52 protein-coding genes and 7 pseudogenes (2 of these 59 cut by a window edge) are annotated in these 57204 nt (G+C 60.3%); 19 read left to right on the top strand and 40 right to left on the bottom strand.

The window, feature by feature from the left end:
* From RB548_RS21465 to RB548_RS21430, 8 genes are all read right to left on the bottom strand, one after another.
* Positions 1-70: the 5' portion of an antitoxin VbhA family protein gene (locus RB548_RS21465; protein WP_012881325.1), read on the bottom strand. 134 nt of this gene lie to the left of the window's left edge; only the first 70 of its 204 coding nucleotides appear in the window; it begins with the start codon at positions 68-70; the stop codon falls past the left edge of the window.
* 120 nt (positions 71-190) lie between these two features.
* Entirely contained in the window at positions 191-523 is a 333-nt protein-coding gene (locus RB548_RS21460; protein WP_027991192.1) for a DUF736 family protein, read from the bottom strand.
* A gap of 400 nt (positions 524-923) precedes the next feature.
* Positions 924-1421 (bottom strand): thermonuclease family protein, encoded by a 498-nt coding sequence (locus RB548_RS21455; protein ID WP_331375211.1) that lies wholly within the window; start codon positions 1419-1421, stop codon positions 924-926.
* An 11-nt stretch (positions 1422-1432) separates the two neighbouring features.
* On the bottom strand, positions 1433-2710 hold the full coding sequence (gene repC / locus RB548_RS21450) for a plasmid replication protein RepC (protein ID WP_331375132.1): 1278 nt from the start codon (positions 2708-2710) through the stop codon (positions 1433-1435).
* 574 nt (positions 2711-3284) lie between these two features.
* Entirely contained in the window at positions 3285-4484 is a 1200-nt protein-coding gene (locus tag RB548_RS21445) for a hypothetical protein (RefSeq protein WP_331375131.1), read from the bottom strand.
* Positions 4485-4522: 38 nt separating this feature from the next.
* On the bottom strand, positions 4523-5209 hold the full coding sequence (locus tag RB548_RS21440; protein ID WP_331375130.1) for a ParB/RepB/Spo0J family partition protein: 687 nt from the start codon (positions 5207-5209) through the stop codon (positions 4523-4525).
* 757 nt (positions 5210-5966) lie between these two features.
* Positions 5967-7004: an IS110 family RNA-guided transposase gene (locus tag RB548_RS21435; protein ID WP_331375129.1), complete on the bottom strand. Its 1038-nt coding sequence runs from the start codon at positions 7002-7004 to the stop codon at positions 5967-5969.
* 387 nt (positions 7005-7391) lie between these two features.
* On the bottom strand, positions 7392-7889 hold the full coding sequence (locus RB548_RS21430) for a hypothetical protein (protein ID WP_331375128.1): 498 nt from the start codon (positions 7887-7889) through the stop codon (positions 7392-7394).
* 186 nt (positions 7890-8075) lie between these two features.
* Between RB548_RS21430 and RB548_RS21425 the strand changes: the two genes are divergently transcribed.
* Positions 8076-9449: an IS1182 family transposase gene (locus tag RB548_RS21425; RefSeq protein ID WP_331375127.1), complete on the top strand. Its 1374-nt coding sequence runs from the start codon at positions 8076-8078 to the stop codon at positions 9447-9449.
* 251 nt (positions 9450-9700) lie between these two features.
* Here RB548_RS21425 and RB548_RS21420 read toward each other — a convergent pair whose 3' ends face one another.
* The 8 genes from RB548_RS21420 to RB548_RS21385 all read right to left on the bottom strand — a co-directional run bounded on the left by RB548_RS21420 (position 9701) and on the right by RB548_RS21385 (position 18034).
* Positions 9701-11320 (bottom strand): DUF1254 domain-containing protein, encoded by a 1620-nt coding sequence (locus RB548_RS21420; RefSeq protein WP_331375126.1) that lies wholly within the window; start codon positions 11318-11320, stop codon positions 9701-9703.
* A gap of 392 nt (positions 11321-11712) precedes the next feature.
* Complete coding sequence (locus tag RB548_RS21415; RefSeq protein WP_331375125.1) at positions 11713-13380, bottom strand: arylsulfatase; 1668 nt, start codon at positions 13378-13380, stop codon at positions 11713-11715.
* A 757-nt stretch (positions 13381-14137) separates the two neighbouring features.
* Positions 14138-14260, bottom strand: coding sequence for a hypothetical protein (locus RB548_RS21410; protein ID WP_331375124.1), 123 nt, complete (start codon positions 14258-14260; stop codon positions 14138-14140).
* Between the two features lie 91 nt (positions 14261-14351).
* Positions 14352-14594, bottom strand: coding sequence for a hypothetical protein (locus RB548_RS21405; RefSeq protein ID WP_331375123.1), 243 nt, complete (start codon positions 14592-14594; stop codon positions 14352-14354).
* A gap of 1111 nt (positions 14595-15705) precedes the next feature.
* Positions 15706-15846, bottom strand: coding sequence for a hypothetical protein (locus tag RB548_RS21400; protein ID WP_331375122.1), 141 nt, complete (start codon positions 15844-15846; stop codon positions 15706-15708).
* Positions 15847-16099: 253 nt separating this feature from the next.
* Entirely contained in the window at positions 16100-16546 is a 447-nt protein-coding gene (locus RB548_RS21395) for a hypothetical protein (RefSeq protein ID WP_331375121.1), read from the bottom strand.
* A 34-nt stretch (positions 16547-16580) separates the two neighbouring features.
* The gene (locus RB548_RS21390; RefSeq protein ID WP_331375120.1) at positions 16581-17579 is read right to left on the bottom strand and encodes a hypothetical protein; all 999 of its coding nucleotides are present in this window, start codon (positions 17577-17579) and stop codon (positions 16581-16583) included.
* On the bottom strand, positions 17579-18034 hold the full coding sequence (locus tag RB548_RS21385; RefSeq protein ID WP_102045883.1) for a DUF3846 domain-containing protein: 456 nt from the start codon (positions 18032-18034) through the stop codon (positions 17579-17581). The genes RB548_RS21390 and RB548_RS21385 overlap by 1 nt, the downstream gene beginning before the upstream one ends.
* 740 nt (positions 18035-18774) lie before the next feature.
* On the opposite strand from RB548_RS21385, the pseudogene RB548_RS21380 reads away from it, so the two are divergent.
* A pseudogene (locus tag RB548_RS21380) lies at positions 18775-18993 on the top strand (SOS response-associated peptidase family protein); the annotation flags it as partial.
* Here RB548_RS21380 and dinB read toward each other — a convergent pair.
* Positions 18990-20081, bottom strand: a complete 1092-nt coding sequence (dinB, locus tag RB548_RS21375) for a DNA polymerase IV (RefSeq protein ID WP_331375119.1) — start codon at positions 20079-20081, stop codon at positions 18990-18992. The pseudogene RB548_RS21380 and the gene dinB sit on opposite strands and share 4 nt — an antisense overlap.
* A gap of 3 nt (positions 20082-20084) precedes the next feature.
* On the bottom strand, positions 20085-20345 hold the full coding sequence (locus tag RB548_RS21370) for a hypothetical protein (RefSeq protein ID WP_331375118.1): 261 nt from the start codon (positions 20343-20345) through the stop codon (positions 20085-20087).
* Between the two features lie 174 nt (positions 20346-20519).
* On the opposite strand from RB548_RS21370, the gene RB548_RS21365 reads away from it, so the two are divergent.
* The 3 genes from RB548_RS21365 to RB548_RS21355 are packed head-to-tail and all read left to right on the top strand — an operon-like array spanning position 20520 to position 25979.
* Positions 20520-21281, top strand: coding sequence for an ImuA family protein (locus tag RB548_RS21365; protein WP_331375117.1), 762 nt, complete (start codon positions 20520-20522; stop codon positions 21279-21281).
* Complete coding sequence (locus tag RB548_RS21360; RefSeq protein ID WP_331375116.1) at positions 21202-22716, top strand: Y-family DNA polymerase; 1515 nt, start codon at positions 21202-21204, stop codon at positions 22714-22716. The genes RB548_RS21365 and RB548_RS21360 overlap by 80 nt, the downstream gene beginning before the upstream one ends.
* On the top strand, positions 22716-25979 hold the full coding sequence (locus tag RB548_RS21355; RefSeq protein WP_331375210.1) for an error-prone DNA polymerase: 3264 nt from the start codon (positions 22716-22718) through the stop codon (positions 25977-25979). The genes RB548_RS21360 and RB548_RS21355 overlap by 1 nt, the downstream gene beginning before the upstream one ends.
* Positions 25980-26477: 498 nt before the next feature.
* Here RB548_RS21355 and RB548_RS21350 read toward each other — a convergent pair whose 3' ends face one another.
* Positions 26478-27368 carry a LysR family transcriptional regulator gene (locus RB548_RS21350; RefSeq protein ID WP_331375115.1) on the bottom strand — a complete coding sequence of 297 codons (891 nt, stop codon included), beginning with the start codon at positions 27366-27368 and terminating at the stop codon, positions 26478-26480.
* Between the two features lie 103 nt (positions 27369-27471).
* Here RB548_RS21350 and RB548_RS21345 point away from each other — a divergent pair, with 103 nt between their 5' ends.
* The 4 genes and pseudogenes from RB548_RS21345 to RB548_RS21330 all read left to right on the top strand — a co-directional run bounded on the left by RB548_RS21345 (position 27472) and on the right by RB548_RS21330 (position 30966).
* Positions 27472-28677: an MFS transporter gene (locus tag RB548_RS21345; protein ID WP_331375114.1), complete on the top strand. Its 1206-nt coding sequence runs from the start codon at positions 27472-27474 to the stop codon at positions 28675-28677.
* A gap of 6 nt (positions 28678-28683) precedes the next feature.
* Positions 28684-28929: pseudogene (locus RB548_RS21340) on the top strand (2-polyprenyl-6-methoxyphenol hydroxylase); the annotation flags it as partial.
* Positions 28930-29230: 301 nt separating this feature from the next.
* Positions 29231-30211 carry an alpha/beta fold hydrolase gene (locus RB548_RS21335; RefSeq protein WP_331375209.1) on the top strand — a complete coding sequence of 327 codons (981 nt, stop codon included), beginning with the start codon at positions 29231-29233 and terminating at the stop codon, positions 30209-30211.
* Positions 30212-30288: 77 nt separating this feature from the next.
* Positions 30289-30966: pseudogene (locus tag RB548_RS21330) on the top strand (gamma-glutamylcyclotransferase).
* Between the two features lie 27 nt (positions 30967-30993).
* Here RB548_RS21330 and RB548_RS21325 read toward each other — a convergent pair.
* Positions 30994-31893, bottom strand: coding sequence for a LysR family transcriptional regulator (locus RB548_RS21325; RefSeq protein ID WP_331375113.1), 900 nt, complete (start codon positions 31891-31893; stop codon positions 30994-30996).
* A 120-nt stretch (positions 31894-32013) separates the two neighbouring features.
* Here RB548_RS21325 and RB548_RS21320 point away from each other — a divergent pair, with 120 nt between their 5' ends.
* Both RB548_RS21320 and RB548_RS21315 read left to right on the top strand, forming a co-directional pair.
* Positions 32014-32946, top strand: coding sequence for a VOC family protein (locus RB548_RS21320; protein WP_331375112.1), 933 nt, complete (start codon positions 32014-32016; stop codon positions 32944-32946).
* Positions 32947-33225: 279 nt separating this feature from the next.
* Complete coding sequence (locus RB548_RS21315) at positions 33226-33489, top strand: type II toxin-antitoxin system ParD family antitoxin (protein ID WP_331375111.1); 264 nt, start codon at positions 33226-33228, stop codon at positions 33487-33489.
* 165 nt (positions 33490-33654) lie between these two features.
* On the opposite strand, the gene RB548_RS21310 is transcribed toward RB548_RS21315, so the two are convergent.
* Together RB548_RS21310 and RB548_RS21305 are read right to left on the bottom strand one after the other, a co-directional pair.
* Positions 33655-34077 carry an SRPBCC family protein gene (locus tag RB548_RS21310; protein ID WP_331375110.1) on the bottom strand — a complete coding sequence of 141 codons (423 nt, stop codon included), beginning with the start codon at positions 34075-34077 and terminating at the stop codon, positions 33655-33657.
* Positions 34078-34089: 12 nt separating this feature from the next.
* A pseudogene (locus tag RB548_RS21305) lies at positions 34090-34926 on the bottom strand (aldo/keto reductase); the annotation flags it as partial.
* Between the two features lie 71 nt (positions 34927-34997).
* Between RB548_RS21305 and RB548_RS21300 the strand changes: the two are divergent.
* Positions 34998-35426, top strand: coding sequence for a LysR substrate-binding domain-containing protein (locus RB548_RS21300; protein ID WP_331375107.1), 429 nt, complete (start codon positions 34998-35000; stop codon positions 35424-35426).
* 37 nt (positions 35427-35463) lie between these two features.
* Here RB548_RS21300 and RB548_RS21295 read toward each other — a convergent pair whose 3' ends face one another.
* Together RB548_RS21295 and RB548_RS21290 are read right to left on the bottom strand one after the other, a co-directional pair.
* Positions 35464-35862, bottom strand: coding sequence for a DUF1622 domain-containing protein (locus RB548_RS21295; RefSeq protein WP_331375106.1), 399 nt, complete (start codon positions 35860-35862; stop codon positions 35464-35466).
* Positions 35863-35924: 62 nt separating this feature from the next.
* Positions 35925-36128, bottom strand: a complete 204-nt coding sequence (locus tag RB548_RS21290) for a YoaK family protein (protein ID WP_331375105.1) — start codon at positions 36126-36128, stop codon at positions 35925-35927.
* Here RB548_RS21290 and RB548_RS21285 point away from each other — a divergent pair.
* Positions 36121-36264, top strand: a complete 144-nt coding sequence (locus tag RB548_RS21285; protein ID WP_331375104.1) for a hypothetical protein — start codon at positions 36121-36123, stop codon at positions 36262-36264. The genes RB548_RS21290 and RB548_RS21285 overlap by 8 nt on opposite strands.
* 166 nt (positions 36265-36430) lie before the next feature.
* Here the strand turns inward: RB548_RS21285 and RB548_RS21280 are convergent, their stop codons facing one another.
* From RB548_RS21280 to RB548_RS21235, 10 genes and pseudogenes are all read right to left on the bottom strand, one after another.
* Positions 36431-37630 (bottom strand): patatin-like phospholipase family protein, encoded by a 1200-nt coding sequence (locus RB548_RS21280; protein ID WP_331375103.1) that lies wholly within the window; start codon positions 37628-37630, stop codon positions 36431-36433.
* Positions 37631-37737: 107 nt separating this feature from the next.
* Entirely contained in the window at positions 37738-38901 is a 1164-nt protein-coding gene (locus tag RB548_RS21275) for a low temperature requirement protein A (protein WP_331375102.1), read from the bottom strand.
* Positions 38902-38957: 56 nt separating this feature from the next.
* A complete protein-coding gene (locus RB548_RS21270) occupies positions 38958-39632 on the bottom strand; it encodes a YoaK family protein (protein WP_331375101.1) in 675 nt (224 codons plus the stop codon).
* A gap of 208 nt (positions 39633-39840) precedes the next feature.
* Positions 39841-40533, bottom strand: coding sequence for a hydrolase (locus RB548_RS21265; RefSeq protein WP_331375100.1), 693 nt, complete (start codon positions 40531-40533; stop codon positions 39841-39843).
* A 331-nt stretch (positions 40534-40864) separates the two neighbouring features.
* Positions 40865-41071 (bottom strand): hypothetical protein, encoded by a 207-nt coding sequence (locus RB548_RS21260; protein WP_331375099.1) that lies wholly within the window; start codon positions 41069-41071, stop codon positions 40865-40867.
* A gap of 50 nt (positions 41072-41121) precedes the next feature.
* Entirely contained in the window at positions 41122-43104 is a 1983-nt protein-coding gene (locus RB548_RS21255) for an amidohydrolase (RefSeq protein WP_331375098.1), read from the bottom strand.
* The gene (locus tag RB548_RS21250; RefSeq protein WP_331375097.1) at positions 43104-43388 is read right to left on the bottom strand and encodes a XapX domain-containing protein; all 285 of its coding nucleotides are present in this window, start codon (positions 43386-43388) and stop codon (positions 43104-43106) included. The genes RB548_RS21255 and RB548_RS21250 overlap by 1 nt, the downstream gene beginning before the upstream one ends.
* A 66-nt stretch (positions 43389-43454) precedes the next feature.
* Positions 43455-44144 carry a hydrolase gene (locus tag RB548_RS21245; protein WP_331375096.1) on the bottom strand — a complete coding sequence of 230 codons (690 nt, stop codon included), beginning with the start codon at positions 44142-44144 and terminating at the stop codon, positions 43455-43457.
* A 525-nt stretch (positions 44145-44669) separates the two neighbouring features.
* Positions 44670-45575 (bottom strand): AraC family transcriptional regulator, encoded by a 906-nt coding sequence (locus RB548_RS21240; protein WP_331375095.1) that lies wholly within the window; start codon positions 45573-45575, stop codon positions 44670-44672.
* 72 nt (positions 45576-45647) lie between these two features.
* Positions 45648-46069, bottom strand: a pseudogene (locus RB548_RS21235) (alcohol dehydrogenase catalytic domain-containing protein); the annotation flags it as partial.
* 630 nt (positions 46070-46699) lie between these two features.
* On the opposite strand from RB548_RS21235, the gene RB548_RS21230 reads away from it, so the two are divergent.
* Positions 46700-46921: a hypothetical protein gene (locus RB548_RS21230; protein ID WP_331375094.1), complete on the top strand. Its 222-nt coding sequence runs from the start codon at positions 46700-46702 to the stop codon at positions 46919-46921.
* 140 nt (positions 46922-47061) lie between these two features.
* Here the strand turns inward: RB548_RS21230 and RB548_RS21225 are convergent, their stop codons facing one another.
* Positions 47062-47985, bottom strand: a complete 924-nt coding sequence (locus tag RB548_RS21225; protein ID WP_331375093.1) for a LysR substrate-binding domain-containing protein — start codon at positions 47983-47985, stop codon at positions 47062-47064.
* A 156-nt stretch (positions 47986-48141) separates the two neighbouring features.
* On the opposite strand from RB548_RS21225, the gene RB548_RS21220 reads away from it, so the two are divergent.
* The 5 genes from RB548_RS21220 (at position 48142) to RB548_RS21200 (ending at position 52248) form a co-directional block, all read left to right on the top strand.
* Entirely contained in the window at positions 48142-49323 is a 1182-nt protein-coding gene (locus RB548_RS21220; RefSeq protein ID WP_331375092.1) for an MFS transporter, read from the top strand.
* 66 nt (positions 49324-49389) lie between these two features.
* Positions 49390-50418, top strand: coding sequence for an LLM class oxidoreductase (locus RB548_RS21215; protein WP_331375091.1), 1029 nt, complete (start codon positions 49390-49392; stop codon positions 50416-50418).
* A 14-nt stretch (positions 50419-50432) separates the two neighbouring features.
* Positions 50433-51266 carry an aldo/keto reductase gene (locus RB548_RS21210; RefSeq protein WP_331375090.1) on the top strand — a complete coding sequence of 278 codons (834 nt, stop codon included), beginning with the start codon at positions 50433-50435 and terminating at the stop codon, positions 51264-51266.
* Between the two features lie 72 nt (positions 51267-51338).
* The gene (locus tag RB548_RS21205; RefSeq protein ID WP_331375089.1) at positions 51339-51662 is read left to right on the top strand and encodes a MoaF-related domain-containing protein; all 324 of its coding nucleotides are present in this window, start codon (positions 51339-51341) and stop codon (positions 51660-51662) included.
* A 178-nt stretch (positions 51663-51840) separates the two neighbouring features.
* Positions 51841-52248, top strand: coding sequence for a sugar dehydrogenase complex small subunit (locus RB548_RS21200; RefSeq protein ID WP_331375088.1), 408 nt, complete (start codon positions 51841-51843; stop codon positions 52246-52248).
* A 530-nt stretch (positions 52249-52778) separates the two neighbouring features.
* Here RB548_RS21200 and RB548_RS21195 read toward each other — a convergent pair.
* The 5 genes and pseudogenes from RB548_RS21195 to groL form a co-directional block, all read right to left on the bottom strand.
* Positions 52779-53431, bottom strand: a pseudogene (locus tag RB548_RS21195) (formylglycine-generating enzyme family protein); the annotation flags it as partial.
* 880 nt (positions 53432-54311) lie between these two features.
* Positions 54312-54584 (bottom strand): DUF982 domain-containing protein, encoded by a 273-nt coding sequence (locus RB548_RS21190; RefSeq protein ID WP_331375087.1) that lies wholly within the window; start codon positions 54582-54584, stop codon positions 54312-54314.
* 13 nt (positions 54585-54597) lie between these two features.
* On the bottom strand, positions 54598-54924 hold the full coding sequence (locus tag RB548_RS21185) for a DUF982 domain-containing protein (RefSeq protein ID WP_331375086.1): 327 nt from the start codon (positions 54922-54924) through the stop codon (positions 54598-54600).
* 36 nt (positions 54925-54960) lie between these two features.
* Positions 54961-56302: pseudogene (locus RB548_RS21180) on the bottom strand (DegQ family serine endoprotease).
* Between the two features lie 199 nt (positions 56303-56501).
* Positions 56502-57204, bottom strand: the 3' end of a protein-coding gene (groL, locus tag RB548_RS21175) for a chaperonin GroEL (protein WP_331375085.1). Its footprint extends 926 nt past the window's final position; 703 of the gene's 1629 nt are visible here — the last part of the coding sequence; the start codon falls outside the window, past its right edge; it ends in the stop codon at positions 56502-56504.

Raw genomic sequence — 57204 nt, 5'->3', positions numbered from 1 at the left:
GTTCAGCGGCCTTGCGCCGCTTCTCGATCGCTTCCGGGGAACGATCCGGACGGCGGGAATGAACGTTCATCGGCAAATCTCCAGTTACGACCCACCCTAGCAGGAAAAATGCCGTAAATCCAGCAATTTGCGGGATTTTCCAGCCTTTCGAAGGTGAGCGCCCGGCTACTAGCCGGGCGCTGTGAGCGGTTTAATCGCGGGGTTCCCATTCGATGATCGCCTGCAGGGAGGCGTCGTCCTGGCCCGGGAACCGGCCGAGATTGGCGTTGTAGCGAAGCTTGCGGATCGAGAGGGTGTAGTACGGCTTGCCGTCCTGGTTCTCTTTCTTCCAGATGCCGCCGACCTCGATGTCATGGCCGCGCGGTGACTTGGCGTAGACGCGGTGCGTCGGGGCCTTTTCATTGTCGGACTCGAACGGCACGACCTTGATGTCCATGTCGCGGTCGATAGTGGAGATGAGGCCAGCGCCCTTTGCGGTGTCAAGGTTGTCGCCGTCGAACTGGATGTAGTTGGTGATGTTCATGTCTTTCACTCCTCTTTGGCGGTTGCGATGATCGTTCCAAAGGCACGGCGGAAAGCGGTGCGCACCGCAGGCCGGAGCGTGAGCGGAGGAGGCGAGAGGACGCAAAAATTTGCTTCGCGAGGAAGCCGAAGGCGGGGAAATTTTTGTGGCGTCCGCTTTGCGTAAACCGCGTCGACGTGCGAACGAGCGTCAAAAGCAACCGCCCTGGAGGAGTGTGGCTTGAACCGTTTTGGCAACGTTTCCCCGTTTGTCAGCGACGTACCAACCGCACAATTTGCACCAATATTATGCAATGACGCGACCTGATCAACAGGTTTCGCGGCGATTTTCGATGGCGACACTGAAGCAATATGCTTCGCGTGCCGTCGGCGCCACTGCTCCGTATTGGCTATCTCGCAGGTCACTGGTTCCCAGAAGATTTGGAACGACGATAGACGTGCGGGCTCTCGATCTCGGCCGACCACATGCCAAAGCCATTATCGCGGGCGCGGTTCTCGGCCTGGCCGTACTCGACCTCGCTGATTGAGTGGGTCGCCGGCAGATACCGCAGCATTGCCTCGGCCAGTCCTGCCTTCACCATCGCAAGGCCGATATCGACGTCTCCGATGAAGCACTGGCCCACCAGGCGGTGATACTGATCCTGATCGATGATGTCGCAGCGCACATGCTGGCCGTCTAACATCTTTCCCAGGTAGCTGCGGGCTGCGACGCCACAGCGCCAAACCTTCCCATCTTTCAATCCGGTCTGGTCGCGCTCGCAAGCATCGATCGCCGCTATCCTGACGCGCTGATTCCTGATGCTGATGGTGTCGCCATCGATCACACGGGCACGGCCGGAATAATCGGCGGCCTCCGCCGAACCGTGAACGATGACGAGGGCGGCGAATAGCGCGGGCAAAGCGTTACGTCTCAATGTCTGACCTCCATGGAATTTCGGGCAGCGAGCCCGAAGACAGAGCGGGCGAGATGCAATTCGCCCGCGGCGGCGCGGTCCGTCATAGCCCGCAAATATCCTCCCGGCGAGCTGACTTCCTGCCGGTCGTATTTCTCAAGTGTCACGGCGACGGCGACGGCGGCTTGCTGCTCGCCCATCTGCTCGACCGCGCGGGCGCGGGCATCCTCGGAGATCCCGGCAAACCGGCACATCAGCGGCACGGCCCGCGCTAGGTCGGCCCAACTGCTGGGGGCAAACCCGTAGGTCTTCAGCGCTGGCACCGCCCTAAGCACGTCTTGCAATGCCACCATTGCCTGCGGCAAGCGCCGTGGCTGGTTGATTTCGCTACGGCCTCGCCTCAGGCTTTCTTCAAAAGCCCATTTGCTGGCGGAGCCAGCCTTAGGCGAACTGAGTTGTTCGGCGTTAGCCGAACGCCGTTCCTGATTACTCTCGTCAAAGGCATGAGGGGTTGTAGTCTGTTTGTGCATGCCGTTTTCGACATACCAGCATGTCATATTTTGCGTTTCTTGCGCTTCTGCCGATCGGCGCGGGAGCTGCATCATCCGCTCTATCAACCACTCCAGAAGAGCCGTTGCCCGGCGCAGCACGCGACTCGAGGCCTTGCCGGCAGCTCCAACAAAATCGCTTACGCGCTCGACGCGGGATCCGATGCGACCCAATGCCCCCTCGGAAAGCTCTGCTGCGGCCGAGAGGGCATAGCGAGCATTGCGAAGCGCCCCGCGGTAGCGCCGTAAAGCCGCGTCGGCGGCTTTCTTCTGAGCCCTAACCTGTCTCACGAGCTCGTCAAGTTCGGCATATCGGACGATCAGGATGCGAAGGTCGATTCCGCAACCGTCCGTGATCTCGCCGTCGCCATTGCGGATGGGATAGCGCTTGTAGTTGCCGCTGTCCTGCATCGTGATCAGGCCAGCGTCGAAGAGGCTGGATAGCATGCGGCTGACGCGACCGACCGACCGGCCGATCTCGAAGGCCAGTTGCTGGTTCGATTTGAATACGATCGGACGGCCGGACCTGTCGAATGATTCAGCGGGAACCGTATTGATCAGCGCGACTAACAGGTGGCTTTCGGTCCCGTTGATTAGCCCTGTGCATGTCAGGGTTTGAGCAAGCACGGCCAATTGGGCACGCGTCACGGTTCCGATATCCGCCGACTCTGCCAGACGCCGGAATTGCGCACGCTGCGGCGTTATCCTGCGGCCGATTGGCCGCTGATGAAATTGGGTATTCCCCATTCCTCGTCTCCACTTAGGGACCAGGCAAAGCTTCGCCGTTCACCGAAAAGGTGCTTTTGCAATTGACAGGGAAGGGAGGGTCTGCGAGAAAGGATTCGGCTAATTTATTGACTCATAGACCCCGCTTCCGGACTTGTTCGGGAGCGGTTTTTCTTTTCTGGTCGGGCCTGTCATCTCCATGAAATTTGATCAGAATGCGTGAGCACCGGAATCACGACTGATTCCGCCATTTGAAAAAATAACCTCATAAACCAAAAAGGTGCAACAACGTGCTACACGCAAACGCCTGTAAGGCGCGTGTTCGAGCGCGAATGCCCTTACTTCTTAGTGGCTTGCCTCGTTTTTGCTGATCTTAAACCGCCGCTTTTGAGCCCCAATGCTGAAGCACTTTGATGCAAACCAGTTCCTGAAACGCAAGGAAACCCGGGCGGGAAGGGGAGTTTGAGGGGAGGGGAATCGGGGCCTCCCCTCAACATGATTGTGGGCCAGGTCGATTCTGGCCCACGGTCATCGGCGGTTGTGAAGCGGGAAGGGCCGATCACGCGGGAGGAACGTGACCGGCCCGCGACTGATGTCACTCAGCCGCTTGGGGGAACTGCTCGTCTTCGGTGATGCTCTCGGCTCCAAGTTGTTCCGTCTCGGCGGAGGCTATGCGAACCGGGGCCGGTATCCAGCCGCTTCCGGCAACAAGGCGATCTGCGATCGTGACGGCTTCGGACTTCTTGGCGGCGGCTCTCACCGACAATTCCGCTTCGCTGCCTCTCGCCTCGGCCACCGTAAGCTCAATGGTCGTGCGGTTGACGTGCTTGAAATAGCTGTCGCCGGTCGTCTCGAACCAATCTGGCATGTTCACTTTGAGCGCTCGGCCAAGCTGGTTCGCCTGCTCGATGCCGTTCTTGCGGTCTGTAAACTTCTTCTTCACCGCATTGACCGAGTGCGCCGCGCCGAATGCGAGAAGCATCATCACCATGTCTTGCGGCTGCTCCAATAGCCAATCGAACAGATCGGCAGGGTTTCCCGGCAGGTGATGGCCGTAGTTGTCCGCAAGATCGTTGAAGGCGGAAAGCCCCTTGCAGCTTGCGGCGTCCTTCAACGACGGCTCCAAGCGTTCGTGCGTGAGCGATAACTGTAGAGCGCTCTGCTCCGAATTGTACGGATAGGCCACACGCAGCAGCATCGCGTGAACGACGGCAACAAGCGCCACGTCCGGATTATTCGCAAGTTCGATACGCAAAGCAGCGGTCTTGTGAGCCGTCAGGTCCTCGATCAGCGCGGCGGAATGGCTGATGCTCGGTGCCTTGGGTGTTGTCGCGCTGCTGGCGCTCGGCAAGCCTTCGCCGTCCTCGTCCTCATCTCCCGCCGCCTCGACTTCTCCCGGCTTCACAAAGCCGCGCTCGATGGCAAGCCGACCGCAATAGTCGAGGAACACGAAGGTTCCCGCCTGTTCCAACGCCTCCGGGCTATAGGCTTCCGATCGGGCATTGAGATTGTCGATCCGCTTTTCGAGGTCGGAAAGCTTCGCCTCTGCCTCCTCGTCGGCCATGCCGCTTTCGATCAACTCTGCAAGCTCGTCATATTCCGTCTGTGCGGCATCAAGCGCCGCCTGATCTTCCTCGGAAAGAGGAAGATCTTCGGGATAGTGGCGCTTCATCGCATGATAACCGGCAGGGGCCGTGGCGGAGCACTCGACCCATTTCCAGCCTTCGGCGCGAACGGTCGCGGCGGCCGTCTCGAGCTTTTCAGCCACGAGCTTTTCGACCAAAGCAACGTCCATCGCGTAACCCGCGTTGCGGTCGTCGAAGAGATCGCGCTTTACCGATCCACCGGCTTCCTCATAGCCGCTAGCCCGCCGATGAACAGCACACGCTTGTCGGTCGCCGGAATCATTTCCTCGGTCAGCGCTCGCCGGATCGAATGAGGGTCGCGGTTCCAAGAAGGAAGCGAGTTCCAGACGGTCACCTGCCTTTCGTGATCATCGCTGACCGTGAAGGCCGATAGCTGCGCAAAGCTCATGTCCTCGTCGCGGAACTGCTGCAAAAGGATCGGCGAAACGCGGGCGAGTGCCAGCCGCTTGCGGACAATGGTTTCGGTCGTGCCGAACCGGGCGGCTATGTCGGCAATGTCTTTTCCCTGTTTGGCTAGGGCGTCAAATGCCTCGTACTGGTCAACCGGGTGCATTTCCTCGCGCATGACGTTCTCTGCGAGGCTGATTTCCGTGGCGATCTCCCCTTCGCGTTCCTTGCACTCGACGGGGTAATCCTTGGCGATCTCGCCCGCCTCCGCCAACAGCTTGAGCGCAGCCAATCGGCGGCGGCCGGCGACGACGAAATAGCGGCCCTTCTTGTCGGCCTTACGAACGACGAGGTTCTGCAGAAGCCGGTAGCCGTCGGCTCGAATGTTTGCTGCCAGCGCCTCAATGCCCTCGGCGCTGTAGGTCTTGCGGACGTTCATCGGATCGGCGTCCAGCTTACTCAATGCAACGGTGATGATGTCAGTCATGATGGTTCCCTTTTTTCCCTAATTCCCGCGAAGCGGCCTCATGCCCGAAGGGGCAGGAGCCCCGCTCCTGCTCCCCGAGCTCGCGCGGAGCAGCGGGGGAGAGGGGGGGCAAGGGGACAAATCGGAGGGGGATCACCCGCCCGAAGGGGCGACGCAAAATCCGCCTCGAGCGGATCCGCGTCGATCCTGCACGGAGCGAGATAAAGGCGAGCGGAGGAAGGACGGGGAGACCGATTTTCGCCTTGTTGGGGGAGAGGCGGGCAGAGCCCTCTTTCCCCCTCAAAAGCAAACAATGAGCATACCAGGCGCAGCGCAGCCGAAGCCAGTTCGCGCACTGCTTGACCGGTTAAAAGGGCAGCCGCAGGAGGTTTAAGCGTAGCGCCGCCCAAAGGGCGGAAACCGGGACCGACTGCCCCCGGCAAGCGGTTCCGTGTGGCATTCCGCGTCTGGTGACGGCGTTTCCCACAAGCCTTCTCTATTCGGCGTGTTGAGGTCAAGTGCTTCAAGCGTAGTTCGTCGACGTCTCAGATGGTCCTTGCAGGCTCGCGCTTCTCTCCGGAATCGGCACTCGCTGGCCCTTCCACGATGGGTTCAGATGGAACAGGCGGAACAATCTCCGGCGCGTCCTCCACCCATGATGGCGGGCAAGGGTACGGCCTGTGGGGCGAACTCGCCTGTTCTCCGTCCCGCAAGGGACATCTTTCCGCCGGCGGCGGTATGCGGTCTGGCGCTCGTCAGCGCGCTCGATCGTTGCCGGTCAGGCGCTGGCCGGGTGCGCCTCCCTGGACCAACAGAATTCAGTGCCGTCGCTCCACATGCGATGCATGATCACGGCCAGACGACGCGAGAGAGCCACGATCGCCTTTTGCAGGCCACGCCGTTTGGCGATGCTCATCGCCCAAGCCTTCAGCCACGACCATTTCGCGACCCGCGTCAGAAGAACCTGCGCGGCCTCGTAGAGCAGCGTCCGCATCATTCCGTCGCCACATCGCGAGATGCGGCCGACACGGCAACTTTCACCCGACTGGTTCAGAGCAGGCGTCAGCCCAAGGATTGGTCCTACCGCCCTGGAATTCCTGAACCTCTGCGGAATGTCGATCGTCGCGGTATAGGCCACGGAAACGACCGGTCCCACGCCTGGGATCGTCATCAGCAGCCGGCAAATCCCGTCATCCCGTGCAATCATCAACACCTTTCGATGCAAAGCAGCAAAGTGTTGCCGCAGCTTCCGGCGCGCATCAAGCAAAGGCTCCACGATCTCTGCCAGCTCAATATGGCCCTCCACCAGCTCGAGAATTCGAGCTTCGAATTTGCCGGACCACGCCACACCGACCTTAAGCCCGAAATTGCGCAACAATCCGCGCAGGTCGTTCTCAATGGCGATCGCCTTGTCCTGCATGAGCTTGCGTGCCGTCAGCAGCGCTCGTCGCCTCTGGCTGGTCAGCGTCTTCACGTGCACCGGTCGATACAGGTGCACGCGCATCATCTGCGCAATGCCCCGCGCGTCGTTGCGATCGCTCTTGTTCGGTTGCGCTTTCAAAAATGCCTTGGTGTGGCGGGTCTCAATGCAGATAACCGGCAGTCCGGCTCTGGCCAATCCCTCGAACAGCCACTGCGACAAGGGCCCAGCCTCAAGTCCGATCCGCTGCATTTGCCAGGCAGGAGCCTTCAGTACCGCGATAAGGTCGTCAGGATGGCTGACGACCTTCACTTCGTGGCAAATCTTGCCCGTTTGATCAACAATGCATACGGTGGTCTCTTTCACCGATACATCGAGTCCGGCATAATATCTCATGCTGCGCTTCCTTTCGTGAGGTTCGTGGGCAGGTCCAACACCACCACGTTACACCTTCAGCTCGAAGCGCAGCACATTCACTCCGTCATCAGAGGCTGGCTCAAGCCGAATACCCCATCTCCGGCAAACCCTACGGCGCTACCTGGCGGGCGCGGGTTGCCTTCGGCTGCTCCGCTCGTGATGCTCGCTGCGGCCGCTTGTGCCGGCTGCCGGCGCGGCTGGAAAACGCCTCGCGTTCGAAGACGCAGCGTTGGGTTCCCGCTAAAACAACAGTAGGGGGATCAAATCGTTATAACGAGGTGGTCAGGCGGATACAAAACTTTTCAATAGGTGGAGAGCCACCGCTCGGCGCGAACCCTCGGAACGACCGCAATGCGGACGAAGCCGTCATTCGGCCACGAGCAGATCCCCCCACCTTATCGTGAGGAAAGGCTTCGCCGTTTTGGGAAGCTTCGAGCGATCGACCATCCGGGATGAGACTTCAAAGTCCGCATTGATCTTCACGACGAGCAGCTTGCTGAAGTTACCTGATAACTTCACGACAACCTCGTCCTTGGACTTGAACGGGGTGATGGTCTTGATCTCAACGTGATCGTTGCCAAGCCTACCATCAGAACCCTGCGCATAGTTCTTGTTCAGCTTTATTCCATAGGTGATGGCGCCGAAGAGTTCCCCAATGTCTCCGTACACACTGAGATGACGACCTGTCTCAAGGTGGTAGCTTTCTGCCAGCGACAAGAGATCCTGAAAATACGGAATCAAAGATCTTATCGCATTAGGATACTTTGCTCGCCACTCCTGGTATCGGAGCTGCTCTTCCACGTCGGACCAGGAAACCCACTCTCCATCGTTATAGAAGGCCCGATCCCAGATATCATCTTCCATTTCACACCTCTTGGAAGTCCGAACTGTATCGGAGCCGATCGGCAAGATGCGGTCAAGTATGAGCGCTTTGGGGTCGAAGCAGTTCTTTGCTCAATGGCTGCACAGGGTGGATAGTGTTGAAAAAGTCAGGCTTGAAACAGTCCTAAAGCACTGATTCAGTCTTCTTATCGGAAGGAGATTGAGTCGATGATGGGCGAGCAAAGTGTGATGCAGGAGGAGCTATTCTATGGCTTCAGTCTGGAACGGCACGTGCCAGCGGATCACCTGCTCAGGGCCATCGACCGCTTCGTTGACCTTTCCGGTGTCCGCCAGCACCTGGCGCCGTACTACAGCCCAATCGGCCGTCCCTCGATTGACCCTGAACTGCTGATCCGCATGCTGATTGTCGGCTACTGCTTCGGTATCCGCTCGGAGCGGCGGCTGTGCGAGGAAGTCCACCTGAACCTGGCCTATAGGTGGTTCTGCCGGCTTGGCCTCGAGGGCGATGTGCCGGACCATTCGACTTTCTCAAAGACGCGCCATGGCCGCTTCCGCGATGCCGATCTGCTGCGCGAGCTGTTTGAGACCGTCGTGCGACGCTGCATGAGAGAAGGACTCGTCGGCGGCGAAGGCTTTGCCGTAGATGCCAGCATGATCGTGGCGGACGCGCATCGTCAGCGCGGGATCGAGACAGCCGAGGACCTCGACCCCAAAGCCAAGCGGGCTGTCGTAGAGTATCTCGCCACCCTGGATGATGCCGCCTTCGGAGCCGCCACGCCGGTCGAGCCCAAGTTCATCTCGCCGGTCGACCCAGCGGCACGCTGGACCGCCTCTTGGGGCGGCCCGGCTGTCTACGCCTACTGCACCAACTACCTGATCGATGTAGAGCACGCCATCATCGTGGACGTGGAGGCCTCGACTGCCGTGCGTCAGGCGGAGGTGACAGCCGCAAAGACCATGATCGAGCGTACTCACGACGAATTCGGCCTGTGGCCGGAACGGCTGATTGCCGACACTGGCTACGGCTCGGCCGAGATGCTGAACTGGCTGGTGCATGAGCGCGGGATCGAGCCGCATATCCCGGTGTTCGATAAGTCCAAGCGCAAGGACGGCACCTTCTCGCGTGAGGACTTCGCCTACGACCATGCAAGCGACACCTACCGCTGCCCAGGTGGTAAGCTTCTTCAGCACTACCGTCGGCCATTCTCGACACCGCGGTCCGGTGTGGGGAAGGACAACACGCTACGTTATCGGGCGAGCAAGCATGATTGCGACGCCTGCGCACTTAAGCCTCGCTGTTGTCCGAAGGCGCCGGCGCGCAAGGTAACGCGCTCAATCTATGAGGGCGCGCGCGACATGGCTCGCGACATCGCCAAAACCGACGCATACCAGACGTCACGCTATCAGCGAAAGAAGGTGGAGATGCTCTTCGCGCACCTCAAACGCATTCTGAGGCTCGATAGATTGCGACTGCGAGGCCCCTGCGGTGCCCGCGATGAGTTCCATCTCGCCGCCATCGCCCAGAACCTCAGGAAATTGGCCAAGATCTGCACCCAGGGCACGGTAATCCCGGCCACTTAGGCCGAGGAGGTCGCGTCGACCTCATTCGCGACGTCCTGAGCGAGCTACTCTACCGCCTTCAAGCCTGACTTCTTCAACACTATCGGTGGAACTTTGCCATTCGTCTCGTCGATCGGAACGAGTAGGTAGCGCCACGTCGGGACCTTCGCCGACGCGGTTCTGAACGACCGGACTCAGGCCACAATCAGACTTCGGTCACGCCAATCGCACAGCGCGCCGAAGCGATTAGTCAGGTAAGCCTGCGTTCTAAACTACTTGACCAATTCGATCTCACCTGGCCGCCAGGTCTTGTCGAAGAACGACGGCTTCGGGCTGTAGAGGCGCAGGATGGTGAACCAGCCCTTCGCCGGGTCTGTCTGGATCCAGTTGCCGCGTGCGACGCCTTCGGGCTGAGTCGGGCCGAACCACACGGTCGTCGTGCCGTCGGCGGCGGCCTCGGCGGCAGGTGAGGGATAGCTCTGGCTTCCGGCCCGCGGATATTTTTGGGGCGTCTGCAGCATCGAGCGCGTCTGGTTGTCATAGAGAGTAAACGACCAGAAGGCCTCGGCCGGAATGTCCTTGGGGAGCGTCACCTTGTAGGTCTTTGCGCCGTCATAGGGGTTTCCTTCGGCATCGAGGAAGCCCATCAGATACTGCGAGCCCACGCCCGGAATGCGCATGATCATGCCGGGCGAGTCGAGCGTGTAGCCGTAGTAGAAGGCCGTGCGCGAATCGAGGGTGCGGGCGCCGGTAGGCGGAAGCGGCTTGAACATGCCGTTCTCGAAGAGGGGCGGCGGCGTCTCGAAGAACGCGCCGCCTTCCCACAGCATGCTGCCCCACTTCGAACCTTCGTAAAGGGCCCAATCGGGGTGCTGCATCGCATAGCGCCAGTTGAGCGCCCGGCCGGCTGCCTGGCCGAAGGCAGCCGCATCCGACAGGATCTTCTTCATGCGGTCGTCGGGCGCAAATTCCTTGCCATGCACGATCCCGATGGCGGCAAGCTGTCCGGCGAGCTCCACGTCATAGCTGGTGGCGGGCTGGCTTTGGACGTTTTCGTTGATCAATTCGAAGAAACCGTAGTCGCTGGGCGGGATGGTGTTGAACGACAGCCCGCTGCCCTCGATGAAGGTCGTCTCGGGGATCTTCGGTTCGCCAGCGATGCGAACGGTTCCCTCGAGAGCCTGGGCGATGCTCGTGCCCCAGGAGCCCGGCTGATAGGGGTAGATCTTTAGGTTCTCTTTGATGTTCTCCACTGTCGGTTTGGGGTCGTTATCGACGAGATAGGCCCGCGCGGCGTAGAGGGCGAGGTTGGTCTTCGAATGGGCGACAAAGTAGCCGCCCTCAGGCAAGGGGCCGTCATAATCCGGCCCGACGATCAGGTACTTGCCGCCGAGCCCACGGTCGGGGCCGGGACCGCCGATGTCGATGATCCAGGAGAACCACATGTCGTTGATGGTGCCGACGGCCTTCGACGGCTGCTCGACCACCACCGGGCCTTTGCTCAGATCGAGCGTGGTGAAGTAGTAAATTGTGTCGGCATTGGCCGTCAGGAAGAGCGAGCTCGAATCCATAAGGTCGGAGAAGATCACGACATCGCCGGGCTTGGCGCCGATTTCCTCGATCCCCTTGGCGATCGCCAGCGCCGAGGCGCCACGGAAGCTGTTGTTGTAGACGCTGAGGGCATTGGCGAAGCCCAGCGCGTCGTAGACCTTCTGCGCCGTTTCGGCGGTCGGCACACCGTCCTTGAACTCCAGCGTTCCGGCGCTGGTCTCAATCTTGTCAGGGGCGCCGAGCGACCTGAGTGTCTGCTCGGAAACGTCCGCGTAGGCGCCGCCGGGACTGATAAGTGCAGCGATCGACACGAGCCCTATTAGCTTCAACAGAAGATGCATCGGTTTGCTCCGGTTGTGTCATTGGCACGCGACTGTCCTCTCGGGCGCCACCCACCCGCCGACGACTAATGCCGAAGGTGTGCCGCCGACGCCCGAAGGGAACGGACTCGCAAAGCGACTGGATACCTCGGGAGGGCCACACAGCCAGCCATGTGGCGTAACGTCACTGTAATGCGCGCAAGCGGTCGTTGAAAAGTGGTGCTGGCACTGACAGCTTCGGGTCAGACCTTCACGTTCGTGGGCGGGAAAGTTGCGCCAAATTGCAGATATCAGCCTGCGCATCATCCAACACCGAACAACCCAAAACAATAGCCCCATATCCCGGACGCGATGGTTGCGATTAGGTGAGCTGCGCCCGCCCACCAGAGGACGGGCGCAGCCAAGTCTCGCCCTTACCCTCCTCCGGCAGCAGTGGCTCGCAGCGCCTGCCCCACCGCGTCGCCGAGGTTGAAGCCAGCGGGGTTCTGGCGTTGTGGGAAGGCCTTGAACGACTCCAGGTGCTGATGCACGAATGCCTGCGCCGGGATGACCGTCCATAGCTTATAGCCCGCGTAGAACGGGTAGTATGGCGCCTCCATGTGCTGCTCGAAAGGATCCACCCGGAGATTCACCGGCTGCGGCGTGGTCGGCGTGACGGTCTGCCCTGCGAACCAATTGTCCTTGGTCTGGAAGTGGATTTTCCAATCGTCGACGCGAATGGCGTAGAGATTGGCCTCGCCATAGTAGAAAAACTCGCGGCGAGCGGATTCCTGACTCTGACCGAAGAGGTAGGGGAGTTGGTTATAGCCGTCGAGGTGCACCTTGAAGGTCTTGTCGCCGGCCTTGTACCCCGTGAGCAGCTTTTCCTTCACGTCCGGGACGCCTGCGGCGGCCATGATCGTCGGCACCACATCCTCAAGCGAGAAAATCCCGTTGAGCACCTGGCCCGCGGGAATCCTCTCCGGCCAGCGCATCACGAACGGCACGCGGAAGCCACCCTCCCAGCCAAGCCCCTTCTCGCCGCGGAACGGGCTGGTCCCGCCATCCGGCCAGCTGAACTTCTCCGCGCCGTTGTCCGTGGTGAAGATGACAATCGTGTTGTCAGCGATCCCCAGCTCATCGAGCTTGTTCAGGAGTTCACCGACCACCCAGTCGAGCTCCGCCATCCCGTCGGCGTAAAGGCCGTACTTGGTCTTGTTCTTCCAGCGGTCCGACAAATGCGTGAACACGTGCATGCGCGTCGTGTTGTGCCACAGGAAGAAGGGCTTGTTGGCGGCCTTCGCCCGCCCCATGAAGTCTAGTGAGCGTTGGAGGAGGTCGTCTTCGACTGTTTCCATCCGCTTGCTCGTCAGGGGCCCACTGTCCTTGATGGTTTGTTTTCCCACGCGGCCGAAGCGCGGGTCCACGGTCGGGTCGTCCGTCTCTGCGGCTTTGGTCTCCAGCACGCCGCGCGGTCCGAACCTCTGCTTGAATTCATCGTCCTTCGGATAGTCCACTTGTTCCGGCTCTTCCTCCGCGTTGAGATGGTAGAGGTTGCCGTAGAACTCATCGAAGCCGTGGACCGTCGGCAGGAACTCGTTGCGGTCGCCCAAATGGTTCTTGCCGATCTGGGCGGTCATGTAGCCCAGCGGCTTGAGCAGTTCCGCAAGGGTGGGGTCTTCGAAAAACAAGCCTTGCGGCGCACCCGGCAGTCCGACAGTGGTCAGACCCGTGCGCATTGGGAGTTGCCCGGTAATGAAGGCGGCGCGCCCGGCGGTGCAACTGGCTTGGCCGTACGCGTCAGTGAACAATACGCCCTCGCGGGCAATGCGATCGATGTTGGGGGTGCGCTCTCCCATCATGCCGTGGTGGTAGGCACCCACGTTGAATATGCCGATGTCGTCGGCCATGATCGCCAAAACGTTGGGGAGGCCTCCGACCGGTTGAGCCGGAGCCGCTTCCTGAGCCTGCGCCATCCGGACCGGCGTGACCGCGCTCAGCGCAGCAGCCGCAAGCGTGGTGCTGCCGAGCAGGATGCTGCGCCGGCTAATGCCGTCGGGGGTTCTTGTGTCGCCCTTGTCTGAACTGCCTCTCGCATTCATAGGTTTCCTCCTTTACTGCATGACCTCAAGCTGCTGTGCGTCTATCGACGCGCTCGGACCTGTCAGTCTGAATGCGACTTGAGAGAGCTCGCACCACGGCGCACTTCGCGCTGCTCGTATGCGACCCGCTCGTCGCTGTCTGCAATGACGGAAGTGTCGGCCATCTTCCGTAGGCCCGGAAGTACGTTACTGTTACGAACGGCCATCGCCAAGTGGTCGCGGCACCGTGGGCCTTCCTGCTGTCCGGGACGCGCGTTTTGCGGTCTGCCGTAGCGGCGCCTCAATAGGAAGCGCAGAGAAGGGTCAGGACGGGCGCCTAGCAGCGCATCGTTCCCAATGTCGAACGGAAATAGCACCCCGGCTCGTTGATGACACCTAGCTGAAGTCCGCTTGGTGGTGCGATCAAGACATTTCGTCATGCGATCGGCAATGACTTGAATGGGTCATGATTTCCCCCTCGGCCTCGGCGGGGGAACTTCCGCATCGGGTCGAAACCAGGGTTTCGCGAGGAAGGAGGGGCAGAGCGTCCTTCCTCACTAATGCGACAATGAGCATACCAGGCGAACGCCGGGCGCGGCCGAAGCCAGTTCGCGCCGCTTGACCGGCTAAAAGGGCAGCCGCAGGAGGTTGTCTCCGGAAACCCTACGGCGCAATTGAGGGCGCGGGTTTCCTCCGCCTGCTCCGCTTCTTGGCGGTCGTTCCGGCCGCTATGCCGGCCCACCGGGGCCGGCGCGGCTGGAAAACGCGGCCGCCAGCCCTAAAGGCTATGGGCGTCGGCGTCAAAAACCTCATTGACCTCGATCTTTACCGGGCGGTCGAATTCTACTTGAAGCCTGTCCCGCACGGCGGCGATGGCGTCAACGCCGGTATTGGCGATCAATTCCGAGTCTTCTCGGGATAACAGCACATTGGATGAAACGATCCTGTATGGTGCCGACGTTTCTGTTCGCGACATGCTCAATCCTCGTGCCTTAGCTGACCTGTCCCATGAACCGCATGCCCTCGTCCGTCCACGAGATGGATGTTCGACTTCCTGCAAGCGGTCCACCCAGGATGACAGGCGTGTTGATCTCGACCAGGCCGTGATCAAGGAGAACGCGAAGCCGGCGCCACGGGAGGTCGGCTTCCTCGCCCCGGGCGATCAGCGCCATGTCCTCCTGAGCCTGCTGAACCGAGTTGCTCGCCATCGCGGGCAACTCGGAAAATGTTGTCATCCTCTGCGCCTCTTGGGTTGTCACGAAGTTTTCCCTTGGTGGTTGATGTCCCATGCTCACCCATTCAATCTGTGATTTCAAGCATGAGGACGCAATATCTCCGGAGGAGATATGCGGCGGCACGCGGGCCACAGCGGAAAGCCGCGCCCTGCCAGACAGGGCGCAGCCCCTCACTTCGGCTTGTTGTCGTTGTCGGCTTTGGCGTTGAAATCGCACTGGTAGCTGACCTCGACCTTGGCGATGAGCGGAAGGGAGACCGCGACCGAGATCTTCAACTGGCCCTTATGGGACAGGTTGGCGACTTGCCGATTGAGGTAGAGGCGAAGGCGGCGGCCGGTTTTCTGGCAGAAGGCGTTTTCATGAGGTGGATCCTCGTTAGTGGTAGTGCGTAATCGCGAAGCTCGAATACGGCAGGCACCGCCGAGTGCACCGCGAAGCGGTCGCAACGGAGCGAAGCGGAGAGGAGAACCTTTAGGGTTGCAGGCCAAGGCTGGGCGTGGCGCGTATCGTGCGCAGCATTAGATTGCGAACAGCCACTAAGGAGATGCCGACAAGCGCGGCCTTCGTAGCTCCGGCCGCCGCCTTCGTCGTCAATCGGCAAGTTGCCATCCGGCCGTCAGGCCGGATCTCGGTCGCGGTCTTGCTGCAGCGGGGCAGGGCAGGGCAGGGCTCCAGTTTTCAATGGCCGACAACGACAACAAGGCGAAGTGAGCCGTCCGGCCCGAGCGGGGCGGCCGCCGTGGATGGGGAGGGGAGCACGAGGGGAGGGGCGAAAGGGGCGCCCCTCGTTCCGTTCCTGGCCCGCTCGATGCGGGGTTGGAACGGCCGGGGCGCTTTGAAGTTGGGGCGAAAATCGCTATATTGAGTTCCGGAGTGGGGACGAGCCGTGCGGCCCGCCCCCGTTTCCTAGAGCCAGAATTGGACTCGGATCCGCACTTGCCAGGTGGTCCGGGTCCTTTTCACGTCTAGGGTGATGCTAAGTGGTAGGAACCACATGCAGCACCTCCGGTTCGAGGGCGAGGCCGTCGCCTCGGTCGGGGTGGCCCATCCTCCCCGAACGCGCCGCTGGCTCGGCGCTGCTGCTTCCGCCCTCGAAACTGATCTCTACGTTTTACCGCACTATGCCGAGTCGTTCACCAAGGCTCGGCGGGTGCGGCGGTCCCGCTTCCTTGAGCATCGCCAGCATCATTTCCTTCGTCAGGCCACGGACCTCGTAGCCTCGCGCCCGGGCGGCCTCGATGATGGATTCCAAAGTCGGGTATTCCTCAATGAACGCGCCCAGCCAAAGAGCGCATTCGTCGGTTCCGGGTCTGGAAACGCCTGTAGAAAGAAGGTCCGCAACGGCCGATCGTAGCCGATCGTCCCTTCCTCGTCCGTTGTCGTCCCGTTCGTGATCTGCACAGTGTATCGGCTCAACTTCCGCTCCTGTAGCTGATGCTGCGGGCCGCGCCGTCGAATAGCGCCGCCAATCTTTGGTTGCAGTCTTAATAGCGTCCACACGTTTTCTAAAGCCGGAAATGCGCGACCAACGCCTGATTTGCGCGATGGCAGGCAAGCGCGTAGGCGACGATTTGCGCGATCAAATCCGCGTCGGCGGCGCCCGCCCTTTTCGCCCGGTCGGCGAAGTCCTCGGCGAGCTCGCGGTCCTCCTCGCCGACATGCTTGTTGCCAACAATCCACGAAATCTGTGCGGTCGGGACTTCGAGCCGGGGTTTGATGGGAACGGCAGAAATCGAGCCCTTCCGGGTGCTCGCTGCGGTTCCGGCCTTCTCTGCCTCGGCAGCAGTCGGGAAGTAAGCCATAACCAACTTGCATCGCTGCGCCTCGGCGGCTCCCATGAAAGCGAGCGCACCGTCCTCGGTCTTGTAGAGCGCCCAGTCGGCGGCAGTGCCTCCAAAAAAGGGGTCGCCCTTGCCGTAAAACTCCATCGCGGAATAGATCGTGTCGACCATCGGAATTGTCCTTTTCTTGGGTTTGGGCGAGTGATCAGGCCGCGCTGGCCGCGCTGATCGTCTTCAGCACGCGCTGCGCGGCGTAGCGTCCGGCCTCGTTCAGGTGCCGTTGCCACGCGCCCTGCGACGGTGACCAGCGGAAGCCATTGGCCTTCAACACGCGCCGCGTCGGATCGTCGGGCTTGTCGGGAAAGATCAATTGGATACGCGCGATCTCGGCGTTCTCCTTCATCTCGACGGCTCCGGCGCTCGTCTCGACCTCTTCGGTTTGGGTGCCGCGCTCCTTCATCCTTGCAAGCGCCGCAAGGCGCCGCTGCAGGCGGCGGAGCTCGGCGCGGCTGTTGGTCGTGCTGAACCCGCGTCGGGACTGCCACGGCGCTAGTTTGATGCCTCTGGCTGCGGCTTCGGGAGAAAGGCCGGTGTTCGCCGCGACAGCAGCAATCATGTCCTCTTCCGTCACAAGGTCTTTCTCCATGCGCCGGATGATCGCGTTCGCGGCCTTCATCCGGTCGATGGAAAGAGCGGTCTCCTCGATGCGCGTCATGATCCGCTGCAAGGCGGCCGGATCGCCGGAACGGATCGGCTCATCGTCTGTGCCGTGCGGGAACGCCTTCCGCTTCGCTGCCTTTCGGGCCGTCGCTTCCTGCGCCTTCAGATCGGCGCGGCGGGCGTCGGATATCTTCATACGCCTTTCATTGCGGGCGACAGGGAAGCGGGCAGGGCCGGTGATAAACCAATTCATGCAGCGGCCTTCCGCCGCCCAATAGCGCCGCGTCAGATCGACGTGGCGGCGGGCGAAGGCTTCGATTTCAGCCTCCGGAATCGGCTCGCAAGCCTTGTTCCAAAGCTCCACGACATAGGCGCCAAACTGATTCAGCCGCTCGGCCAGGTCTGCAAGCTCTGACCTTGCGCGCCGGTCGGGAAAGTGGGTGAGCGCATGAAACTGCGGCTCGATGTCCTCCGCCGCAATGGTTGCGGCGAAGGTTCCTGCGACGATGGCGAGGATGTTGTTTTCGATGGCCGCGATTTTCATCATGCCTCTCCCTCGACAAGGGTAGGGGCGCGGCGCTCGATGCGGCATTGCAACCCTGCGAGCGCACCGGCGATGATGATACCGCCCGGCGAAATCTCGTCTGCCTTTGCGAAAACCGGGTCCAGGACCGGACGGCAGCATTTGAAATGCTTCGCTGCATCCTCAAGGCTGATGAGGGGGGACGTATAAGGTGTGCTGCCGTCGCCTCCGACAAGCACGATCTTGCCCGCGATCGGCTGCGGGAAGCCTTCAAAGATCGTGAAGGCGGTCAACCCGTCCTGCAGACCTTCTTCGTCGACGAAAAGCGTGTGCCGCTCATCGAACCGCACGACCTCCAGCAGGCGGCAGCCGATAATCGCGTAAAGCGGCCGGATGCCCAGATCGACCTGAAGCTCTACCGGCTTAAAGATCGTGGTTTCCGGGTCCAGCACATAAGCGGTGTTTGCTCTTACCATTTTCTAGCCCTTTCCTTTCCGCGAAGCGGTCTAGCTCTTGCCCGAGGGGCAGGAGCCCCGCTCCTGCTCCCCGAGCTCGCGCGGAGCAGCGGGAGAGAGGGAGGCAAGGGAACAAAACGGAGGGGGTTCGCCCGCCCGAGGCCAAAGCCGAAGGGGCGACGCAAAATCCGCGCATGCGGATTGCGTCGCTCCTGCACGGAGCGAGCCGGAGGCGAGGGGAGGAAGGACGGGGAGACCGTTTTTTCCCTTGTGAGGGAGAGAGGGCAGCGCCCTCTTTCCCTCCTTCAGGAAGGCAGAGCCGGCCGCCTGGCGGCCGCCATTTCAGATACGAGAAGGGCCGCCCTGGCTCGTAGATCAGGACGGCCCCGTGGTGCATGACAAGAAGGGCTAGCGACTTGCCACGACCAACTCTCGATTGTCGTTGCCGGTTGGCAATATGCTGATTTCACCGCAAGCTGTAAACGGCTTTCATAGCAATTTGATGCAGTCATGACGTGAAGGCCGCGAGGCGGCTCTTGCGCAGCCGATCGTTACCCTACTGGGCGAAGAACGCTTTTTTGCGGTCTTCGTGCCGAAGGCATAGAGCGGGGTCGCGTCAGCGATGCGCCATATTGATACCACCCAAGATGTTTTGAGGGTTCCAAGAACACAACCACTCCCATTAAAGTGGTCTGCACCATCAACAACCACCGGTAGGATGAATGGCAGGACCGTCACTGGAACAATGGATTTCGGATCTCGAGGACTGGCCGGAGGCCTACGCCATCCTGACAGTCGAGGCGAATGCCGATCTCGCGCCGTTTCACCACCGGCAGATGGCGGTGCTGACACGAGATGACCGCCTGGCGTGGCTCGATGGGCTTGTACCCCAGGGCGAAATCCTTCGCCCGCTGCCGGCAGGGACATTCCGTGTCAAGCGCCATTCGATCGATCCTGTCCAGACAACGCTTGCGGTCTAAAGCGCCAGCCGCAACTGCGGCGCCACCCCAGAGGTCCGCCGTTCCAATGATGACAGCGTCACGCCGAGCAGGCGGATTCCCCTACGCGGCGGAAAGATCGGCCCGAGAAGCAGGCCGACCACCTCCTCGAGGTCGGTAATCGCCGGCAGAGGTGCCGTGACCGTCTTGCTTCGCGTGATCTGGCTGAAGTCGGCATACTTTACCTTGAGCGTGACGGTCTTGGCGCCGATCTCATTGGCCTCGCAGTAACCCCAGACTTTCTCGATCAGCGGCTGAAGGCCTTCGCGAGCCGGTTCGAAGGAGTGAATGTCCTCGGAGAACGTGTCTTCCGCGCCAACGGATTTCCGCACCCGGTCCGGCTTGACCTGGCGATTGTCGACGCCGCGGGCGATCCCATAGAAATATGGTCCCGACTTCCCGAAATGTTCGACCAGGAACTCGAGCGTCTTCTCCTTGAGGTCTGCGCCCTTTTCGATCCCGAGCCTATGCATCTTTTCGGCCGTTGCGGGGCCTACCCCATGGAATTTTTTGACGGGGAGGGCCTCGACGAAGGCCGGCCCGTTCTTCGGCGTGATGACAGCCTGACCATTGGGCTTGTTCAGGTCGGATGCCATCTTGGCGAGGAACTTGTTGTACGAAATCCCGGCCGACGCATTGAGACCGGTGACCTGCTTGATCTTCGCCCGGATCGCCGCGGCGATCTCGGTGGCGATCTCCATGCCCTTCAGGTTTTCGGTGACATCGAGGTAGGCCTCGTCGAGCGAGAGTGGCTCGATCATCGGCGTGTATTCGGCGAAGATCGCGCGGATCTGCAACGAGACGGCTTTGTAGACGTCAAAGCGCGGCCTGACGAAGATGAGGTCGGGGCATTTGCGCTTCGCGGTCACCGAGGGCATCGCCGAATGAACGCCGAACTTGCGTGCCTCGTAGCTGGCGGCCGCCACCACGCCGCGGGCCGCAGGATAGCCGACGGCAACCGGCAGGCCCCGCAGCTCTGGATTGTCGCGCTGCTCGACTGATGCATAAAAGGCATCCATGTCGATGTGAACGATCTTGCGCGGCCGCTTGCTGCCTTCGTCGTTTGTCATGGCCTAGCTTCCATCAGGTCCCTCAGCCAAACATGGGAAGTGCGCGCCGCATTTGTCACCCTCCGGCGTCTGCATGCGCTCGCAGCCCGTTGCCATGCGACGGCGGATCGCCGCCAAGCTCGCACCGGCGCCAAACGCTTTCACCAGGAGCTTACGCTCAAGCTTGGAGTGGCGGTCACATCGGTGACAGATGAATTCGATGTTCGGCTCACGGTGATCCTTCAGTTTTCGATCCAAATCGCTCACAGGCTCCGGTCGCGCCATGCGAAAAAATTCCCATTCGTGCCATCGAATTGAATCCACTCACGGAATTCTCCGTTCGGGACTCTCCCTCAACTTTCCCGCGCCATATGCGCATTGACTCATTTGCGCTTTGAGAACAAATACAGAACATAATTCTACTTCTCAAGCCGAAAACGGGTTGCCGTAAAGGAGATCATGACCGCAGCCGCCGCCATTTCAAACCCCGTACTCGACGAGTTGCGCGAGAAAATCGCCAGCCTGGAAGGGGCAGGCTCACGCAATCGCAGCGTTCTACCGTTCGGGGTCAGCGAGATAGACGCGCAGCTGCCGGGAGGTGGCCTCGCCTATGGCGCGCTGCACGAAGTGGCCGGTGGTGGAAACGGCGCCATCGACGGGGCGGCCGCGGCACTCTTCATCGGCGGCATCGCTGCCCGTACCACCGGCAAGGTCGTCTGGTGCCTGACCCGATTTGATCTGTTCTTTCCCGCCCTTGCCCAGGTCGGGCTTCATCCTGATCGCGTCACCTTCGTCGAGTGCGACAAGGAAGAGACGGTGCTCGCAAGCTTCGAGGAGGCCTTGCGTTATGGCGGCCTTGGCGCCGTCGTTGCCGAGCTGGTGCGCCTGCCGATGACGGCATCGCGCCGTCTGCAGCTTGCGGCGGAAAAGTCGGGAACATTGGGCCTGGTGATCCGCCGGTGGCGTCGGCAGACGGAAGCATCAGACTTCGGCATGCCGACGGCCGCGGCAACCCGCTGGCGGATCTCGGTGCTGCCATCCGAGCCGCTTCCCGTGCCGGGTGTCGGGCGGGCGCGGTGGCTGGCGGAGCTGATGCGGCTCCGGGCAGGAGAGGGAGGCGAATTCATCATCGGAGCATGCGATGGCCAGGGTCGTATCTGTCTTTCTTCCGACACTGCCTACCGACCGGATCAGGCGGGCCGATCCGTCGCTATCGGTTGAAACGCCGCTGGTGGTGATTGCCAGGAGCGGCTCAAAGCGATGGATTGCGGCGACCGATCGGGCAGCTCTCAAACTCGGGCTTCGTGTCGGAATGCCGGCTGCCAAGGCGCAGGCGCTGTTCCAGGGCCTCATTATGATCGATGCCGATCCGGCGGCGGACCTCGCAGCACTAGAACGGCTGACGCTCTGGGCCTTGTCGCAATACTCCCCCGTCGTCGCCATGGATCCTCCTGATGGCATCGTCATGGACACCGAGGGCGCCGATCACCTTCAAGGTGGCGAGGAGCTTATGCTCTCGGGTCTTATCAATCGCTTCCGCGGCCGAGGTCTCGCTGCCGATGCCGCGATCGCCGATACGTGGGGTGCCGCGCATGCGCTTGCCCGCACCACGGATCGCGAGACGGTTATCATTCCGCGCGGCGAGACAGCCAAGGCCGTGAACCATCTGCCGCTGTCGTCGTTGCGCTTGTCGGCCGAGATCGTTGCAAGCCTCCGCACCCTCGGCTTCGCAACCATCGGCGATCTCGCCGCCACGCCACGGGCGCCGCTGACGCTCCGCTTCGGCCCGGAGGTCGGGCGGCGTCTCGACCAGATGTACGGCCGCGTCGCCGAGCCGATCGATCCGATCCGGCCGGCGGACCTCGTCGAGGTGAACAAGTCCTTTGCCGAACCGATCGGCGCACAGGAGACCGTCGAGAAATACGTCAGCCGCCTGGTGCGGCAGCTCTGTCTGGAGCTCGAGAATCGCGGGCTTGGCGTGCGGCGCGCCGACCTCATCGTCCACCGGATCGACAATACCATCCAGGCATTGAGGGCCGGGACCGCCAAGCCGGTTCGCGACATCGCCTGGCTAGCGAAACTGTTCAGGGATCGGATCGAGAAGATCGAGCCCGGCTTCGGCATCGAGAAGCTCAGCCTGGCGGCCACTCTCGCCGAGCCGCTTGTCGAAACACAGTCGGCGTCATGCCTGATCGAAGAACAGGTGACGGATGTGACTCCGCTTATCGATGTGCTTGGCAATCGCGGCGGCCAGCGGATTTTTCGCGTTGCGCCAGTCGCAAGCGATGTCCCTGAGCGCAGTGTCCAGCGGATCGCGCCGACGGCCGACGAGGACGGCGCCACCTGGCCGCTCCATTGGCCGAGGCCGCCGCGGCTTCTGGCGCGTCCGGAACCGATAGAAGTGATTGCCCTTTTGCCGGATCATCCGCCGGTCTCGTTCACCTGGCGCGGCAAGCGCCGGCGGGTGAGGCGCGCCGACGGTCCGGAGCGGATCTTTGGCGAATGGTGGAAACGCAGCTCAGAATGGATCGCTGTCCGCGACTATTTCGTGGTCGAGGATGATACCGGCGAACGTTTCTGGATTTTCCGAGCCGGCGACGGCGTCGATGCGGAAACAGGATCGCATAAGTGGTTCATGCACGGGATGTTTGCGTGATGCGCTACGCCGAACTCCAGGTCACCACGCATTTCTCGTTCCTCCGGGGCGCAAGCTCGGCAGAGGAATTGTTCGCCACCGCAAAGCTCTTGGGCATCGAGGCGCTCGGCGTTGTTGACCGCAATAGCCTGGCCGGCATCGTCCGGGCGCTGGAGGCGTCGCGCGCCACCGGCCTGCGGCTCGTTGTCGGTTGCCGGCTCGATCTGCAGGATGGCATGTCGATCCTCGTCTATCCGACCGATCGCGCCGCCTATTCACGGCTGACACGGCTTTTGACCTTGGGCAAGAGCCGCGGAGGGAAAGCAAATTGCATCCTGCATCTTGATGATGTCGTACTGTATAGCGAGGGCCTGATCGCCGTTCTTGTGCCGGATATGCCGGACGACACCTGCGCCGTGCAACTCAGGAAGATGGCGGAAATCTTTGGTGACCGCGCCTATGTCTCGCTCTGCCTGCGCCGGCGCCCCAATGATGAATTGCGCCTGCACGAGCTGTCGAACCTAGCGGTGAAGCACCGGGCAAAGACCGTGGTCACCAATGACGTGCTGTTTCATGAGCCCGGCCGCCGGCAGCTGCAGGACGTCGTCACCTGCATCCGCACCGGGACCACGATCGACGATGTCGGCTTTGAGCGCGAGCGGCACGCCGACCGTTATCTGAAGCCGCCGGAAGAAATGGCACGTCTCTTCCCCCGCTACCCGGAAGCGCACAAGCGCACGATGGAGATCGTCGAGCGCTGCACGTTCTCGCTCGAGGAGCTCGTTTATCAATATCCCGAAGAAGCGCTGATCCCGGGCATGACAGCACAGCAGTCGCTGGAGCATTACACCTGGGAGGGCGTCAAGACGCGGTATCCCGAAGGGCTGCCGGCGCATGTCGAAAAGACGATCCGACACGAACTGGCGCTGATCGAGACGATGAGATACGCCCCCTACTTCCTGACGGTGTTCTCCATCGTCCGTTATGCCCGGTCACAAGGCATTCTCTGTCAGGGCAGGGGATCGGCGGCCAATTCCGCCGTGTGCTATGTGCTCGGCATCACTTCGATCGATCCCGACACCAACGATCTGCTCTTCGAGCGCTTCGTCTCCCAGGAGCGCGACGAGCCGCCTGACATCGATGTCGATTTCGAACATGAGCGGCGCGAGGAGGTTATCCAGTGGATCTACAAGACCTACGGCCACGACAAGGCGGCACTCTGCTCGACCGTCACCCGCTATCGGGCCAAGGGCGCCATTCGCGATGTCGGCAAGGCGCTTGGTCTACCGGAGGACCTGATCAAAACGCTCTCCTCCGGCATCTGGTCCTGGTCGGAGACCGTCGGCGAGCGGCAGGTGCGTGAAATCGGCCTCAATCCGGACGACCGGCGTCTTGCTTTGACTCTAAAACTTGCCCAGCAGCTGATGGGTGCGCCGCGCCATCTCGGTCAGCATCCCGGTGGTTTCGTGCTCACCCACGACAGGCTCGATGATCTGGTGCCGATCGAGCCGGCAACCATGGCCGACCGTCAGGTGATCGAATGGGATAAGGATGACATCGAGGCGCTGAAGATGATGAAGGTCGACGTGCTGGCGCTCGGCATGCTGACCTGCATGGCCAAGTCATTCGCGCTGATCGGAGAGCACAAGCATCAGGATCTCGACCTTGCCACCATCCCCCAGGAGGATCCGGCGACCTACGCAATGATCCGCAAGGCCGATACGCTCGGCACCTTCCAGATCGAATCCCGCGCCCAGATGTCGATGCTGCCGCGCATGAAGCCGCGGACCTTCTACGACCTCGTCATCCAGGTGGCGATCGTCCGTCCCGGCCCGATCCAGGGCGATATGGTCCATCCCTATCTGCGTCGGCGCGAAGGCAAGGAGCCCGTGGAGTACCCGACCCCGGAGCTGGAGGCGGTCCTCCACAAGACACTGGGGGTGCCACTGTTCCAGGAGTCGGCCATGAAGGTGGCGATGGTCTGTGCCGGGTTCACGGGCGGGGAAGCCGACCAGCTCCGGAAATCCATGGCGACCTTCAAGTTCACCGGCGGCGTTTCCAAGTTCAAGGACAAGCTCGTCTCCGGCATGATCGGGAACGGCTATTCGCCGGACTTCGCCGAAAAGACATTCTCTCAGCTGGAAGGTTTTGGCTCCTATGGCTTTCCCGAGAGCCATGCCGCTTCCTTCGCGCTGATCGCCTATGCCTCCAACTACGTGAAATGCCATTTCCCCGACGTCTTCTGCGTGGCGCTTCTCAACTCGCAGCCGATGGGGTTCTATGCTCCCGCGCAGATCGTCACAGACGCCAGGAAGCATGGTGTGGAGGTCCGCCCGATCTGCATCAACCGTTCGCGCTGGGACTGCACGCTCGAGCCGATCGAAGGCGCCGACCGGCATGCGGTGCGGCTTGGGATGCGGCTGGTGCGCGGATTGGCGAGTGCCGACGCGGCGCGCATCGTCGTCGCGCGTGCCGACGAATCCTTCGCATCGGTGGACGACATGTGGCGACGGTCCGGGGTGCCGGTCGCATCGCTGGTCGAGCTTGCCGAAGCCGATGCCTTCCTGCCGTCATTGCGGCTCGAACGACGCGATGCGCTCTGGGCGATCAAGGCGCTGCGCGACGAGCCGCTACCTCTGTTCACGGCCGCGGCGGAACGCGATGCGCGGGCGATTGCCGAGCAGCAGGAGCCGGAAGTCGAACTGCGGCAGATGACCGATGGCCATAACGTCGTCGAGGACTACAGTCATACCGGCCTGACACTCCGGCAGCACCCGTTGAGGTTCTTGCGGGACGACCTCTTCAAGCGGCGGATCGTCACCTGTGCCGAGGCGATGACGGCGCGCGATGGGCAATGGTTGATGGCGGCCGGCCTAGTGTTGGTGCGCCAGCGCCCGGGCTCGGCAAAGGGCGTAATGTTCATCACCATCGAGGACGAGACCGGCGTCGCCAATGTCGTCGTCTGGCCGAAGCTTTTCGAGCGATCGCGCCGGGTGGTGCTCGGCGCCAGCATGATGGCGATCAACGGCAGGATCCAGCGCGAAGGGGAGGTGGTTCACCTCGTCGCCCAGCAGCTCTTCGATCTTTCGGCCGACCTGTCGAGCCTCGCCGATCGCGACGGCGCATTCCATCCGCCGAGCGGCCGCGGCGATGAATTCGCCCATGGCTCTCCTGGGAGCCCAGATTCGCGCGAAAAAGCGCCTTCGGGCTTTCGGGCAAGAGATCTGTTCACGCCGGAACTTCATATCGATACCCTGAAGATCAAGAGCCGGATTTTTCAGTGATGCACGAGGCAGAGGAGTGGGTCTGCAGTTCCAATCCCTTCAGATCATTGTTGTGAGCCTGAGGCAAAGAGTGCGGTTTCGGCAGTGAAGCTGGGTGAGTGAGTAAAAGGATTGCTCAATGCTGCAATGCAGCATAGGCTCTATTAAATCATGCGAAGTGATTTATTGTCGTTGTTGTCGAATGCAGCAACTCCTCCCGCTGCGTAGGCACCGATCGGTTCATCTCCTCCCGGAGCCGATCAAATTCCCAAGGCCCCGTGCCATCCTCCCGGCTCGGGGCCTTTTTTAATCCTCGGCTGTCGCCCAAGCAGCGTTGGTAAAGCTGAGCAGCCGCTTCGCCTCGCTGGAGTGCCGCGGTCGAACGGAATGCCGATTCCCCTAAACTCGGTACGCGCCGCAGCTAACAGTATAATCAAGTCTCGCCTGGCTGACGCACCGAGGTCCGCTTTCGAGACATGCTAATGCTTCAGATCGGGTTCGAGGCGCGGTCGTGATTCTCTAACCGATGGATGGCTCAGTTCTCAGAACGTCCCGCAAGGCGGAGACGAAAACACGGACCTTGGGAAGGACGTTTCGGGTCGTCGGATAGACGGCCCAAATCCCGATTTCCTCAGGAGTGGCGTCATCGAGGACAACGCGCTGTAGCCGCCCCGAAACTAGATCATCAGCGATCGCCCATTCGGAAAGCAGGGAAATTCCGGCGCCTGCTAAACAGGCGGATTGACAACCCGCGATGCTACTGGAGGAAAACCGCGAACCGACGCGAACGTGGTTTTCAGAGCCTCCGGAAATGAAGGTCCAGTGTGTGACCCCGGTCATCGGGAGACAATCATGATGAGCAAGATCAGCGATGCTGCGCGGCACGCCGCGCTCATCCAAATAGCGTGGGGAAGCCACAAGCGTTCGGGGGTTATCGGTCAGCTTCTGTGCGATCAAGCTGCTATCTTTGAGACGCGCGATGCGAATGGCCAGATCAGTTCCGGTGGCGGTCAGATCAGGAAGGCGATCGTTCATGTCCAGCGCAATCTGCAATTCCGGATTTTCCGCCAGGATGGTCGGAATCAACGGCGCGACGATCTTCATCCCAAAGGCGATCGGCACGGAAACGCGAAGCAGGCCCGCAGCACCCAAGGTGTCGGCACGAACCTGAGCGCGGCCCTGATGCTCATTCTCGATAATGGCTTCCGCGAAGGGAAGGAAAGCTTCACCTTCTGGTGTGAGCGACAGCGACCGTGTGGTTCGGTGAAGCAATCGCACGCCAAGGCTATTCTCCAGCGATGCAAGACGACGCGTTGCCGCCATCGGCATTAAGCCAAGGCGCCTCCCCGCCTCGGATATGCTGCCAGAGGACACGGCACCTACGAAAACCTCAATGTCGTCGGTATTCATTATAACAGAATTCGATAAACAGGCTTAACATCAATCAATACTAAAACGAATGGCGATGCAAAGCTACATCTATTGCGATCTCATAGTTTGAAGGGCCAAGGAAATGACAATCGCAACCGTGAATGCAAAAACGCATGCGGGACTGAGTAGGGTGGGTTTGCTCGCAATGGCTGCCGCCAGCGGCATATCTGTGGCAAACATCTATTACAATCAACCGATGCTTGGTATCATCGAGGCTGACTTTCAGGGACAGTCTGCAACCGGGCTGGTGCCTACCGCCACCCAGCTTGGTTACGCATTGGGTCTCTTTCTTCTGCTGCCCCTCGGTGATCTCGCCCATCGCCGCAAGCTGATCATTGGACAGTTTGTGATATTGGCGATCGCTCTGTCGTTGGCGGCGATGTCTTCATCTGCTTGGATGCTCGTCGTTAGCTCCCTTCTCGTCGGAGCAAGTTCAACTGTCGCGCAACAAATCGTTCCGTTCGCCGCGTCGCTTGCTCCAACTGAAAAGCGCGGAGCGACGATTGGGACGGTGATGGCGGGCATTCTGTCGGGCATTTTGTTCAGCCGGACCCTGTCGGGCTTCGTCGGTGAGCACGCAGGTTGGCGGGAGATGTTTTGGATTGGCATGCCAATGGCTTTAGCTGCTGCCGCGATGATGTTCGCGATCCTTCCGGATCATGCCCCTACATCCCGTATGCAATACCACAACGCCATTAAATCGCTGCGATACCTTTGGAAGCATGAGCCATCGTTGCGTACGGCAACCTTGGTACAGGCCGCCCTGTTCGCGTCGTTCACCGCATTTTGGACCATTCTCGCTTTGTATCTGCAGGGCCCAAATTTCGGACTTGGTGCGGATGTCGCCGGTCTCTTCGGTATCGTTGGAGCAGTTGGTGTGTTTGCCGCACCCGTAGCTGGACGCATTGCCGACAAACGCGGACCACATTTTGTTGTCTGGCTTGGTGCTGCCTTGACCGTGGGGTCCTGGATCATTTTCGGAGCGTGGGATTCGATCGTGGCTCTTGTCATCGGCGTCATCGTGCTCGACTCTGGTATCCAGAGCGCGTTGGTTTCCAACCAGCACATCATCTATGCGCTCAATCCTGAAGCACGTAGCCGTTTGAACACGATGTTCATGACCGGCATGTTCCTTGGCGGGGCAGGCGGGTCGGCAATCGCCTCCATCGCATGGCAGAACGGCGCGTGGCTTGGTGTCAGCCTTGTAGGTGGTGTTCTGCCGCTTTTGGCCCTTGGGGTGAAGGCCTTTGGAAAGTCAGCGAGCCCAACCGCCAACAAAGCCAGATAGGATCGATTGGATAAGACCGTGAAAGTTGGAATCGTCGGAGGATCGCTTGCTCAGTTGTTCTCCGCCATACTTCTCCAAATGGACGGCCACGATGTCAGTGTTTACGAGCGCTCCGCCCCGGCCTTACCGGGCGGGGCGCTGGCCTCGTTGGCCAGAGTGACCTCTTCAAGGTATTCCGATCGATTGGATGCGAGCACGTCGCGAGGACCGGGGGCCGTGGCGAAAAAACACACCTACTTTAAGGCAAGCGGTTCGCGGACCATTGGCCGCGTGCTGGTGGACACGGATCGACAAGCTGTCGATCATCTGGGTATTACTTGTCATAAGCCTCTGATCCTGCCTCGAGAATACGTGCCCAGGTGCCCACGCCAGTTCGTATCAGGATTATGAGTGCACGAGTGATTTCACCCGTTGGTCATTTATTGCAGAACGCGCAATAACATCGGAACTATTAACACAATTGTTGTTGCCAGGCTCTCGCGACATTGTGCCCGCATCAGACGAACACTTGTGTCGCATGAGACCTGAAATGACTGCATCGCAGGACCGCGAGATGACCACGAATTTTCTTTCCATGACGCGCCGCCGCGCACTGCTCTCGGCAGCTGCTACCGTAACCACTATGGCTCTTCCAACCTCTTTCAGCTTCGCAGCCGCGGCTGCTTCCACCACCGAAACAAACGAAGGAAACAAGACAATGGGCACTATCACCACAAAGGACGGCGTGGATATCTTCTACAAGGACTGGGGCCCGAAGGATGCCCAGCCTATCATGTTCCATCACGGCTGGCCGCTGTCCTCGGACGACTGGGACGCCCAGATGCTGTTCTTCCTGTCGAAGGGCTACCGCGTTATTGCCCATGACCGCCGTGGTCATGGCCGCTCGGCCCAGGTTGCTGACGGTCACGACATGGACCACTACGCAGCCGACGCCTTTGCCGTCGTCGAGGCGCTTGACCTGAAGAATGCCGTTCATATCGGCCACTCCACCGGCGGCGGCGAGGTTGCCCGCTATGTGGCGAAACATGGCCAGCCTGCCGGACGGGTTGCCAAGGCCGTGCTTGTTTCGGCAGTCCCGCCGCTGATGCTGAAGACCGAGGCCAATCCGGAAGGCCTGCCGATCGAGGTGTTCGACGGCTTCCGGTCGGCACTTGCCGCCAATCGCGCCCAGTTCTTCCGCGATGTTCCGGCTGGCCCGTTTTACGGCTTCAACCGCGAGGGTGCGACGGTTCAGGAAGGCGTGATCCAGAACTGGTGGCGTCAGGGCATGATGGGCGGCGCGAAGGCGCATTATGACGGCATCAAGGCTTTTTCCGAGACGGACCAGACCGAAGATCTGAAGGCGATCACGGTTCCGACGCTTGTGCTGCATGGCGAGGACGACCAGATCGTGCCGATCGCGGACTCGGCGCTGAAGTCGGCGAAGCTTTTGAAGAACGGCTCGCTCAAGACCTATCGTGGCTTTTCGCACGGCATGCTGACCGTCAATGCCGATGTCCTGAATGCCGACCTGCTTGCCTTCGTCCAGGCCTGACGCGAGATGCCAGGGCCCCGGTGCAAATCGGGGGCCCTGGCACTCCAACGCCTGTTCACCCGCGGAATGAGACCATGATGCTGCTGACGCCCAAGCTGGTTGCTCTGACCTTGAGAACTGTCCGCGATGACGGCCTCGAGCCGGGCTGGACGCCGCTATCGGAAACGGAGCTGGATGGCCTCGTCGAGCAGATCGAACGTGAAACGGGTGACGATACGATCGGGGTGTTCGCCTATGGCTCGCTGATCTGGAACCCCGTATTCGAACCGGCAGGCCGCGAGCTCGCGACCGCCTATGGATGGCATCGGTCATTTTCCCTGAAGATCGAACGCTGGCGAGCGACAAAGCGCGCAACCCGGACTGATGATGGCACTTGAACGTGGTGGGCGTTGTGATGGCGTCGTGCTGCAGATATCGCCCGATCGGCGGCGTGAGGATCTTAGGGCGCTTGTTGCGCGCGGGATCAAGTATCGGGAAGTAAAGGACATAGTCCGGTGGGTGTCCATCAGAACTCCGCTTGGTGTCGGTCGAGCCCTGACGTTCTGGACAAGCACAAGACGATTTGGGCTGACGAAGCCACTGCCGGCGAGCAGACTGCATTACTTATTGCGCATGCCTGCGGTGAAGGTGGATCCTGCGCCGAGTATTTACGCAACACGATCATCGATCTTCAGACCGAAGAAATCCAAGACCGCAACCTTTGGCGGCTGCAGGCACTCGTCGCTTCAGAAATAAGCCGGGTTCACAGCGCTTGACGCATTTGCCTTGGCGACGGCGTTGCCTCAGTCGAGCATCACCATCTGCGCCGCCACCTGCTCTTCGAAGAATTTCGAGAATGAGCCTATGCGGGGTGGCAATGCCTGATAGGGTGGATAATAGAGCGTCAGCCACAGATCCGGCGGCGCCCAACCTTTGAAGACATGCACGAGGCGTCCGGTCTCCAGATGTTCGGAGATGTGGAAGTTGGGCAGCATCGCGACGCCTGCGCCATCGGCCGCCATGTCCGCCAAGACCTCCCCGTTGTTGGCGCTGAAGGCGCGGCCCGCCGAGATCGTCATGCTAGAACCGCCGTCTGAAAGAACCCAGTTTTCCCGCCGGCTCTCGCCGCTATAGGCAAGGCAGTCATCGGGCGTCAGTTCGTTCGGATGCTGCATGTCGACGAACCGGCTGCCCGGTGCGGCCACCAGGATGCGCGGTACCACGCGGATCTTGCGCCAGATGGTGAACTTGTCCGATGGCTGGGACGAGATGCGGATCGCCAGATCGTAGTCGTCATCGACGATGTTCACGAGGCCGTCGGATAGCGAGATCTCGAAGCTCATCTTCGGATAGAGCTCCCGGAAGCCGGAAAGAATCGGCGGCAGTACCGCCTTGCCGAACCAGGTCGGCGCGCTGATCCTGAGCCGCCCCTGATCCGCCTTGTGGGCGTTCATCACGTCACGCCGGGCATCTTCGAGTGTCTTGACCGCCGGCTGGATCTGCGCGGCGAAAATCGCTCCGTCGGTTGTCAGCGAAACCTGCCTTGTGGTGCGCACGAAGAGTTGTACGCCGAGTTCGGCCTCCAGCGCGGCGATGGCGCGGGTCACTGCGGCCGGCGTCATGTCGAGTTCGCGGGCGACCTGGGCGAAGTTTCGTTTCTCGGCAGCCAACAGGAAGGTTCGGAGGGCTTTGTAGTCGTTCATCTCGATTGTTTCGAAAAGAGCAATTCAATCGAAACAAATATTGCAATTCCTCTGAATTATCAATCAGCCTAAACCTCTCTCCATACAGAAACGTCAACGCCGAGACAGAGAGGCACCGACATGATCAAGGATATCAAGGGACTGCACCACGTTACCTCCATGGCGTCGGATGCAAGGCAGAACAACCGCTTCTTCACCGAGACGCTGGGCCTTCGTCGCGTCAAGCAGACCGTCAACTTCGACGATCCGAGCGTCTATCATCTGTATTATGGTGACGAGAATGGCTCGGCCGGCACGGTCATGACCTATTTCCCATTCCCGCATATGATGCTTGGCCGTCCTGGCGTCGGCGAAGTCGGCGAAACGCAGTTCTCCGTGCCGGAGGGCTCTCTCAAGTTCTGGAGCGATCGCTTTTCAGCACAGGGCGTCGATGGGCTCGAAACAGACAAGGTCTTCGGCGCCAATCGGCTTCGCTTCATGGGACCCGACGGTGACAGTCTTGCCCTGATAGAAACTGCCGACGACAAACGTGCGCCGTGGCTCGCGGACGGTATTCCCAATGACGCGGCGATCCGAGGCTTCGCCGGCGCGCGCTTTAGCCTGCATGATACCGGTGCCACAAAAGAACTGTTGGGTTTCATGGGCTATCAGCGCGCCGAAGTCGAAGGTGATGTCACCCGGTTCATCATCCCCGGTGGCAACGGCGCAGACACGATCGACCTCGCGTCGCTCCCGAATACGTCGTTTGCGCGGCAGGGTGCTGGCTCCGTGCATCATATCGCCTTCGCCGTTGACAACCGCGAAAAGCAACTGGAAGTCCGCAAGGCATTGATGGACACCGGGTATCAGGTGACGCCGGTTATCGACCGAGATTATTTCTGGGCGATCTATTTCCGCACGCCGGGTGGTGTGCTGTTCGAGGTTGCCACGAACGAACCCGGCTTCAACCGTGACGAGGACACGGCGCACCTCGGAGAAGCGCTCAAGCTGCCAATCCGATATGAGGCCTTCCGCGATCAGATACAGGCCAATCTCGAGCCCCTTGCCGCGTAACGTTTCAGGAAAGGCTAAATGAAACCGAGATGAAACGCCGCGCTTTCGAACCAGCGCGGTGTTGCTACCTGTGAACTGCATTAAACACATTTGCGGGATTATGTAGCAAATGCCACCAACCGGACGCGCTGCAACGCTGGCAGCTTTGGACCTGAGTGCAGCCAGCGGTCGTCGTCCGCAAATGCGCCAGGAGCAGTCGTCGTAAACTAGCTGATTAGCTTGCCTGCTTATGGTATCCGACAGTCCGAGTAGCAAACTCGGTTCGGTGGAGATAAACCGATGAGTGTCAAATCGTCGATCTCGCTGACCAACCAGCAGGACGCGTTTGCCCGTTCGCTGGTGAAGAGCGGCAGGTACTCCAGCCTAAGTTCCGTTCTTCAGCAGGGCTTGGAACTCCTCCGCCAAAAGACGGAAGCTGAGACCGTCGAAACGGAAGCGCTTCGCGAATTACTCCAGCGTCGCTTGAAAGACCCGATGATTTCCACGACAGAAATGGAAAGCCGCATCGACGCAATGATTGAGCGGAAGCGGTGGTCTGTCTAACCGATGACCACTAAGGGCTGCCAGCGGACATTGGTGGCATTTGCTACATAATTCCGCACATTTGCTCAGCGCAAACAAAAACGCCCGAAGAAGTGCCTTCGGGCGTTTACGGTGCTGCGGGACTCGCACACCTATATCCACTTCGTAGATGGCCACATCAGGCGGTCAGCATTGTTTCGTCAGGTGAGATGCAAGTGCGCGCAAACCCTCTTCGTAGATTCCTCGGAACGACTCCGAGGCCTGCTCATCACTGACCCCATCTGGCGTAAACTGGCCCGACCATTCCACTCGCGCACCTTTTCCGGAAGGACCTTCGACAACACGCAGCGTCGACACGTAGGTGGTAACGGGAAACCCGGCTGTCAAAATCGAATAGCTGTAGCTCCGAGCGGCATGGTCGAACGAAAGGAGACGTTCAACGATTGTCGCTCCCTCGGGGTTGGTAAGGCTTCTGATCCGACCGCCGTCACTCAACTCAGACTTCGGGATATACGGCAGCCAGTCGGGAAGAGACCCGAATCCGCCTATCAACTGCCAGACTTCGTCTGCAGTAGCGATGAGATCGATACTTGCATGAGCGCTCGCCAATTTTGGCCTCCTTCACCGGTCAATCGGAAGTGGTGCATTTGCGGCAACCGATCCCGACTTGCGGAGATCGCGCCAGAAATCATCTGGAACTTCTGTATTGATGGCATCGAGGTCTTCTCTGATGCGTTGCTGCTTGCTCGCACCTGGAATAGCGGCAACCGCTGCCGGATGCGCCAAGGCGAACTGAAGAGCCGCGGCCTTGATAGGCATAGAATATTGATCGGCAAGGGCCTTAATCCTATCGACCTTTGCAATGATCGCTGGCGAGTATTCGGCATATTCGAAGTGAATGCCGCCGGCCAGGATCCCCGAGCTATAGGGGCCGCCAACGACGATGCCGACGCCCTTCTCCTCCGCCAACGGCATCAGCCGCTGCAAGGCCGACTCGTGGTCGAGGAGTGAATACCTTCCGGCCAGGAGCATACCATCAGGTCGAACATTGGAAAGACCGAGCGTAAGTTCGACCGGTTCAACCCGATTTACGCCTAGACCCCAGCCTTTGATAACGCCTTCGTCACGAAGTTGGTCGAGTGTTCGCATGGCTCCTTTACGCGCAATCTCGAATTGTGAAAGCCACTCGTCACCGTGGAAATCCTGCGCAATGTCGTGGATCCAGACAAAGTCGAACCGGTCGACGCCCATGCGTTTCAAGCTATCGTCTATCGAACGTTTTGTTCCATCGGCCGAGTAGTCGTAAATGATCTTGTTTGGCAGGCCGAATTCGAAAAGACCGCCCTTTTCTCCGAATTCGCGTTGTCCCGTTTCAATCTCGTCAAGGATGATACGGCCGACTTTCGTGCTCAACACGTAGTCATCGCGCTTGTGCTTGACCAATTCCTTTCCTGGACGTGGGCCTGATCTGCTAGGCACTGCCAGAGAATGCCGATGACCTCGCCGCGGAAAAGATTCTCGATGACCCGATGGTGCTTGCCGTTCCCAAAAATCACTATTTAGCAAAGGCACGACAGCTGGCGCCGGCCGATCTTGCGACGCAAGGATGGGTCGGCAACATCCATAGGGACGATGCGTTCAATCACCTTGAGTTTTCTAAAGCCTGCGGTCGGGCAGGCTTCGCTCCCGACGTGATCGCGGAGGCGCCAGAACCGCTAGCTGCCTTGGGGCTAGTAGCCGCCGGAGTGGGTGTTACGGTTGTCCAGCACAGTTTGCGTCATCAGGTACCCGAAGGAGTAGTGCTGCTCGATTTGCCGTGGTTCACCTATCGGACATCCCTATGGGTAGCATGGCACAAGGTCGCTCTCCGTCCGCTTGTCACTCATTTCAGGAATTTAGTGCGGCAGTCAAGACTCCTGGAAACGTCAGAGAATTGCGAGACGCAGGCAGTCGTCTGAGGAGTGGCGGATGAGGTGCCAGATGCTGGAAAGTCGGCTATCGGTCGCCTTGGCTGGCACCGCGCCGCGCATTCCTCGACCACGGCCACTGACCATCGATCTCGGCCTCGAGCGAGAAGCTCAGGAACGTCCGGATGAGGACGATCAACCCGAGCAGCCCAACACTTTCCCAGGTCAGGGGAGCGATGATCGTAGCAATGATGTCGGCACCAATCAGGATCTCCAGGCCGAGCAATATCCCCCGGCCGAGGTTGGCACGATACCGGTCATAGGCGTCCCGCCTTGCGCCGGTGCAGTCACTGACGTAGCCGATCGTTGCGATCACCACGCCGACCAGGATGACGCCGACGCCGAAGAATTCGAGGCCGGTCGAAATCGGCTTCAAGACCGGGGCGATTAGGCTTGCCAGTCCACTGGCTTCACTACCGATGTCCATCGAATAATTTCCTTTTGTTCAAGTGGGATGTAATCAATCTGAGTCCTCTGACGTTAGTTCGCTTAGGCGCCGGCCGTGCTGGCAAACAGGGCGACGGCTGCTGCCATCTTCGTAACCCGCGTTTTGGCCGCAGCCACTTCGTCGGCTTTCGGATCGGCCCGCACATCCGCGAGATCGAGCATGATTTGAGTAGTCGTGCCGGTCATCAGCGTCGAAGGAGGCGCCTTCGACAGATGCGCCCGGTGAAGGCCGTTCTGAATGGCCATCGCCGAAACCCAGAGCCATGCCGACGGCCAGCGTTATGGCGCCTTCTACAGCGCGAAACGGGCCATGATAGAGAGCGTAGGCTGCAACTCCGGTAAACAGGATCAGCTTCACGACCAGCATCGGCCGGATCGGTGAGCGGTTCAGGCTTTGAAGCTTCAGACAGACGAGACGCAACACGAAGACCACCATGCAAAAAACCGGAAGAGCCAGAAGCTTGGAATGTCGGCTGAGCTGCGGTCAGCGCTGCAGGCTGGAGCGCTTTACCCGTGATCCAGGCTGACGACGGCGATAGCGCCGAACATCAGTCAGGCTTGCGTCGCTCGGCCGCCTGCACCGGCGTAAGCGGAGGCTGCTTGCGCCACCGCGCAAGACGGCCCTCCTCGTGACCGGCGGCAAAAAGCTTTTGCATGTAGCTACGATCGAACTCGGATTTCGGGCGCAGTGTGAACTGATCCGGGATCGATGCGTAGTAAAGCTGACCGCGGGCGGCCGTCGTCTGAAGCTGCAATCGCATGAGATCGGAAATCGCCTGATACTTGATCAACGTTTCGATCGAACGGCGGGCGATCCCGAGCGCCGTTTCTTCGGTCTCGGCGTATTCGGGCGTCAATCGCCCGTTGCGGAGCAGATAAAGCGTTCGCGAGCGGGCATGACCAAGGTAGTGCTTCTCATATCCCGAGAGCTCGATATTGGGAGGGGCGAAGAAGACCTGCGCCACTGTCCCGCCATCGACATGCAATTCTTGCCTGGCTTGACCGTCGAGCCTCACATCGATCCGAACCGGTGGGAATACCGCAGGTATGGCCGCGGACGCCAACAGGATGTCGATCATGTGTTCTCGACGATCGGTGCGTGCGCTTGCGGCGATCGCGGACAGGTCCCAAACGACGGGGCGCTGGGCGTCAATGTTGGTGGTTTGGATCAGCAGACGGCGGCCAACGCGGTATTGCGCCGCGATTTCTTCAACCATTTTCTCGGTGAGATATCGGCCGATCAATTGCCGCAACGGCCCAATGTCATAGAGACCACGGCCCATCACACCAATCAGGCCGAGATTTCGATAGATATCGCGGTCACCATACTGCGTGAAAACTTCGCGTAATTCGTTGTCATGATCCGGACCAAGAAAAGCAAAGGGGGCGGCCAGAGCGCCGGTGCTTACCCCAGTCACGACCTCGAATTGCGGTCGATTGCCTCTCTCGGTCCAGCCCGTCAGGTATCCTGCGGCAAACGCACCGTCGGCGCCCCCGCCCGATATGGCGAGAAAGTCGACATGATTGACGGCGGTGGATGGGCGACGCCCTGATCGAACTGCGGTCCGCGTCTGTGTGTACTGTTGTGCAATGAGCGAGCGCAAACTGGGCGTGACCTCGTCTCCCCAAAAACGCGCAAGGTCCACCTGCTCGATTTGCACGGCAGAGGCCTGTTCTGCCGGAACGGAGACACGCTCGGGACCGGCGACACATGCCGTCAGCAGACCGGATGCCAAAAGGAGCGGCATGATTGCGGATCGAAATCCCGGATTGCGCTCAAAAATGGTCGCTGACAACGACATCGCCCTCTGATCCCCCATCATTATCTCCAACCTAACTTGCTGATCCCCGATTTTCAGACGCGTTCGCCGCCCTCACGCGGGCTTGCCGGATATAGTCGGCGGCGTATCGTTACGGCGACCGCCAGCAAAGCTGCGTTCAATTCCAAAGCGTGGGAGGCAAACATGCTGCTTGCGAGCACGAGCGCCGCCACCACCAGGAGAAGCCAGTGCATCGAGCCGTGTTTGGACGCCCGGTCGCGAACGAGCCAAAGGGCAATAAGGTACATCGCGATCGGTATGCAGAAGGCGAGAGCGGCAAGCTGTTGCGAAACGGTCGCGTTGCGGGCAACGCTGAGAAACACCAGAAAACCGGCGGCCGTCGCCGCTCCAGCCGCAAATAGCAGACAGTGTCCGTAGGCCCAGCTCAGAACGGTGCGAGCATTGCGGCTGAGCAGCTGTTCGTGGCGGTCGAAATATAGCCCCCACATCGAAAACGCGATGATCGAACACAGGGTCGCCCACCAGAAATGCCTGAGTTCCGGCGTCGTCGGATCCACGATGATCAAGGCGATGGCGGTAAAACACTCGCCAAGGACGATGATGTTGAAAGAGTTGTGGCGATCGATGATGTGACCATGATGCCAGTTGGCGGTCCCGCGCTCGGCCAGTAGCGGTACGGCCAGCTCGCCGGCGGCGCCGAGCGCAAAGAGCGGAAAGTAGAGCGGCTCTTCAGGGGAAACGGTGATGATCAGGGTGTTCCAGTAGACCTGCATGGCGCCGATTCCGGCCGCGTATCGCAGGGCCGTCGGGCGGGCCTGCCGATCCCCATTCGCCGCGCCGAGCCAAAGGGCGATCAGGCCCAGGCGCATGATGCTGAAACCGATGAGGACGAGCCAATGGGGTTGATCGCCAAGGCCGCTTCGGATCCCGCCGGCAAGCGTAAGCGATCCGAACATGATGACCATCGTCAACACACGGAAGACGGCCGACTTGTTGTCGTAGCCCGAGGCGAACCATGTGTAGTTCGCCCAGGCCAGCCAGGCCATAAAGAAGCTGCAGGCAAACCGGATGACGCCGGGTCCGAATTCGCCGGCCTCAATGTCCTGCGCCAGTCCATGGGCGGCGGCGCCCACTGCCACGACGGTGGCAAGATCGAACATCAGTTCGAGCGAAGTCGAGCTGCGGTTGACCTCGTCGCGATCGCGCGGGGCCAGGCTGATGGCAGCTATCGCGGACAAGGCAGGCCTCCTCTCAAAGATCGCGCTTGCCGGCGTAAAACGACGGTGGCCATCATTCAGCCCGGCTTCTTCGTGTTTTGCGGTGAATAGAAAAGGCCGACGAGGAGCAACAAGAGAGCGGGCAAGAGCATTCCCGCAACGCCCACGGTGACTTGCGCAACCGCGCCTGCGGCACATCCCAGCACAAAGCCGAGCACCAGGATGATCGACGTCAGCGACTGCCCCCACTCCTCCGGCTTCTCGGTATAGCGAATGACGCGACGGACAGCGGCGACTGCGAGGCCGGCAATGTTGCCAGTCATGAGCGAAAACGGTGGGCCGAGTCTCGGGTCGAGACGCTCGATCGCCGTCAGCATTCCCATCGCGGTGACGGCGAGAAGCGCACAGGCGGACACCGGCCCGGCATCGAATATTGCCAGAAGGGCGGATGTCGCGAACGCGACTGCGGCGATGATGAGCGTCCAGAATGTCGCGCGCTCAAGAGGCTTGATCCAGGCGACCATGATCGCCGCCAATCCTGCGCCAACCATGAAGAGGGGGAACGACATGATCTGGAGACCGCGCAAGCCACCTTTCTCATGCCCAACCAGACCCAGTCCGAGGAGCACGACATTGCCAGTGACCAGCCCGACGAAAAGTCCGCCTAAGTGAATGAAGAAGAGTGCGTCGGCGAACCCGGAAATGAAGGCCAGTGCCAGCGAGTTGCTTTTCCCACGAAGTATAGTCAGCATTGTATGCCGCTCCCCTTAGTTGATTGCGCGCCTTGGCAACACGAATATCGATTGCAGCGACAACGTAACGGTCGATGCTGGTGTCGCCTGGCCTAGCCTGGCGTGAAGCGAGCGCTGATCCGCTGTGCGCCCTTGAGAACGAGTCTTGACGCGACAATGAGGATCCCTTGGTCTGTCTGGGCGACAGGCCCAGGGATCCGGTGATCCCTTACTTCGCCGGGTTCGGGCCGATGCGCTTGCCGTGATGGACACGCTCCTCGCCGCCATGGACCATCGTCACGGCATAGTCGATGCCCATGCCATAGGCGCCGGAATGCTCCTTCACCAGAGACGTGACGGCATTGTAGGTTTCCTTGCGGGCCCAGTCGCGCTGCCATTCGAGCAGAACCTGCTGCCAGGTGACCGGGATGACGCCGGCCTGGACCATGCGGTCCATAGCGTATTTGTGCGCATCGACCGAGGTGCCGCCCGAGGCGTCGGCGACCATGTAGATTTCGTATTCCGGCACATCATGGAGGGCGGAGAGCGCGAAGGTGGTGTTGCAGACTTCGGTCCACAGCCCGGAGACGACGATTTTCTTGCGGCCGTTGGCGGCATTCTTGGCCAGCGCATCGCGGACGTTCTGGTCGTCCCAGGAGTTCATCGAGGTGCGCTCGAGAATGTCGTTTTCCGGGAAGACGGCGAGCAGTTCAGGATAGGTATGGCCGGAGAAGGACATGGTCTCGACGGTGGTGATGGTCGTTGGAATGTTGAAGACCTTTGCGGCCTTGGCGAGACCGACGACGTTGTTCTTCAGCACCTGGCGATCGATCGACTGGACGCCGAAGGCCATCTGCGGCTGCTGGTCGATGAAGATAAGCTGGCTGTTCTGCGGGGTCAGGACTTCGAGTTTGCTGGACATGGGGTCTCCGTTCTTTGAGTTGGTTGGGAAGCAGGGGGGTGGTCCCTAGTCTTCGCCGGCCTGTAGTGAACTTGTAGCGGGGCGGATTGCGCCGATGAAGTGCAATAACTATTTCGACTGAATTGCGATTTTTACAACAATCGAAATGAGTGACCCCGCAGCAAGGTCTTTCGTGAGTAAAGCGTCCGACAACGCACAGGGAACGGGTCGGACGCCGTGCGGGACCTGAAAAGTGCCTGGCGTTCAGATGAACGCCAGGCACTCTAGCGCTTTGATTTCAGAGCGTCTTTCCGCTTCCACAGCACCCGCTGAAAGCGGACGCCCTGGTTCATCATCGGATCCCCCGCCACTTGAAGTTGTTGAACGCAGTCCGGGCTACGCCCTTGTAATAGGCGCCGCGCTTCGGCGCCGGATGATTCACAACCAGCTTTGCCCAGGAGGGGCGGGGCTTGCCCTTTGATGAGACGCGATCATCGCCGAGTGCGGCCGACGAAGCGATCAGGATGGAGACTGCCGCGATCGCGGCAGTTCTGGTCATGTTTTTCATTCCTGGTTCCTTTGGGAAAGTTGTGACTGACGACCTTGCCTTCACACGGCCCAGCATGAGCAGCCGAGTGCGCCGAAGAAGCCCTTGAGATCGGCGATCGGCAACTTCGACGTCCAGGCGCCGGCATGGTCGTGGCCGTGCACGCCGCAATTGTTGGCGCAGCCGCACGAGGTGATTGCCGTGTGCCGGAGTGAGTTCTTGCCGGCACCTTCCGGTTCGCCCCAGGCGGCATAACCGCCGAAGGTCCGGACCGGCGACCAGTCCGGCATGGCTGGAGGAACGTCGTTTTCATCCAGTGCCCTGAAGTCGCCGGCACTATAGACGATCTTGCCGCCGACCATGGTTAGGTCCGACGTTAGGAAGGAGATCTCGTCCTCGGCGCAGGCGAAGAAATCCTTGTTTGGCACGATCAAATCGGCAAACTGGCCCTTCTCGATGCGGCCCTTTTTACCCTCCTCGTTGGAGAACCATGTGACCTTTTCCGTCCACATTCTGAGCGCCGTCTCGCGGTCGAGGCAATTGGCGCGGGGATAAAGCTGCATGCCGCCGACCGTCTTGCCGGTAATCATCCACGAGAGCGAGACCCAGGGATTGTAGGAGGCGACACGGGTTGCATCCGTGCCGGCGGAAACGTTGACACCCTTTTCAAGCATTCGGGCGATCGGCGGCGTTGCCTCGGCAACGCCGTGACCGTAGCGCTCGACGAAATATTCGCCCTGATAGGCCATACGGTGCTGGGTGGCGATGCCACCGCCCAGCGCCGCGATCCGGTCGATCGAGCGGTCGGAGATCGTCTCGGCATGGTCGAAGAACCAATTCAGCCCTTCGAGCGGGATATCCTTGTCGACCTTCTCGAACACGTCGAGAGCCCGGGAGATCGTCTCGTCGTAGGTGGCGTGCAGGCGCCAGGGCCAGCGGTTTTCGGCAAGAACGCGGACGACCTCTTCCAGTTCGCCTTCCATCTCCGGCGCCATCTCCGGACGCGGCTGGCGGAAATCCTCGAAATCGGCAGCGGAGAACACCAACATCTCGCCCGCACCGTTATGCCGGAAATAATCGTTGCCCTGTTTGTATTTGACTGAGGACGTCCACTTCAGGAAGTCATCCTTCTCCTGCTGCGGCTTCTGGGTGAAGAGATTGTAGGCGAGCCGCACCGTCATCTTGCCGTCGTCGGCGAGCTTCTGGATGACCTCGTAATCGTCGGGATAGTTCTGGAAGCCACCGCCGGCATCGATGACGCCGGTGACACCCAGCCGATTAAGCTCGCGCATGAAATGCCGGGTCGAGTTGACCTGATAGTCGAGCGGCAACTTCGGGCCCTTGGCGAGCGTCGAGTAGAGAATGCCGGCGTTCGGCTTGGCCAGCAGCAGGCCGGTCGGGTTGCCACTGGCGTCGCGGGTGATCTCGCCGCCCGGCGGGTTCGGTGTATCCTTGGTGTAGCCGACGGCCCGCAGTGCGGCGGCATTGAGCAGCGCCCGGTCGTAGAGATGCAGCAGGAAGACCGGCGTATCGGGGGCGACGGCATTGATCTCTTCGATCGTCGGTAGGCGCTTTTCGGCGAACTGGTGCTCGGTAAAGCCGCCCACGACACGCACCCATTGCGGCGCCGGCGTGATTGCCACCTGGCGCTTCAGCATGCCCATGGCATCGGCGAGCGAGCGTACGCCATCCCAGCGCAGTTCCATGTTGTAGTTCAATCCGCCGCGCACGACGTGGGTGTGGTTGTCGATCAGGCCCGGCAGGACGCGCTTGCCCTTCAGGTCGACGATCTTCGTGTCGGGACCGGCCAGCGCCATGATCTCGCCATCGGTGCCAACATCCAGAAACATACCATCCTTGATGGCGATCGCCGTAGCGTTGGGATTGACGCGGTCAAGCGTTGTAACGCGGCCACTATGGAGGATCAAGTCGGGGTGCATGGTGTCTGCTCCAGTCTGGTGGGGATCGGCGGCATTGGCCGGAGAGAAGAGGTGCGAAAATGCCAGGCTAGATGCCCCGCCGAGAAAGGTTCGACGCGTGGTCATCAGCCCCGCTCCTCTTGCGTTTGTGCCCGATGAGCAATCTCGACGGAATCTCCCCCCTTCGGCATATGACCAAACACGTGGGGCTTGACCTGGTTGAGCCAGGAAATCGCCGCCGGCTCCTTACTCCAAAGCGATTTCGCAAGCGGAATGATTTGTTCGCCGACCAGAATGCCAAGCAGACCGACCAGTGCAACGACCGGTGGTGCGGGTGAGCGGACGTTCAGAAGACTGTAGACAATGCCTACGAGAAGACCCGCGCCAAGAGACAGAAGATAGACTTTCATGGAAACCATCCTTGATGGGCATAAGGCCGCTCCGATAACGGGCTATCGGAGCGGCATGATTAAATCTTACTTTGCCGGGTTCGGGCCGATGCGCTTGCCGTGAGTGACGCGCTCCGGGGCCTTGTGGACGTGGGTATAGGCATAGTCGATACCCATGCCGTAAGCGCCCGAATGCTCCTTCACCAGGGTCGTGACGGCATCATAGGTCTCGCGGCGAGCCCAATCGCGCTGCCATTCCAGCAGTACCTGCTGCCAGGTTACCGGGATCACGCCGGCTTGAACCATGCGGTCCATCGCATATTTGTGAGCATCGGAAGACGTGCCACCGGATGCATCTGCGACCATATAAATCTCGTAATCCGGCACATCGCGAAGAGCCGAAAGGGCGAAGGTCGTGTTGCAGACTTCGGTCCAAAGGCCAGCTACAACGATCTTCTTGCGGCCGGTCGCGGCGTTTTTCGCCAGCGCATCGCGGACGTTCTGATCGTCCCAGGAATTCATCGAGCTGCGCTCGAGAATGTCGTTCTCCGGATAAACCGCCAGAAGCTCCGGGAACGTGTTGCCGGAGAAGCTTTCCGTCTCGACGGTCGTGATCGTGGTCGGAATCCCAAAGATCTTGGCGGCCTTGGCGAGACCCACGACGTTGTTCTTTAACGTCTGGCGGTCAATCGACTGGACGCCGAAAGCCATCTGCGGCTGCTGGTCGATGAAGATGAGCTGGCTGTTTGCCGGGGTCAGAACTTCGAGCTTGGACATGGTAGCTTCCTCTTTGGTGGTGTCGATCGCGGATGCGGCCGAATTCGAACTGATATTCTCTTGCTGGCAGGGTGTCGGCTGGAGCCTAAAGGGTCGAGAGTGTGCGGAGGCCCTTGCCGATCGCGCCACTTTCGCTCCTCTTGGCTACTGAAAGGAAATCTAAGCCTCTCATTTCGGGGCGTATATTGCAATTTTAATTCTGATTATATTGCAGAAATCGCAACAATCATGACCTTATGAACCTCTATGGTGCTAGCATCAGGTGTCGTACCGAAGCTTCAAACTTCGCCAAGGATTGTTCAAAGCGATGTTCACGTCTTGCTTAAAAGTCCGCTGTTTTGGCGCATAAACTATTTTTTTGAAGTCGCCGGAATTTCAGGCGGTAAAGGACTGCGAAGTGGCGCCAGTCAGATTTTGAAAACGTGATGCCGCAAGTGCGATGAATGTTGGTGGCTGGATCCATGCGATAGTCTGGCGGCAAGTCGATCAAGCACATGCGCCGATGCACTTGGCTGTCTGGCGTCATCACAGGTTGCGTCGTACCGCCCCTGGTGTGATCCCAACAGCGCTAGTAAACACACGAGTGAAGTGGCTTTGGTCAGCGAAGCCGCAGGAAATCGCAACATGGGAGAGTGGTTCATCGGAGGTAAGCAGCAGCATTCGCGCGCGTGCCACGCGCTCTTTGAGCAACCATTGATACGGCGTCATACCCGTACTTTCTCGAAAGGATTGAATGAAATATCCGCGCGATAGATTGCACGCGCGCGCGACCTCCATAATTGCGATATTTCCATCCAAATTTTCTAGGAGAAGTTCTTTAGCGAGCCTCTCGTGAGATCGTGATAGTCCCTTCGGACGCATAGACAGCGTTGATCTCGTCCCTCCATAGCGCTGTGCGATGTGAGCGCCGATGGCTGTTGTCAGCTGATCCACAAACAGGTTTGTAGCTTGAGCCGGCTTCTTGATTGCTGGCGCAAGTGCCCGCACTAGATTTGCCAATATTCGATCGGACGAACCGACCCGCGTTGCGAGCGACGTTACGCGACCAAGATCGGCATCTTCGGCGATGCGAGCTAAAGCCTCCACCGTGAACTCCAGAAGTATGAAATCGAAAGGTCCAATCAGGTCGGCCTTGTAGGGGTCTGCAAGGTTGCGGATGTATATTGAATCTCGTTTGAAGAAATGCGTCGTGGAGCTGTGCTCATGGAAAATCCGCCGCGAGTGACCGGGTAGCATAGCCACTCCAACAACAAAGCCGCGATCGCGTCCTGGGGTTGCAATCTGTTTTATAGCGGTTTCGCATGTTGCCTTCCTGAAAACGGAGACATTCGCGGCGAAATAAGCCAGATCCTTGTCGAGCCAATCGGACCTACAGCCGAACTTGTCTACTTTCGAGGGCGAAACTTCAGATACGTCAACACTCTGTCCCAACACGTTCTTCTTCCTTGATCTCCAGTTTCATCTTGGCGCTGAGCAGACGGTTCACGGGTAACCGGCCATCGCATGGCGCACAGTCTGGCCGCGATAGTTCCGCCGGGTGGCGGCGCCAAGAAGCGAGCCTTTGGCATTGGCAACGGCGCCAGGTTCGCATAGGGCGGGTCTGCCTTCCGTGCAGGGCCGGCTATGTCCGCAGCTCGGCATGAAGACCATCACCACATGGTCGCCGGGCTGGAGATCGCCCACACCGTCTCCCAGCGCCTCGACAACGCCTGCCGCTTCATGCCCTAGTGCCATCGGCATCGGATGGGGCCCGTCGCCGTTGATGACGGACAGATCGGAATGGCAGAGGCCGGCGGCAAGGATGCGGACGAGGACTTCGCCGGGACCGGCGGAGAAAGCTCTATTTCCCCGATCCCAAGCGGCTCGTTGGTGGCGTACGGGCGAGACACATTCATTTGTCGCAACACTGCTGCTTTGACCTGCATTGGTCCCTCCATGCATGGAACTGGTTCATGAATACATCCCATCGGTGGCAGGGATAATATGCGTAACCGCATCAACTGTTATGAATTCAATTCACCAATCTCAGGCGCGCCGAGCCTCGACCACACGATCCTTAGGACCCGCAACGAATCCACCTAATCAGTAGCTTTCGATAGGAAGCGCCGAACTTACTGGCGAGCCGCGCAGCGGGTCGCCACAGTTTTGGCAACGCGGTTGGCTATCCGAGGACGTGGTCAACGGCGATGCGAGACTGCTTCGGGGTGAGGAGGCCGCTGGCGCATTCCGGGATCATGAAGACGAGGAGCGCAGTTTCACGAAAGGCTTCACGTGGATTGGTGCGATCAGCCGTACATCATGGCCGGGACTTTGAGCGAGCTGACCCCAGAAGTGAGTGGTGGTACAGGCTTCTATCGCCATGACGCAAGGTGGCTGCTCACTCAGAAACTGCTGTAATCGCGCCCGCGGAAGGAGCCGTTGAATAGAACCGCACCGGCGCCATCCGTTGCGCAGACCTGAAGGTCCGCTTGCGAGGTCGATCGCAACGATATGCCTGCAGTCGTCTGCCTTTCCCTCGTGAGCGCCACACGGCGCCGAGCAGGCATCATACGTCGATGCCGGCCGAAGGGGGCATCTCCGCCATCAGTGATCGAGAAAATTCAGCGATCTTGAAAGGTTCTGGGTTTCGTGTAACTGCGGCATCACAGACCGAACGTATTCACGTCGCATCCTTCTGGGTCACACTCGATCACTCCGAGAAACAGGCCCAATTCACGCACGGCCATGCGAACGGCGACGCGATCGCGCAGGCGACCGCTGCCGCGCTTCGTCTGTGAAAAGAAAAGCCGGATCCGCGGCTCGTATGAGCCGAACATGCGTGCCGGAATTCTCGTCGGCACCCCCCAACCCGCAGGACCAAGATTCGCAAAACTGTCAGCGTGACCTTAGGGATATCTTCAGGAACGACAGGAACACATCACGGGATTGGCTCCCATGTTTGGTCCTTACCGACATATTCTACCAGGAAGTCTATGAACGCGCGGATGCGGGCCGCGAGATGCTCGTGCCCAGCGAAAACGGCATGAATCAATTCGATGTCTTCAGGATTATAGTCCTCCAAGACTGGAACCAATAAACCTGCGTCGATGTCCGGCTGAACATGGAATTGGCCCACGCGACCCAAGCCGCTACCGGCAAGACAGAGTCGGCGCATGATCATGCCACTGTTGACCGAGCTGTTGCCGGAAACAGGGAGGCGATAGATCTCTGTTGATCCTGGATTCCGGAACGGCCACTCGTTGAGGCTGCGCCGGAAGTTGAAACTGAAGCAATTGTGGCTTGCAAGATCCCCAGGCGCTTCTGGTATGCCGTGCGTTTCGAGGTAGGACGGAGAAGCGACGATGACCCGTCGACTCTCCAAAAGTTTCCGTGCTTTCAGCGATGAGTCGTCCATTGCGCCGGAGCGGATGGCGATATCTGTACGCTCTTCAATCAGTCCTATGATGCCATCAGTCAGCGAAATATCGAGTTGAACTTCGGGATAGAGGTCCAGGAACGCTGGTACCAAGGGGAGGAGATAACGTTCACCAAAGCCAACGGAAGCGTTAACCCGAAGCAACCCCCTCGGCATCAATTTTCCACCACCTGCAACAATCTGCTCGGTTTCTGCGATCTCTGCCAGAATTCGCCGGGCTCTCAACAAATAGACTTCGCCTTCCGGCGTCAGCGTCATTGTCCGGGTTGAACGCACGAGCAGACGTGTTCCGAGCCGGTCCTCGATCCGGGTGATGAGCTTGCTGACCGCCGATGGGGAGAGCCTCAACCGCCGTCCTGCAGCCGAAAAACTCTGCAATTCCGCAGCACTTACAAATACTTCCATTTCACCAGCGCGATTGTCCATCTGCCCCGTCCTGTGAATTCAATTCAAAGGAATTTATCCAGCACTCCTAATTATCACGCAAGCTCTCTTTGACCATATTGCGTTCACCAATCACTCCACCTGACAGCGCGGCTGTCTCCAACGCCCTCGACCGATGGCGAGGGAGAGGAATCTGTCATGCCTTTAGCAATTTTTGCCTTGACGATTGCGGCCTACGCGATCGGCACTACCGAGTTCGTGATCGTCGGGCTTTTGCCGACGGTTGCGAACGACCTCAACATCACCCTGCCGCTCGCCGGCTTGATCGTCAGCGTCTATGCGCTCGGCGTCACCTTCGGCGCGCCGATTCTCACGGCTCTGACCGGCAAGATCGAAAGAAAGCCGCTGCTGCTCGGCCTGATGGCCCTGTTCATCATCGGCAACACCGTTGCGGCCCTGTCGCCGAGTTATGAGCTTCTGCTCGTCGCCCGCGTGCTGGCCGCCTTCGCCCACGGCGTCTTCTTCTCCGTCGGTTCGACCATCGCCGCCGATCTGGTGCCGGAAAACCGCCGCGCCTCGGCCATCGCCATGATGTTCACGGGCCTGACCGTCGCCATCGTCACCGGCGTTCCGCTCGGCACCTATATCGGCCAGGTCTTCGGCTGGCGTGCGACCTTCTGGGCCGTTGCCGCCCTCGGCGTCGTCGCTCTCGCCGGCATCGCCGCCCTTTTGCCGAACACGCTCAAGAAAGCGCCGCCCGCAAGCCTCATGGACCAGATCCGCGTTCTCGGCTCCGGCCGTCTGCTGATCGTCTTCGCCATGACGGCGCTCGGTTACGGCGGCAGCTTCGTAGCCTTCACCTTCCTGGCGCCGATCCTGCAGGAAATCACCGGCTTTTCCGAGCAGAGCGTCAGCCTGATCCTCGTTCTCTACGGCATCGCCATCGCCATCGGCAATATCGCAGGCGGCAAGATCGCCAACAGCAATCCGGTTAAGGCGCTGATAGGCCTCTTCGTCCTGCAAGCCATCGTGCTGGTCATCCTGACCTTCACCGCTGTCTCGCCGGTGCTGGCGATCATCACCCTTGCGGCGCTCGGCTTCCTTCAGTTCGGCAACGTGCCAGGCCTGCAGCTCTATGTAGTGCAGCTCGCCAAGGAACACCGTCCCGGCGCGGTCGACGTCGCCTCCGCGCTCAACATCGCCGCCTTCAACCTCGGCATCGCCATCGGCGCATGGTTGGGCGGCCTGGTCGTCGAATCGCCGCTGGGTCTCGGTGCGACCCCCTGGGTCGGCGCCATCCTTGTTGTCGTCGCGCTGTTCCTGACCATGTGGAGCGGCGCCCTCGATCGCCGTGCGGCTCCGGTCCTGAAGGCCGCCTAATGTCTGGCAGGCCCGGCGCGATCAGCGTCGGGCCTGCCCAATCAAGCCTCATCCCGGAGAATTCTTATGTCTACGTTCAACGCAGGCCAGTTCTTTGCGCTCGACCGCATCCGCAAGCCGGAAGGCGGCCTGACGCTCGGCGTCGAGCTTCCGCTCGACAACGACTGGTCCCCGGAGCGGGAAGGGCTGCGCGTAAAGGAAGGCCGTCCCTTCGGTGTTCCCGATCTCACTCACCACTATCCCGATCTCGTGCGCCAGGTCGACCGTTCCGGTTTTGCCGCCGTCTGGATGCGCGACGTGCCGGTGTTCGATCCGAACAATTTCGGCGATGCCGGCTCCGTCTACGATCCGTTCGTGAATCTCGGGTTCCTCGCCGGAATTACCGAGAATATAGCCCTGGGCACGGCAGCCGTCGTTCTGCCGCTGCGTCATCCGATGATGGTCGCCAAGGCGGCCGCTTCCGTCGACAAGCTGTCGGGCGGGCGCCTGATCCTCGGCGTCGCATCCGGCGACCGGCCGGTGGAGTATCCGCTGCTCGGTCGTGACTTCGAGGGCCGCGGCGAAGCCTTCCGCGGCGCCGTCTCCTATCTGCACGATGCCTGGAAGACCGGTGGTCTGCCGCTCGGCGACGGCCGGATCGAACCAAGCCTCGACCTGCTGCCGAAGCCGCAGCAACCCCAGATCCCAATGATCATCGCCGGGCAGGGCCGCCAGTCGCCGGACTGGATCGCCGCCAACATGCAGGGGCGGTTCGTCTATCCTAACGGGGTGGAGCGGCTCGCCGCCCAGGCGCGCGATTGGACCACTGCCCGCAAAGCCCTCGGCCTGCCGCGCGGCGCTTTCGTCAGCGCCTTCCACCTCGATCTGGCCGACGATCCAGACGATCAGCCAACGCCGCGCCGCTTCGGTGCCCGTATTGGGCGCAACGCCTTCATCGACCACCTGCATGCGCTGGAGGACGCCGGCGTCGACCATCTTGCACTTCTGCTGCGGCCTTCGCGGCGGCCGCTCAACGAGGTAATCGACGAATTGTCGCGCGATGTCCTGCCTGCCCTCAACCGCCAATCCTCCCCAGCGAAGACCGCTGCGGAATAACCAAGGAGCAACCAATGCATAATGTAACCGCCAATGGCGCCACCATTCCGGCCCTCGGCTTCGGCACCTTCCGCGTACCTGGCGCCGACGTGCTCAGGATCGTTCCCCATGCCCTGAAGGTCGGTTTCCGCCATGTCGATACCGCGCAGATCTATGGCAATGAAGCGGAAGTCGGCGAAGCCATCGTCAACTCCGGCGTGGCTCGTGGCGATATCTTCCTGACCACCAAGGTCTGGGTCGAGAACTACGGGCACGACGCCTTCATCAAATCCGTCGATGAGAGCCTGAAGAAGCTGAAGACCGATTATGTCGACCTGCTGCTACTGCACTGGCCGAACGAAGCGGTTTCGCTTGCCGAGCAGATCGGCGCGCTGAACGAGGTGAAGCAAGCCGGCAAGGTCCGCCATATCGGCGTTTCCAACTTCAACACCGACTTGATGGCCGGGTCGGTCAAGCTCTCGCAGGCCCCGATCGTGACCAACCAGATCGAGTACCATCCCTATCTGAATCAGGATGTTGTGATTGCAGCTGCGAAGAAGGCTGGCATGTCGATCACTGGCTACTACGGCATGGCCGACGGCAAGGTCTTTAACGACTCCGTCCTCAAGGACATTGGCGCCAAGCACGGCAAGTCGGTCGCGCAAGTGGTGCTGCGCTGGCTTGTTCAGCAGGAGGGCGTCATCGCGCTGTCCAAGACGGTCGGCGAGGCCCGCGCCGCCGAAAACTTCGCGATTTTCGACTTCGCACTCTCGGCCGATGAAATGGCCGCCATCCATGCACTGGCTGTTCCCGGCGGCCGTATCGTGTCGCCGGACGGCCTAGCGCCGGTATGGGACAAGGCTGCCTGATATCCGGAGGGGAGGGGCGTCCGCCTCTCCCTTCATTTTCTCAACCCCTGATCGTCAATGGAAATATCCCCAATGTTCGCCTTTCCCTTTGCAGGCCGAACCTTTGAAGTCGACTATGGCGATCTCGTCGCCACCAACGCCTATTCCGGCGAAAAGAACAGCCTCACCTATGAGATCACCGACGGCCCGCTCAAGGGCGCCACTGCGGAAGTCGCCTTTGAATGGAAGGAACTCGACGGTGGCACCTACGTCATTTCCTGGCAGGAAGCCGACGGCTCGACCGTCGTGCATGTCGACAATTTCGAGAGGGGCTCTTCGCTGACCTTCTTCACCACCCCGCAATCGGATTTCTACCGGCTTTCCGGAACGCTACGTCCGCTCGCGGACCAGAAGTGATTACCTGGCGGGTGTACCGACGCAGGCGACCTCTCTCCGTTGGAAGAATCCATTGGCCCAACGAACCGCGGATCAGTCATCGACTTTGTTGGCAACTTAAAAGCGCGAAGTGGGAGGTGAATCAATCGGTGCATAGCGACTCCACTTCGGAGCCGCAAAAAGATGAGGAACACGAAATGTGGGAAAGACGTTGATGTCACGGCGGCAATTGCTGCTGAACTCAGGCATATCCGTTATCGGGCTGAGCCTATTGCCGGCCTTTCCTGGATCGGCCCTGGCGGTTGCTTCCACGAGTGATACCCTCTCTGGTTTTATGTCTTTTTGCCGGCTCGCGCCCGGGCACGTCAATCTTGACGAAGCCATTGGCAGCCAGCTCTATGCGGCGCTTTCGGCCAAGGATGCCGCCTTTGTCGAGAATTTCGGCAAACTCGCCGAGATGGTCAAAAGGGATGGATACCCCGATGTCGAGGCGCTGGATGCCGCGTTGGCGGGCAACACGTTACGTGACACATTGCTGAGCATTATCAGGGCCTGGTATAGCGGCGTCGTCGAGGATGGAACGGGCGCAGCAACACGTCGCAAATGACCGGATAGTTCCATAAGGTATGTTATGCGATTTGTTATAACATAACGCTGATGAGGGCTGGCGTGTTCGGCAATGTTCGATATGGGACGCCGCCGCCGACATAATGGGGTCGTTTGTGGAAGGGGGCGATATATCCGCATGGCACGCCCCTGAACATTAGAGGGGCACAGGTATACGGTAGCAAAGTCAGGAGGCGAAAGACGGCGTGTTCTCTTGGAGATGCGTGCCCATAGGCAAGTCGTAAACGGCTGGCGAGCGGTGCACCACCCTCTACGACAGGAGCGAGGGCAAAAACAGCGCCACTTTTCCGCTTCGATCGTCCGGCGCTCACGCGGTCGTTTGTGGAATGGGCAAAATCCCACGAGAGGCTCCTTCCGGCAACCGCGGCCGACCCGGATCAGCCCTTCCACGCGACGGCTCTGCAGTAAATCGTGACCCGAGGCGGACGTTGCCGCACGTAATCAGTACCGATGCCGACCAGCAGCCGGCACCTCTCTGAAATCTGAATGCGGTTTGCACGTTAACCATTATCACTCTCCGCTCTCCGGCCGCACGATGCAGCGAAATCCAAGATGCGAGATGGAGGTATCGATGGGCTGCGCCATCCGTGCCGCGGGCCGGTAACGTCGGCAGTAGTTGGGCGCGCAAAGATGCGAGCCGCCCTTGGTGACCTTGCGCGGAATCCTCACGTTCGGCTGGAGCTGGTCATAGCTCCCCTCGCGCTCGCCACCGCGCGGGTTGGCTGCAGTGCAGCAGGGGCTCTCGATCCGGCAGTGATCCTGGTACCAGTCGGTCGTCCATTGCCAGACATTGCCTGCCATGTCGTATAGTCCATAGCCGTGGGCCGGGAACGAGCCGACCGGCGCGGTATATTCGAAGCCGTCGGCCAAGGTGTTCCGGTACGGGAAGTCTCCTTGCCAAGTATTGGCCATGTGATTGCCTCCTGAAGTGAACTCGTCGCCCCAGACGTATTCGGCGCCGTCAAGGCCGCCCCGAGCGGCAAACTCCCGTTCCGCTTCGGTCGGCAGCTCCTTGCCTGCCCATCTGGCATAGGCTACGACATCGTCGTTTGCCACGTGCACGACGGGGTGGTCGCCGAGCTTCCTGATTGAACTCGCCGAACCACGTGGATGGCGCCAGTTGGCGCCGCGGACATAGACCACCAGTTGTAGTGGTCGCTTATCTGTGCCCCTTTAATGTTCAGGGGCCATGGCAGCCGTTGACCTCAAACACGGAAGCCGTTTCCGCCTCCCTGAAAGACCGGCCGGTACGTCGTCTCTTCACACCCGAGGCGCCGTATCGCGAGCATCTTTACCTAAAAGGAACCTTTTGCCTCCACCGGCGTTCGTCCGTGTCGGACATGCCCGGGCCTTTACAATGGAAACCAGCGTTATACTTCTGGCGGAGGATGAGACGCTGTTACTGCTTGACTTCAAACAGGCGCTCATTGAGGCGGATTCGGTGTTCTCGCTGTTTCGAGTGGCAGGGAGGCAATAGCGCTCCTGAATGCCGAAGATTCATCCATTCAGGGCCTTATCACTGATATTCAGTTCCGCGAGCCGCCGGATGGTTGGGATGTCGCACGTCACGCCAGGGAGTGCGACTCCGAGATACCCGTTGTCTACGTCAGTGGAGACAGTGCCCACGATTGGGCATCAAAAGGTGTCCCGAACAGCATCATGATCGAGAAGCCCTTTGCCATGGCACAACTGACGACCGCAATTTCTCAACTCCTTAATGACCGGTTACCGGGAAGCACCGCTTCCTAGAACGGCAGGAGCGCGATCTTGCCTTAGGCCGCCTTCACCATTTCGCGCAGAACATCTTCACCTCTCACGCCGGCCTGAAGGAGCTCTATGAGAGTTCGTGCAAGCATGTCCGCTTCGTCGCTGTCGCTTGAGATGTGTCTAGTTTCCAATTCTCGACCCAGTATTCGCTGGAGCACATTGAGGTCATCGGGTGAGAGTGGAAGGGAATGGACGTCTCTGCTGGAGTACATAATGCTATCTCCCCTTGGTTGGGCGAAAATAACGCGCTGCGCGGCGGGCAATCCGGCTTCGTTCTCATGTTGTCTGGCGGGGAATCCACGCCATGTGCTCTAGCAGCCCGGCGCGGCGTGCCGCCTTCACGAATGCGCGCCTTGCTTCGTGCGGTTGTCTCCAGCCGTCCAGCGCGTCGCGGCAGACCCGACAAGCTGCGCGATAGGTTCGCCCCCTCGCTCCTTCGGGCCACTGGTCGCGAAGGCACTCCAGCGCCTCCCAGGAATTGGCGACAACTCGCTCCTCGGCGGAGGTCAGCCGCAATCTCACCGGAACGGGAAATCGAATATCGCTCATCACCTGCTCGGTCCTACGGATCACATTGAGGTGCCGGCTCCGGCGGGCGAAGCGGCGTCAGGCGCACGACTCTGCTAGCGGCGGCGATCGCCTCGGCGTCAGGGGCGAGGAGATTGGCCCGTCGAGCGAAGGCGACAAGCGTTCCGCGAGCGGTCTCGACATCAATCTCGCCCGCAAGTGCAGCTCTGCAGGCATTAAGCGCAATGGCGTGCGTTGGGTCGCGCTTCGATGGCGGCCACTCATTCAGCCAGGCATAGGCCTCTTTCACACCTTGGATCTCAGCTGGAAATCCGAGACCCACAAGGATTGTGACTGGATGTCGAAAGCGACCGCGTTCCATCGTTTTCCTCCATTCACGCGTCTTCGAAGTTGCACCCTACCGGATTACCAGGAAGAGTTTCGACCCGGCGCGAAACAGATCGAGCGCTATCGTGCCGCGCGCATTCTTTAAGGCCGCCGCGAGTTCCGCCACGGTCGCGACAGGCTGGTGATTGACGGCAACGATCACGTCGCCCGCGCGCAAACCCGATCGGGCCGCTGCGCTTCCGTCTTCAATGTTGGAAACAACTACGTTGCCGGCCGCATCCTGGAACTCAGCGCCCTCGAGGCGGGCGGATGTGGCGCCGGCCTTGGCAATTGACTCGTCCGGCTCGATGCGCATTGTCACCGTTTTGCGAACCCGATCGCGCAGATATTCCATTTCGACCTGCGATCCGACCTGAGCCAGGCCGACCCGATTGCGGAGATCTGCCGCGCCCGTGATTTTGCGCTTGTTAACGGCGAGGATGACATCGCCAGCCTGAAGGCCCGCCTGTTCCGCCGGCGAATTCTGCTCGACGCTGCCGACTACGGCGCCATGGCTTTCCTCAATGCTCAGCGCTTCGGCCAGATCGGGCGTCAGGTCCTGAACCGCGATGCCGATCCGGCCGCGCCGCACTTCGCCATGCTCGATCAGTTGCTCCATCACGGCCGACGCCATCGCGATCGGAACCGCAAAGCCGATGCCGACATTGCCGCCGGTGGGCGCGATAATCGCGGTGTTGACGCCGACCAGCCGGCCATCGGCAGTTACCAGGGCGCCTCCCGAGTTGCCGGGATTGATCGAGGCATCCGTCTGGATGAAATCCTCATAGCCCTCGACATTGATGCCGCCACGACCAAGGGCGCTGACGATGCCGGAGGTGACGGTCTGTCCAAGCCCGAACGGATTGCCGATCGCGACAACGGAGTCGCCGACACGGAGGGCGCCGGAATCGCCAAACGGCAGCGCCGTCAGCTTTTTCCGTGTCGATCTTCAGCAACGCGATATCAGTTGCCTTGTCGGTGCCCACGAGCTCAGCGGTGAAGCGGCGGCGGTCCTTCAGCGTTACCGCAATCTCGCCGGCGTCGGCGACGACGTGGTGGTTGGTGAGGATGTAGCCCTTGTCGGCGTCAACGATGACGCCAGAGCCGGCGCTCAGCCGCTGCTGCTGCTCAGGCAGGTTGAAATAGCGGCGGAAGAAGGGATCGTTGTAGAGAGGGTTGGTTTCGGCGGGAGCACGAGACTGCACTGCTATGTTGACGACCGCCGGCGTGACCTCCTCCAGGACATCAGCGAGCGATCGCTGAGTGCTCGCCGAAATGGCGGACTGCGGCTGCGCCGCCGGTAGCGGCGCAGGAACCAGGATGAGAACGAGTGCGGCGAATACGCCAGCCAAATTCGACGAACGCGTGGTCATTTCTGGCCCCGAATACTTCAGATCCTCCTTCGGAGCGGGCAGGCCATCCGATCCATCCTCATCCAAGCCGCGATCTTCGCGGCTTCTAACCTGCACCAACTCCCGACATCCAAAACGTCGCACCCATCCCGGCGCAACGCCTGCTTGGTTCATAGATCCACCGTCCGCGCCCCGTCGGGGCGCGGACTTGTCGCTTCAGTCAGAAGTCCATGCCTCCAGGCGGCATCGCTGGAACCGGCGCCTCCTTCTTCGGCTTCTCGGCGACCATTGCCTCGGTGGTAATCAGCAGGCCGGCGACCGAGGCAGCGTCCTGCAGCGCGGTGCGAACGACCTTGACCGGGTCGATCACGCCTTGCTCGTAAAGGTCACCGAATTTGTTGGTCTGGGCGTTCCAGCCATAGCCAAATTCGGTCTTCTCACGCAGCTTGCCGACGATAATCGAGCCTTCGGCACCCGCATTCTCGGCGATCTGGCGCACCGGCGCTTCGATGGCACGGCGGACGATCTCGATACCGTGTCTCTGGTCGGGATTCTCGGTCTCAACGCCGTCCAGGGCCTTGACGGCTCGCAGCAAAGCGACACCACCACCGGGCAGCACGCCCTCCTCGACGGCCGCTCGCGTCGCATGCATCGCATCGTCGACGCGGTCCTTGCGTTCCTTCACCTCGACCTCGGTCGAGCCGCCGACGCGGATCACCGCAACGCCGCCGGCGAGTTTGGCCAGCCGTTCCTGCAGTTTCTCGCGATCGTAGTCCGAGGTAGTTTCCTCGATCTGCGCCTTGATCTGGGCAACGCGGCCCTGAATCTCCGTCTTCGAGCCTGCGCCGTCGACGATCGTCGTGCTTTCCTTCTCGACGACGACCTTCTTGGCACGGCCAAGCATGTTGAGCGTGACGTTTTCG

Origin of the sequence: Sinorhizobium chiapasense, assembly GCF_036488675.1 — a bacterium.
GTDB lineage: Bacteria > Pseudomonadota > Alphaproteobacteria > Rhizobiales > Rhizobiaceae > Sinorhizobium > Sinorhizobium chiapasense.
The sequence above is the reverse complement of the archived record's forward strand: the minus strand, read 5'-3'. Positions and strand labels throughout refer to the sequence as shown.

Coding starts and splice junctions, on each gene's coding strand:
- RB548_RS21420 (WP_331375126.1), bottom strand. CDS start 11,320: ATGCATCTTCTGTTGAAGCTAATAGGGCTCGTGTCGATCGCTGCACTT.
- RB548_RS21385 (WP_102045883.1), bottom strand. CDS start 18,034: ATGGTAAGAGCAAACACCGCTTATGTGCTGGACCCGGAAACCACGATC.
- RB548_RS21345 (WP_331375114.1), top strand. CDS start 27,472: ATGACAATCGCAACCGTGAATGCAAAAACGCATGCGGGACTGAGTAGG.
- RB548_RS21280 (WP_331375103.1), bottom strand. CDS start 37,630: ATGCCGCTCCTTTTGGCATCCGGTCTGCTGACGGCATGTGTCGCCGGT.
- RB548_RS21300 (WP_331375107.1), top strand. CDS start 34,998: ATGGTGCTTGCCGTTCCCAAAAATCACTATTTAGCAAAGGCACGACAG.
- dinB (WP_331375119.1), bottom strand. CDS start 20,081: ATGACAAACGACGAAGGCAGCAAGCGGCCGCGCAAGATCGTTCACATC.
- RB548_RS21270 (WP_331375101.1), bottom strand. CDS start 39,632: ATGCTGACTATACTTCGTGGGAAAAGCAACTCGCTGGCACTGGCCTTC.
- RB548_RS21205 (WP_331375089.1), top strand. CDS start 51,339: ATGTTCGCCTTTCCCTTTGCAGGCCGAACCTTTGAAGTCGACTATGGC.
- RB548_RS21405 (WP_331375123.1), bottom strand. CDS start 14,594: ATGACAACATTTTCCGAGTTGCCCGCGATGGCGAGCAACTCGGTTCAG.
- RB548_RS21365 (WP_331375117.1), top strand. CDS start 20,520: ATGACCGCAGCCGCCGCCATTTCAAACCCCGTACTCGACGAGTTGCGC.
- RB548_RS21425 (WP_331375127.1), top strand. CDS start 8,076: ATGATGGGCGAGCAAAGTGTGATGCAGGAGGAGCTATTCTATGGCTTC.
- RB548_RS21230 (WP_331375094.1), top strand. CDS start 46,700: ATGCCGGCCGAAGGGGGCATCTCCGCCATCAGTGATCGAGAAAATTCA.
- RB548_RS21290 (WP_331375105.1), bottom strand. CDS start 36,128: ATGGCCATTCAGAACGGCCTTCACCGGGCGCATCTGTCGAAGGCGCCT.
- RB548_RS21430 (WP_331375128.1), bottom strand. CDS start 7,889: ATGGAAGATGATATCTGGGATCGGGCCTTCTATAACGATGGAGAGTGG.
- RB548_RS21315 (WP_331375111.1), top strand. CDS start 33,226: ATGAGTGTCAAATCGTCGATCTCGCTGACCAACCAGCAGGACGCGTTT.
- RB548_RS21445 (WP_331375131.1), bottom strand. CDS start 4,484: ATGGACGTTGCTTTGGTCGAAAAGCTCGTGGCTGAAAAGCTCGAGACG.
- RB548_RS21390 (WP_331375120.1), bottom strand. CDS start 17,579: ATGAAAATCGCGGCCATCGAAAACAACATCCTCGCCATCGTCGCAGGA.
- RB548_RS21435 (WP_331375129.1), bottom strand. CDS start 7,004: ATGAGATATTATGCCGGACTCGATGTATCGGTGAAAGAGACCACCGTA.
- RB548_RS21220 (WP_331375092.1), top strand. CDS start 48,142: ATGCCTTTAGCAATTTTTGCCTTGACGATTGCGGCCTACGCGATCGGC.
- repC (WP_331375132.1), bottom strand. CDS start 2,710: ATGGGGAATACCCAATTTCATCAGCGGCCAATCGGCCGCAGGATAACG.
- RB548_RS21320 (WP_331375112.1), top strand. CDS start 32,014: ATGATCAAGGATATCAAGGGACTGCACCACGTTACCTCCATGGCGTCG.
- RB548_RS21245 (WP_331375096.1), bottom strand. CDS start 44,144: ATGTCCAAGCTCGAAGTTCTGACCCCGGCAAACAGCCAGCTCATCTTC.
- RB548_RS21415 (WP_331375125.1), bottom strand. CDS start 13,380: ATGAATGCGAGAGGCAGTTCAGACAAGGGCGACACAAGAACCCCCGAC.
- RB548_RS21250 (WP_331375097.1), bottom strand. CDS start 43,388: ATGAAAGTCTATCTTCTGTCTCTTGGCGCGGGTCTTCTCGTAGGCATT.
- RB548_RS21370 (WP_331375118.1), bottom strand. CDS start 20,345: ATGGCGCGACCGGAGCCTGTGAGCGATTTGGATCGAAAACTGAAGGAT.
- RB548_RS21460 (WP_027991192.1), bottom strand. CDS start 523: ATGAACATCACCAACTACATCCAGTTCGACGGCGACAACCTTGACACC.
- RB548_RS21210 (WP_331375090.1), top strand. CDS start 50,433: ATGCATAATGTAACCGCCAATGGCGCCACCATTCCGGCCCTCGGCTTC.
- RB548_RS21360 (WP_331375116.1), top strand. CDS start 21,202: ATGGCCAGGGTCGTATCTGTCTTTCTTCCGACACTGCCTACCGACCGG.
- RB548_RS21350 (WP_331375115.1), bottom strand. CDS start 27,368: ATGAATACCGACGACATTGAGGTTTTCGTAGGTGCCGTGTCCTCTGGC.
- RB548_RS21285 (WP_331375104.1), top strand. CDS start 36,121: ATGGCCATCGCCGAAACCCAGAGCCATGCCGACGGCCAGCGTTATGGC.
- RB548_RS21215 (WP_331375091.1), top strand. CDS start 49,390: ATGTCTACGTTCAACGCAGGCCAGTTCTTTGCGCTCGACCGCATCCGC.
- RB548_RS21335 (WP_331375209.1), top strand. CDS start 29,231: ATGACCACGAATTTTCTTTCCATGACGCGCCGCCGCGCACTGCTCTCG.
- RB548_RS21185 (WP_331375086.1), bottom strand. CDS start 54,924: ATGGAACGCGGTCGCTTTCGACATCCAGTCACAATCCTTGTGGGTCTC.
- RB548_RS21260 (WP_331375099.1), bottom strand. CDS start 41,071: ATGACCAGAACTGCCGCGATCGCGGCAGTCTCCATCCTGATCGCTTCG.
- RB548_RS21325 (WP_331375113.1), bottom strand. CDS start 31,893: ATGAACGACTACAAAGCCCTCCGAACCTTCCTGTTGGCTGCCGAGAAA.
- RB548_RS21395 (WP_331375121.1), bottom strand. CDS start 16,546: ATGGTCGACACGATCTATTCCGCGATGGAGTTTTACGGCAAGGGCGAC.
- RB548_RS21440 (WP_331375130.1), bottom strand. CDS start 5,209: ATGACTGACATCATCACCGTTGCATTGAGTAAGCTGGACGCCGATCCG.
- RB548_RS21295 (WP_331375106.1), bottom strand. CDS start 35,862: ATGGACATCGGTAGTGAAGCCAGTGGACTGGCAAGCCTAATCGCCCCG.
- RB548_RS21190 (WP_331375087.1), bottom strand. CDS start 54,584: ATGAGCGATATTCGATTTCCCGTTCCGGTGAGATTGCGGCTGACCTCC.
- RB548_RS21225 (WP_331375093.1), bottom strand. CDS start 47,985: ATGGACAATCGCGCTGGTGAAATGGAAGTATTTGTAAGTGCTGCGGAA.
- RB548_RS21265 (WP_331375100.1), bottom strand. CDS start 40,533: ATGTCCAGCAAACTCGAAGTCCTGACCCCGCAGAACAGCCAGCTTATC.
- RB548_RS21255 (WP_331375098.1), bottom strand. CDS start 43,104: ATGACCACGCGTCGAACCTTTCTCGGCGGGGCATCTAGCCTGGCATTT.
- RB548_RS21355 (WP_331375210.1), top strand. CDS start 22,716: ATGCGCTACGCCGAACTCCAGGTCACCACGCATTTCTCGTTCCTCCGG.